This window comes from Salirhabdus sp. Marseille-P4669 (assembly GCF_900240405.1).
Classification (GTDB): Bacteria; Bacillota; Bacilli; order Bacillales; family Alkalibacillaceae; genus OEQK01.
Window position 1 is genome coordinate 1 of the sequence record NZ_OEQK01000003.1, and the last position, 57,671, is coordinate 57,671.

The window sequence follows — 57,671 nt, forward strand, 5'->3', positions numbered from 1 at the left end:
CATCCAAAAGTATTATCCGGTATTAGCTCCGGTTTCCCGAAGTTATCCCAGTCTTACAGGCAGGTTGCCCACGTGTTACTCACCCGTCCGCCGCTCGTTCCACAAGCGCACGCCCCGAAGGGCGATTGCTTGCTTCCCGCGCTCGACTTGCATGTATTAGGCACGCCGCCAGCGTTCGTCCTGAGCCAGGATCAAACTCTCCAATAGATTGTTTGATTAAAGCTCATAAATAGTAAATGGTAATGTAAATTACCGAATTGACGTACTGGTTGTTTTGTTCAGTTTTCAAGGTTCAAATATTTATCGCACTTCCAAAAGCGACTCGATTATTATATCAAATTCCAAAATCAGAGTCAACAGTTTACTAACAAAACAATTTAATCATTATTTGTTGCGACATGAATTATTATATCATAATTTCTGCTAACAGCAACTTCCAAATAATGTTAAGCTTGTGTTTTTCCGCGTTTTTTTCGCGGTAGGTAAATAATATACCATCTATCATGCTCTATTACAATAGAAATAGCATATGTAGATTATGGTAATTAACCATCATTCCTCTATATAAAAACGAAAGTTATTGTTGGACAAATTTATCTCTGCCAGCACCAAAACCAAACAAAAGCATTAATACAACCACAAATAATAATACATATATCGCGAAAGTCCAACTCCTAGTAAAATCATATATTAATCCAATAAAAGTAGGACCAATTGCCGCAAGTCCATACCCAAAGGATTGAGCCATCCCTGATAATTGACCAGCTTCCTCTGAATTACTTGCTCTAAGACTCAGTAAAGTTAATGATAAACTGATAACGGCACCTTGTGCCATCCCTATTAAAATGATACTTATCATAAGAAGGATAACATTTGTACTTACTAATAATATCAATAAACCAACAAAGTAATTTACACTAATTACAATTACAATGCTTATTTGAGTTTTTAATTTTGAAGCCAATATTGGTGTAAGAAAAGCAAATGGAACACCTACTAACTGCATAATAGATACCATCCAGCCACTTAATGAAGCACTAATACCATATGAAATTAATATCTCTGGAAACCATGCAACTGTACTATAGAAAAGTAATGATTGTAATCCCATAAATAACGTTACTTGCCATGCAATACCTGATCGCCATAGAGATGTTTTGGTTTTTATTTGAGTAAGATTCATTTCTGTTTGTTTATTAATTTGTGGAAACCAGATCATGATCGCAGCTATTGCCATCAGCACCCATGTTAACAACGAGTTACGCCATCCGAAATGTAACGTTTCAGCTAATGGTACACTTAATCCCGTTCCCATCGCTGCAAAAGTGTTCATGGATAATGTGTATAATCCTGTTATTAATCCAACTTTTTCTGGAAATCTACTCTTAACAATACTTGGCAATAATACATTCCCTACCGCAATTCCAATTCCAATCATTGATGTCCCTAAAAGCAATGTGAATAATAATCCAGTGGAACGTATGACAATACCAGAGGCTAAAACGATTAATCCTATTAAAACTAACTTCTCATTACCAATTTTCCTACCGAACCTAGGTGCAATTAAGGAAAAACATGCAAAGGATAATAAAGGTAGTGTCGTAATAAAGCCCGCCACACCGTTGGAAATCCCTAAATCAAAACGAATGGAGCTAATTAGGGGACCTACTGCTGTGATAGCTGGACGTAAATTAAATGCCACAAATACAATCCCAATAATGAGAAGCGCGTTATTTGATATGACGGTTTTTCGAACAGCTCGTTCCAGTTCCAATCTTTAATTCCCCTCTCTATCACCTTTCACAAGTTCTATATATGCTTTAGGGTCATCTATACCATGATCGATAATAAATTCAGCCGTTCTTTGGATGTCATCAAGTATAACACCCTCAATTTCAGGAGATAAATAACCGTTTTTTTCTTTTTTAGTATGGACAGTTTTACGACCTACATCAATATGTACTGTTAAATATCTTTTATTTTTATATCTAACTTCGCATTCTACTTGTTGCCTATTTAAATCTATCGTTAAAAAATTTTTCTGAACACCTAATGGTTTAAATACAGTATAACCTTGACTTGGTTTTTCTTTTTTAAAAATTCGTTTTATCCGTATTCCTACCCAATTGACTAGTCGTCTCATTATCACTTCTCCCATAATTATTTAATTAGTAGTGTATTCCTTTTGCAATACGTTTTTTTACACTTTCTCCATCTTACGAAAAACAAAAGCCCTTCATTCTCTCTACCTTCTCTAGTTGATATACAAACTAACTTTCATAATCGATCTAAGTAATTTAAGTACTAATGCACTCCATATAAGTATACTATTCATTTTTCAACTAACTTTCTCCTCCCTTTCCTTCACATAATACAAAGAAATATTAAGCTTATGTAAAGATTATAACTATATTCTTTACAGTTATAAACGTTGATGGTAGATTGATATCGAATTTCGATATCGACTTTAGAAATGGAGGGTTTCTATGGAAGAGGAAAAAATATTAAGGAAGCTTTTTCTCGGTTTTATTCATATACACATTTTACACCATGCGAAAGAACATCCGATTTATGGCTCATGGATGCTTGAAGAATTACGTGGTCATGGCTACAGCATAAGTTCTGGTACGTTATATCCAATATTACACAATATGGAAGAAGAAGCATTGCTCTATAAAGAAGAGAAAAATGTTGGCGGAAAAATTCGAAAGTACTATACAACTACAGAAAAAGGAAATGTTGTATTAATCGAAGCACGTAAAAAAGCATATGAACTATTCAAAGAAATAAAAGATTAAAGGAAGAAGGTGAAGGATAAATGCCTAACAAAAAAGATTACAGTATAAAATCATTAATGGAATTACTTTTCATTTCTACAAGATTAGGACTAACATCGTTTGGAGGACCTGTAGCACATCTCGGTTATTTTCATAGCGAATATATTAATCGAAGAAAATGGATGGACGAAAAAAGTTATGCGGATTTAGTAGCACTCTGTCAATTTCTACCTGGCCCTGCAAGCAGTCAAGTCGGTATCGGAATTGGTGTCATGCGAGCAGGTGCGATTGGGGGCTTTGTCTCTTTTATTGGATTCACTCTTCCTTCTGTTATTGTTCTTATCTTATTTGCTATGTTGTTACAAGGTTTAGATATAGGGAATGCAGGGTGGATCCACGGACTTAAAATTGTAGCGGTAGTAGTAGTGGCACACGCAATTTTAGGGATGGCACAAAAATTGACACCAGATTTAACAAGGAAAGCAATTGCACTATTTACACTCATTGTGGCATTGCTATGGCAAACAGCCTATAGCCAAATTACGATTATCCTTCTATCCGCTTTAGTAGGATTTATGATATTTCGAAATTATGAAGACACAGATGCTGCACAACTCAAATTCCCTATTTCTCGAAAATTCGCTGCAATTTGTTTAACATTATTTTTTGGTTTGCTGTTCATCTTACCGATAATACGAGAAATCACTTCTATCAATTGGATTGCAATGTTTGACAGCTTTTATCGATCTGGTTCCTTAGTTTTTGGCGGAGGTCATGTGGTTTTACCTCTATTAGAAAGAGAATTTGTACCAACAGGCATGCTAAGTGAAGAGGCATTTTTAGCTGGTTACGGTGCTGCTCAAGCTGTTCCGGGCCCATTATTTACTTTCGCCGCTTATTTAGGAACAGTTATGGGTGGATGGTCAGGAGGGTTATTAGCTACTGCTGCCATTTTCCTCCCTGCCTTCTTATTAATTTATGGTACCTTGCCATTTTGGAATCAGTTAAGACGAAATACAAAAGTAAAGGGGGCGTTAATGGGGGTAAACGCAGCTGTTGTAGGAATATTGATAGCTGCATTTTATCAACCTATTTGGGTTAGCTCTATTTTTGCGCCAGTAGATTTTGCTTTTGCTGCATTACTTTATAGTATGTTGGTCTTCTGGAAGCTACCACCTTGGACAATTGTTTTAACAGGAGCAATTGGGGGTTCATTACTCACATTTCTATAAATACTATTTGACTACCCTATTTATGGGTAGTCTTTTTCTTTGTCAATACTAATTTACCTTAAAACTACATATACATTTAGAAACCCTGTCCAAATGGAGTGATAACATGGTACGAGAACTTATTTGGGAAAAAGAGAATTTCTTCCAAAATGATAAGAACGCCATATATGAACTAATTAAGAGAAAAAGGAAATTAACAAAACATGAACAGAAACGAGATTATTCGCTCAGGATCTTTTCTATAGGTGGTGGATTTTCCATCATTGCAATTCTTTCTCTTCTTAGTTTTGATAAGCGTTTTTCAGATATGTGGGCATTTATTGATGTTACATTAGGAAATATCTATTTTATTGTTCTTGTCGTTCTTTTGTCCTATTTTTATTCAAGTTGGCTAACACATAAAAAGAAAGCAAAGGAAGAAAAAGAAAAATATCACGCATTACGAAAAGAGCTAGCAGAAAAGTCAAGCAATCAATGGTTAAAAATGTATGAGCAAACGACAATTCTACACATAGTGCAACAATTAAAGGATGAATATGATATTGAAATTAGTTATAAAGGGTAAAAAATGTTCTTGAATGTTACATAGGGAAGCCGTATAATTATCTCGTTTACTATATTATAAAGAAAGCTGGTTGATAACATCTATGAAACTAGTTACTTTCAATCCATATCGATCACTAGGCATTCCTGGTGTTACTTATATAAAACCCGAGCACACTTTTCGGGAAGTCGACAAAATACGCGACGCTGATTTTGTACTATTTCCCGAAACATGGCAAACCACATCGTTAGTTTACGGCTTGAAAAAGTCTATCTTTCCTAGTATTGAAACCATCCAACTCGGCTTTAGTAAAATAGAAATGACAAGAGCTTTATGGACTGTTGCCAAAGACTACGTACCTTATACGGAAATTTTGGCTAATACAGAATCTAATCAAACGAACGTTCTTGATACATTCCCCTTTCCCTTTGTAGGTAAAGTTGTACGAAGTTCCATGGGGAAAGGAGTATATCTGATTACAAATAAAGAAGAATTTTATGAATACACATCAAAAGTAGATGTATTATATGTCCAAGAATACCTACCAAATGATGATCGAGATTTGCGTATATGTGTAGTAGGAGATGAGATTTTAACTGCATATTGGCGCATTGGTCAAGAAGGCGCTTTTCTTCATAACGTTGCTCAAGGCGGCGATTTAAGCTTTGATTTTATTCCCGATACCGCCATTGAACTTGTTTCTCGTGTATCAAAGGAGTTAAACATAAACCACGCAGGATTTGATATCCTATTTTCAAACGGCAAGCCATATATTTTAGAATTTAATGTTCTATTTGGTAATCAAGGGCTGCAATCACAAGGAATCTCTGTTGGTGAGAGAATTTATGAATATTTATTAAGAAATAGCAATCCACCGTACCCTACTTCACCTATGACACCTTTAAAAGGAATTTCGTAAAATATGTTACCTGGTCCAAGATTGGACCAGGTTTTAAATTATAATTAATATTTTCGTTCCATCTTACACAAAACATTATTATTTACATAATTTTTCTACATTTTAAAACAAAAGCTCATAAATTTCATTTAACTGATAAACTCTCTCAAAATCTCCCGCCTGGTTTGCATGATGAATCTCTTTTTGCAAAATTTCACTTAGCATTCGCCCATCCTCTTCTTCAAGTGATCGGACAAATTCCCCTTCCGAGCGATACTGATTTTCCGATAATTGTTCATCTAACGCACGAGCAGCATCAATTTGGTCTGTATAATTAGATAACACTTCATGTAAGTATGCTAGTGATTGATCCATGCTGTAATCCTCCTTTGATTTCAAAACTTAGCTTGTTATTCGTAATGTTATCTTATACAAAAATCTTCAATTTAAAGATTACAGAATTTTTTAACCTCTGATTCTTTCCCTATAGGTTAAAGGTAAATAGATCTAATGCCTGAAAGAAATATTTCGATAAAAATGTCTCTAGATATTTTAGTTTATACGTATTGACTATTTATTCGAAACGTTTACGAATAAAAAAGAACTAGCTTTTCTACGCCAGTTCTTTTGATAAAATGTTTTATAGATATTCACTTAAAGCCTGTTGTAAAGTCCCTTTTATTACTGCTCGATCCACAAATAACGGTGCTATGGTTACCATTTTCTTAACTAATTCAGGTCGCAATCCAGTTATTACTGGGGTACAGCCCATCATTTTAATCCCATCTAATAATTTAACAATCTCTTGTGCGATTCCATCGTCCATTGTAACAATGCCGGATAAATCCATGATCAAAACTTGGATTTGTAATTCACTTATTTCAAGCATTACTTTTTCTGTAATGGTATCAGATCGATAAGAATCAATATTTCCAATTAAAGGTAACACACACATATCTGATGTAATTGGGATAATAGGAACGGACAGTTTTTCTACTACTTTCCGCTGCGACTCAATCAATTCATCTTTATAATGGGAATAACTGATAAAAAAACTATTAAGGAATTGATCTATCTGTTCATTGAGCTTACTTTCTAATGTATAAAAGTCATCGCGATTTGGGTCCTTTTTACTTAAAATATCAAATTGATATTGAAAATTCCATAACGTTCTTCGAATTGCATGAATCCACTCCAATTTAAACTCAAGTGTTAACGCATGCTTCGCCCATACAATCCCTTCTTGTTTCGCAAACTTAACAACATTATCTAATTGTTCATCTACTACATAAATCACTAACTTATGTGCATTTTCAATCAAATTTATATTACCAATTCTATGTATTTCATCTACTTTTGGTCTCACATTAACTGCTTCTGAAAGTAATTTTTCTTCAAAAATGTATTTGTTTTCAATAAGGAATTCTTTAATGGTCATGTTTTCATTAAAACTGTACACGATTATGGCACCTCTCCCTATGACTCATCTTTAAACTATCTTTGTAATTATATCAATGTTCTAACTTTTATTACAATTTATTTGTGGTGGAAATAGTTAATTGGCAAGTATGTTAATAATGTTGTCTTCTATTCTTTTTCCATCATCTTCGTCCATTAAATTATTTAATAAAATGGAGAAAACGAATGTTTTGCCTCCAACTGTTTCTACATAACCGGACAATGAACTAACTGTTGATATGGTTCCTGTCTTTGCACGCACATTCCCTTTAAGTGGAGGTGTATTCATGCGATACCTCAAAGTCCCACCTACCATTCTCTCTTCTATTCCGGATACCGGCAATGCTGATAAAAAGGAAGAATACCACTCTTGTTTTTGTGCTTGATACAATAGCTTTGTTATTTCATTTGCAGGAATTAGATTCACATGGGAAATTCCAGAACCATCCCGTAACACAAGTGATGATGTTTGGATCCCTAAGGCTGTGAGTTGTTCTTCCATTACAGCTAAACCTTTTTCCCAACTACCTTCATTTTTGACTAATCGCCCCATTTCTTTCACTAAAATTTCAGCATGTCCATTGTTACTTAACTTCATAAAAGGATGAAGCAGCTCGGACAGAGGCTCGGATTCATGCTCCGCTAGTAATATTGCATTATTTGGAGTTTTTCTACGATCTATTTTTCCTGTAAAAGAAATACCATGTTTTTGCATAACCTCTGCAAATAGTGTTGTAGCATAGTTAGTTGGCGCCCAGACTGCAATCCATTCTTTTTCCATTGCATCGAGAGGAATGGTGCCTTCAATGATAATGTTATTTGTCCCATGTTCTCGTGAATAGGTTAAATCCATGCTCCCATTACGTGCAACCGTTTTTGTTTTATTTATAATTTGAACATAATTGGTTTCTGGATATAGCGTAATCCTAGCTTTATCCTTTTCTTTTTCGGCTGCTATAATTTCCACAATAACGGTACCAGCATCGTAATCTTGATCTGGCGAGGCTGTTAAAGCAGAAACCTGGGCTCCATAGTACTCTTGTTCATCTGACCATGGCAAATCTTGTGAATAACGAACGTCATCATACCATGAGTCGTCACCATAAATATTTCCTTTTATTTTACTTATACCCTTATTTTTCAAATTACTAACCACTTTCTCAAAATCTTTTGGTACTAATGTAGGATCCCCTTTCCCCTTAATATACAAATTCCCCTTAAGTATGCTATTTTCAACCCTTCCATCTGTATAAAGTTCTGTTTTAAAACGGTGTTGTTCGCCTAAAACATTTAATGCTGCAGCTGCTGTTAGAAGTTTTAAGTTAGAAGCTGGACGAAGTCGAATATCTCCATTATGGTCATATAGTAATCCACCGGACTGTAGCTCCCTGACACTAATACCAGCAAGGGCTCCTCTTAAACCTGGTTCCGACTTAAGGTAAGCGTCTAATTCCGATACCATTTCCTTTTCATTTGCGATGCTTGGCTGTACATTTGTACTAAATAATAAAGCGATCGAGATAAGTATTAATCCAAATCGTGTGTAGGTTAAAAAATTAAGTTTTTCTTTCATACAACGCATAACTCCCTATTTTTTAAGAAAAAGAAAAGGACTACCTTTTTTGTTTAGGTAGTCCCTTCTTCTCCAATTTTACGCATTATTACTATTCCCAATTTCGATTATTACTAAACGAAATTTTATGCTATTTTAGATAGGTTTTGCCATCTCGTTGTTCGACTTTCCCTTCTTTCATTAATTTTCCCATTGCACGTTTAAACGCTGCCTTACTAATATGAAAAGTATCTTTGATATCGATCGGATCACTTTTATCACTAAAGGGCATGACCCCACCCTCCGATTCTAGGTGTTCTAAAATCCGATCTGCATCCTCAACCATCCCAACCTGCTTTAATGGTCTTAGGGATACATTAATGGTTCCATCACCTTTTACGTCAATGATTCTTCCTTTTACCCACTGACCAAGTCTCGGTTCTTCCTTTCGTTCAGACTGATGAATAAATCCTCGATATCCTTCTTCCGTAAAAATGGCAGAACCCTCCCTACTAGTTCGATATACATGTCCACTAATAGGATGATTTAAGACATTCTCCGGTGCATCCTCCCGTTCCTGATCAAATATATGTTCCGTCGCAGGTTTTGCTATTAGCCGTCCTCTCTTATCGGTATCGAGCTTCACATAAAGTTTATCTCCAATAGTTGGCCAAACATTTTGAAATAGCGGCAAATCATCAGAAGAAACTAACATTTCCTTCTGTATGCCGATATTTACGAATACGCCTAAGCTCGGTACCACTTCCACTACCTCTACCCAATCATATTGGTCAAATCGAATAGTAGGTATTTCCATTGTAGCTACAACTTGACCTTTTTTATCCTCATATAAAAATACGTCCACCTGTTGATTTTCCTCAAGATGCTCTGCAGCTTCATTTGCATGAAGAAGTATTTCATTCTCTCCATCGGTTAATACATAACCAGTTTCAATAATTCGTTGAACGGTTAAAATTTGAACTGTACCTAAAAGTGATCTCACTATACATCCTTCTCCCTACTAACACTAAAATTTAGAGTTGTTAATTTTTATTAAAACTGAAACAATAGAAATAAACATACATAAACGCAAAAATTAAAGGAGTCAAGTAATTATGAAAATTTATGTAGACGCTGATGCATGCCCTGTCAAAGAGATTATCATTGAAGAATCGAAAAGCTTTGACATACCAGTAGTGCTTGTAAAGAGCTTCTCCCATTATTCTAATAAAATAGAAGATGCCCAAGTTGAAACGGTATATGTAGATGCAGGTGCGGATTCAGCGGATTATCGAATATTACAGCTTGCTAATAAAGGCGATCTCGTCGTAACACAAGATTATGGCTTAGCCTCGCTAGCTTTAGGCAAGGGATGTATTGCCCTTCACCATAAAGGCTTCGCTTATACACCTAAAAATATGGACGACTTATTATTATCTAGACATTTGAGCGCAAAAGCACGCAAAAGTGGTGTGAAAACGAAAGGGCCGAAACCACTAACAAATGAAGATCGAAATAAGTTTCGACACTTGCTCGTACAAACGTTAGAGCATGTTACGAAGAAAGAAACTTAGCAATATAATCAACCAACAATCCACCAATGTATATCCCAACGATTCCAAGAACACCTGATAAAACCGGAGGCGCTGGAATTGGTAATTTAATTAGTTTAAAAATCACACCAACAAGAAGTCCTGCTAGCAAACTTAAGATAATTTCTTTCATTTTATTAACTCCCAATCTAAAATTATAATTTTTAGAGGTTTTTACACAAGGTATACATTATCAAATAATGTATTTCCATTCTAGTTTATTTTTTCCAAACAGATAAAAATAATCCATGTAATTCCTTTATCGAAAGGGAAAAGCCCCCTTTTTTTGAAGGGGGCTTTTATCCATTCATATTCAATTATTAAAAGTTTCCACCCATACTTTGTTGTGCCATTGAAACTAAACGTTTTGTAATTTCTCCACCAACAGACCCATTTGCACGGGAAGTAGTATCTGGTCCTAGTTGTACGCCAAACTCTTGAGCAATTTCAGTCTTCATTTGTTGAATTGCTTGTTCTGCACCTGGTACTAAAAGTTGATTACTGTTATTAGATTGCGCCATACTAATGACCTCCTATAAGTAGTTTGTTGGCCTTGCACTACTTAGAATGAGGAATTTACGCAAAAATATTCTTTTTTTAAAAAGGAAATTTTTGCACATTGGCAAAACCCGTGCCAGACAAGCGGTCGTCGGTATAATGCGTTTCGTAAAATGTTTACTTTTAAACTTTGGCAAACAACAACGACAAGTCAAATTGCACTAAGCAAGACTTTACTCTTTTTGAATTTGAAGTCCAAATGCTAACATCTCATTATTAGTTTTCAAGATAAATCCGTATGAAGCATGAAAATCAATTATGAGATGGTCCCCTATTTCTTTTTCCGCAATGGTACTTAGTTGAAATGGGATGTCATGTACGCTCATATTTGATTCGTTTAATGATCCATCCAGGACCATATTATATTCAACAGAGCAACTTCATCCCCCAGCGTAGTTCGCATTAATACGAATAATTTTATCCGAGAGATTATGCTTTTCTAGCTGTTGTAATGCTGTTGTTCTAATCTCTATTTCCATGATTTCACCAACTTTATGTTATTCTAATATCAACTATAGAATAATCCTAATCTTTACACAAAAGTAATGCATTATGAAAGAACATATTATATTTAAAGGGGCGTTTTATAATGTATGAAGGAATACATCATGTTTCTTTATTAGTATCCGATCTTGAACGTTCAAAACATTTTTACAGCGAAGTACTAGGATTTAAAGAAAATAAAAACCGACCTGCATTTGATTTTCCTGGTGCTTGGTATGAGGTAGGAAACACACAAATTCATTTAATTGTGTATGAAGATGGGAAGACATTACGTGGTTCACATAAGATTGACTCTCGAGATGGACATTTTGCTATCCGAGTACAGGACATGGAATCATTTATAGATCGTATGAAAAAACACCATGTTGAACTATTAAATAAACCAAATAACAAAACAAACTGGCATCAAGCTTTTATTTGTGATCCAGATGGTAATATAATTGAGTTTAATCAATAGTCAGGCTGGGACATAACGAAACAATTTGAATCAAAATGCGAGTAATGTACTATATTAGCGGGGGAAATACACGGAGACTCCTGCGGGATAAAAAGCCTAGGTGAGACCCCGGAGCGCGTCATGGGAGTCTCTGTAGCGCCCTAAGCTAAGGTCCGCGAAGTGTATTTCCGGAGTAGTATTTCTCCGCTATTCAAAGTTTAGGTTTTTCCTTTTTTGAAAAAACGTTTGTCCCATCCTCGTATGATTTATCAATAAAACGAATTTCTTTGTGCTTATTCGACTGTTGAAGATGGTGCAAGCGGTAAATCGTGTTCCATCAGCTTATGCTTATCATCTTCCTTCGCATACTTTGGTAATACGATGCTATAGTATACTCCTACTAAGATTGCACAACTACCTACAAGCCAATATAGTCCATCAATACTTATAATGGTCGGAAATGATACTGCAATAAATCCGAGGGTTAAGGAGTGGGATAACATCATTAATGGGGATATTAGCCCCTGCACCCTACCCATCATTCTCGGTTCCACAATACTTGGCAACCAGCCACCAAGCGCAACATTTATAACCGGAATAAATAATGCAATACCTACTACTAATAAATAAAACACCATCATATCATTAACGAATCCTCCAAGGGTTATAAAAACACCTGTACCAACTAAACCAATCACCATCAACTTATAAAGTTTCATTTTACTTGCAAGCATGGATGCAACAATACTTCCAATTAATACCCCTATTCCAAAAATAATACCCATGATTACGAGTGCCTCTTCATAATGATTTGGAGCTAATTTATATTTTAAAATAAATGCAGGTATAACTGTAAATGCGCCATTCATAATACCAAAAACAAAAAAGCCAAAAACTAAATATAATAAAAGCTTGAAGTGGATAATGTAAGAAAACCCTTGTTTAAAGTCATTCAAAATTGCTTTGATGCGCAAATCAGAAATGGAGCTCTTTCCATTTGGTTGTCGAACATCCTCAGGTATTTTGCAAAGCCATATTAGTAATCCCGATATGGCAAAAGAAATTGCGTCAAAGGCAATAGCACCATAAACTCCCACAGTCCAGTAAATAAATGCACCGATTGCTCCACCAAATAAATTAAATACACTATTAGTCATTTGATTTAATCCTGCAGCAGATGCATATTCATCCTTGCTCAATATTCCTTGAACGAGACTACTTTCTGCAGGAAGGAAAAATTTCGTTACAGCACTTCTAAGAAATAACACAGTAAATATAAGCGGCATCCAACCTACTACTACGACTCCTATCAAAACAAGGGATAATAAAGCACTTAGCCAATCCGAATTAGCTGCTATCTTTTGTCGATCCATCTTATCTGCAACTACTCCTACTAAGAAAAATACTGCTAGTGTTGGTAAAGAGTACATTAATTCGGTAATGGTTGCATAAGCTGGTTGTTCACTAAACCGATCTAGTAAATAAAACATGAAAGCAGTCATTCCAATTACACTACCCATTTGGGATGTCAAACTTGCCAAAAAAAGATTTCGATAATTGGGCTTCTTAAAAACTTGGAAAATCTTAAACACATCCATCTCCTCGTTTCATATCAATTTACATTTATTGTCTCAAGTAGTTTAAAAGTTTGGAATAGACTACTGGTGGTTTTCCTCTCCGTCTAAAGGCGGATATAGGATTAGGTCCAAAAATATTATCTAGTTAAAATTTCATTAATTTGAAACTTTAGTATGGAGGTAAACGTATAATAAAATAAGAAACATATGTGCAACCTATTTTGAAAGGAGAAGTTAATATGTTTAGAAAAATATTAAAGAAGTTAAGTCACCACTCCTATCACTCCAGTAGTGGGTATCATAAGCATAAAAAATACGGTTCTAAATATGGACACCATCATTATAAAAGACGTTATGGCTCTTCAAGTGGATTTTTCCGTTCTTACAGTTCCCGTCGTCGTTATAAATACTATAGTAGCTAATGTTTAAACTACTTTATGATCTATTTGAAAAAGAGTTAAAACCGTTACAAATAGTAAATAAGAAGTATGAAATTCAAAAACTTTTGGGAAAAGGGAGTTACGGACTCACCTACTTGGTAAAAAACCTAGAACATAATACGTATGCCGTACTGAAACAAAACCGGAAGCGTAAACGCAGTAAAGGAAAAGAGTCTTTTCGAAATGAAGCAAGTATGCTTCGAAAACTAAAACACCACTCGATTCCCAATCTTTATGACATTTTTGAATGGGAAGAATTCATTTTTCTCGTTTTGGAAAGAAAAGAAGGATGGACAGTAGAGCAATTAATTTTTGAAAAAGGCAAAAAGTACGATGAGTTGGATGCTTTTACATTATTGAGACAGGTACTAGAAGTGGTTGCGTTTATCCACAAGCAAGGAATAGTCCATTTGGATTTACGTACACCTAATATTTTATTTGACAATAATAAGGTTCATATAATTGATTTTGGTTTAGCAAAGTATATATCCAATCATTCCAATAAAGGTAAGAACATGTGGAAACGACCAGTTGTTGAGAATGACCTATATGAACTTGGTCATTTTACGTTGTTTTTACTCTACTCGTCCTTTAATCCTAATCCAGACGGCAAAAAGAAAGACTCATGGCTAAATGAATTATCATTGCAGCCTGAGTCCAAAACAATCGTAAAACGGTTATTACAACTAGAAAAGCCCTATCAATCCGCAAGCGAGGTTATTGCCGATATTGATCGGTTTTTAGATAAAAGTAATAAAGAATCTGCGGCAGAGCAAGAACTCTTTGAAGTAAGTGATGCTAGGGAGTAATACTTTCTATTCATACTTATTATAAGCTAGCTGGCAAAAAAAAGTGAGTGCTAAGCAAAAGCTCCGGAAATACAACTCCGCTACTTTCAGGTGTGTATTTTCGGAGCTTTCTTAGTGTTTTTTTATTTTGCTATTAAAGGTGCTTTCCAATTTCAGTTTTCTAGACGTACAATACAGTGCGCTTATTTCTATAACTTCCGCAATTTAATAGTTCAGTAAGCCATGTCAGCTTAGCCAAAAAACGAAGACTCCTAGGGAACACCACGAGCGTAATCAGCATATAATATAAGTTGTTCTTCTAGTATGTTAGAATTTCTATCAACGAAAGCAATCACTTGTCAAGAACGCACATATAAAAAAGGCACTTATCTATAATCGCGAATTTCACCCTTAATAAACACTTTCCTCTGCAGTTCAATGTTTAACTTACTAGCTAATTTTTTTAATTTTGCTTCTTCTGGATAGGAAACGATGGATATTACGGTACCAGATTCAGATCCTAGACGTCCCGTTCTTCCAGAGCGGTGAATATATTGTTTCGTATCTTTCGGTACATCTAAATGGATAACATGGGTTATGCCTTTTATATCTAACCCTCTAGCTGCTACATCAGTTGCTAGCAATAAATTATATTTTCCATTACGAAATCCATTTATCGCATCTACTCGTTCTTTCTTCTTCGTATTACTATGTAATAATCCTACAGGTAAATGTTTAAATTCAAGTTTTTGTGCAAACACATTTAAGTTTCCAATATCCTCCATAAATGCTATGCCTTTTACATTATCCATTCTGCCAATTTTCCGAAGTAACTCAATTTTATCTCGATTATCACATACGAAGTATATATGGTTGACCTCTGGTAAAGCCGCTTCTTCCTCTACGCGAATTACTGTCGGATTGTTCATCCAATCTTTCGCAGTCATTTCCAAATCCTTGTTTAAAGTAGCAGAAAACAATAAAACCTGACGCTCTGCTAATGAAGATTGAATGATCGTTTTCACAGTATCTTGATGCTCTGGTACTAATAGTTGGTCTGCTTCATCTAACACAATCGTTTTTACTTGGTGCATTTTTACTTTTTTCATTTTAATTAATTCGTTTAATCTACCAGGAGTAGCAACTACAACATGGGGTTTTTTTTTTAATTTTTCAATTTGTTTTTTTATATTGGCCCCGCCAATAAATGCGGCACTTTTAATAAGACTTCCTGATGACCATTGTTGAATTTCGGAATGTATTTGCATAACAAGCTCGTGGGAGGAGGCCAAAATAACGGCTTGTATTGCAATACTATTTTGGTCCAAGCTTTGCAATAGCGGGAGCAAATATGCTAATGTTTTTCCGGTACCCGTTGGTGATTCCGCTATAACATCCTGTCCATCAAGAACCAGCGGAATCGTTTTTTCCTGAACTGCTGTAAGCCTTTCAAAATTAGATTTTGTCCAGTTTTCTTGAAGAAAGGATTGAAAACTTGTTATTAATGTAGAATCTGTCATATCGTACTTCCTTTCAGATGATTGCTATTATCTTCTTTTATCGTATTTTTTATTATGATTTCTTCTGTGCAGCTGATTCTTTTTATTCGATTTGAGATCTTCTTTTTCAGAGCCCTTACCATTGTGTTTTATATGGATTTTTTTAGGAAGGCTTCGTTGTATACCATTTTCTATTAGCTGTAAATGTTGCATATCTTTTTTGGCAACAAGTGTTATAGCTATCCCTTCAAATCCGGCTCTACCTGTTCGTCCAATCCTATGAATATAACTCTCTACGTCATGAGGAATATCATAGTTAAACACGTGCGTAATTCCTTCTATATCTAAGCCTCTTGCTGCTACATCAGTGGCTACTAATAATTGAATTTTTGCATCACGAAACTTTTTTATTACTCTTTCTCTTTTCGCTTGTGACAGGTCGCCATGCAGTTCATCTGATAAATAGCCTCTAGATTGGAGGGCTGCGTTTAAGCTTTTGGCACGCCTCTTTGTTCGACAAAATAAAATGGCCAAAAATGGTCGATATTCATTTATTAATTGACATAACGAATCGAGTTTACCTCGATCGGTTGTTTCGATAACCAATTGATTTATTTTTTCTACGGTAATATTTTGATACTTTATTGTCACTTCCTCTGGATTATTCATATACTTCTTCGACAATGCGCGAATCGCAGGAGGCATGGTTGCTGAAAATAACATCATTTGCTTCTGCTTCGGCAGCGTAAATAATATAGTCTCTACTTCCGGAAGAAATCCCATATGCAGCATTTGGTCTGCTTCATCTAATACAAGCATTTCGGTTTTCGATAAATCGATTGTCCCCCGTCTTACATGATCTAACAACCTACCAGGAGTAGCAACGATAAGCTGGTTTACCTTGTTTAATCTTTTAAGTTGCTGCTCTACATCTTGTCCACCGTATATCGCCAATACATGTAAGTTCTCAATTGATTTTGTTACTTTATTAATTTCTTCTGTTAACTGTATAGCAAGTTCTCTAGTTGGAGCAACAATTAAAGCTTGAACATAGTCTTTTGATACATCTATCTTTTGCACGATTGGTAAAACAAATGCTAATGTTTTCCCTGTCCCTGTTTGTGCTTGCGCGATAATATCCTTCCCATTAAGAATAAACGGAATTGCTTCTTTTTGGATTAAGGTTGGTTTATAAATAGATAAGGATTGTAACGATTCGATAAGATGATTATGTATTCCTATTTTATTAAATTCATTCAATGCGATGGCCTCATTTTCGTTAAATTAGTTGTTACTTAGCTTTGGAATTTTTAAAAGTATCTATACAAACTTACAATGATACACTATTTAGAAGTTCGATTAAAAAGGAACGATCTTCAGGAAAGGTTAACAGAAGATTAAAAAGATCCTCAGTAGATTTCCAATCTATTTCATAAATCAAATGATCCGGGTCTTGAATTGTTTTTGTACCACCTGTCAACGAAACTAGGAAATAGTGTACCTGATACGGAATCGGATCATAGCAATTCATCCCCTTTTTTATTTTAACTTTTTTCTCTATCTCTACAACATATCCGGTTTCTTCCTCTACTTCCCTTATGCAACACTCTTCAAATGTTTCGTTTTTCTCGAGTCCACCAGATGGAACACTCCATGACTTCCTTTCTTCTGGTTTACCTTGTAGTACCATTAGTAATTCGTTTTGTTCATTAATACAAATACCTGCTGCACCATACCAAGTTCTCATTTCCCCTCCCCTTTCTACTAGTTCCTTATTTAAAGCATTAACCCCATTTTTTTGGGTGATACTAAAGATTGTTGTACAAAATTTGTATGTATGTTGGTGACGAATGTGAGTAAATTAAATTTCAGGAATAAACCAATTCAACAATATAACAATTTTTTAAGACTTCGAAAAAAAGCAACTACAGAATTAGAACAATTGATAAGTATTTTTAAGGAACAAATGCCCAATTTTTATTTAATTGTGGTATACAATGAATTATCGAAGCATTTAAATGCTAAAGAACATAGTATTCATGAAACTGGTATTCATCGAATTTTTATTTGTATCTTCGGATGGTTCACATTTGTTATTGGAAGTTTGTTCATTGTTCTTTACTTGAATATATCCATATATTATTATCTACTCCTTCTTTTCGCAATCACTTTAAGTGCATGGATTTACTTCGTGAACCTGTTAAGAGAAGAAAAATATGAAAAATATAAAATTCATATTATGAATCGAACGTTAAAAGAAAAAATAAGAGAACTCGAGATGAAGTAGTGATACAAAAAAACATCGCTTGGAAAAAATTACTAACCAAACGATGTTTTCTCTCTTACAAGTTTACCGCCTCTTTATCCATGTTTAGAAATTCTAGTATTTTGTCATAATTGTTCTTCGCCTCATTAAACCCTTGCTCATACAATTTCAGTAACTTTTGTTGATTTCGTTCCACACGACCAACATCTAATTTTTCAGGTGGGCGAATTAGTAGTACGTTTCCCTTCGCTTCTTGGTCTTCTAAATAAGAAACTGTTTCATTATATAACTCATGTCTGTTTAAAATTGCTTCCACAAGACCTTTATATTCGCCAAATTTCCTCTTAATCAACCACGTAAAGGAAGCTTTGTCTTTAACATAGCCTTTGTTTCTTGTAAGGATCACAATATTTTTTAAATAGCCATCCTCTTCAGCTTTCCGAATCGGAATTGGGTCTGCAATCCCGCCATCTAATAGCTGTCTCCCTTCAAATTCCACAATTGGAGCCATATATGGAATGGAACTTGAAGCACGCATTATCGTTAACATATGCTCTTCGTATGCTGATTTTTCAAAATACACAGGTTTTCCGGTTTTACAATCGGTTGTACCTACTACAAACGTTTCTTCCGCGCGATTAAAGGTTTCAAAGTCAAATGGAGCAAGCTTATTTGGTAAGATATCAAAGAGAAAGTCCATCCCAAATAACTCTCTTTTTGTCAAAAAGCGTTTTATGGAAATATAATCCGGATGAGAAATATAATCGATATTAACTATTTTATTACGATCCATTTGCCTTGCAACATATGACGAGCCGTTACAGGCACCAGCAGATACTCCAATTACGTATGGTAAGTAAATATCTTTCTCCATAAAAAAACGTAATACCCCTCCTGTAAAAACGCCTCTCATTCCTCCGCCTTCTAATACTAAACCTACATTCTTCTTCATTAAATATCCGCTCCTAATTTAATCGCATGTTTTTATCACCTAACCATTCTTCACTTCATTCCAATAATAAACTAACGTTTCCATTCCTTTATCAAAACTTTCTAATGGAAAGCTTTCATTAGGGGAATGAAGTCGGTCCTCAGGCGTTCCAAATCCCAATAACACTACTGGTATTTTATAGATAGACTCAATTAATTCAACAACGGGAATAGAACCACCCATTCTTGCAAAAACCGTTTCTTTACCAAATGCTTTAGAGTAACTTTCCGCTGCTTTTTGAATTAACGGATGATTTGGGTCTACTTTATAAGCACGTGCAGATAATGGTTCCCTTTCAATTTGGATTGTGACACCTTTTGGAACATGTTTTTCTAAATGATTTACTAGTAAATCTTGAATTTTGTTTGGATCTTGTCCAGGTACTAATCGACATGTTAATTTAGCCGTTGCAGTGGAAGGAATTATTGTCTTTGTACCTTCTCCTTGATAACCGCTGTAAAGTCCGTTAATTTCAAGTGTTGGTCTTGCAGTAGTATGCTCCTTAGCTGTAAAGCCTTTTTCAGGAGTGACTTCAACAATTCCTGTTGATTTTACAAAATCCTCTCCAGGAACTTCATCAATTAGCTGACGTTCTTGGTCAGTAAGCTCTTCTACATCATCATAAAATCCTTCAACTTGCACAACCTCATCTGCATCCTTTAATGATGATAGTAAATGCGCCATAGCCATTGCTGGGTTCTTTACTGCACCACCATACATACCTGAGTGCAAATCATAATCAGGACCTTTTAAAGAAAATTCGAGACCAGTGAAGCCTTTAAGTCCGTAAACAATCGTAGGCTGACCTGCTTCCACCATACCAGAATCGGAGATAACAGAAAAATCGGCTGAAAATTTTTCTGTTTGTTCCTCTAGTATTTTATAAAGACTTTCACTACCTATCTCTTCTTCCCCTTCCAAACACACTTTTACATTAATAGGTAGTTCACCAACCGTCTCCATATAGGCTTCAAAAACGGCTAAATGCATAAAAACTTGTCCTTTGTCATCACTAGAACCCCTAGCATATAAACGTCCATCACGAACTTCCGGTTTAAACGGTTCACTATTCCACTGTTCTAAAGGATCTGCTGGTTGCACATCATAATGACCATACAATAGAACAGTAGGTGCATCGTCCCCTGCCTTTAGCCAATCTCCATAAACTAAAGGATGTCCATTCGTTTCCATAATTTCAATATTTTCAAAGTGTAATTCCTGTAAATAATCCGCTACAAAGACAGCTGCTTTCCGAACATCTTCTTTATGTATAGAATCAGTACTAACACTAGGGATTGATAAAAAATCATTCAATTTCTCAAGTAACTTTTCTCGATTTGATTTTAAATATGCCAACACTTGTTCCGTCATCATTCTTATCTCCTTCAATATGTAATTATTTTCTATCCTAAATTGTATCATAAAAACAGAAATTACCTAAAGAACAAAAGCACAAGCAGCTTGGTCAGGCGCTTGTGCTAGAAATTGTATTTTCATAGAATGAACCTTTTTACAATTCCATAAATAGATTGTTTAATTTATCTGGATTCACGATATAATAGATTTCCTGAATTTTATTATTTGAAATATGAAAGCTTACAGTACTATGAATGTCGTCTCCAAATTGATTAATAATTCCTAACTGACCGTTGATTTTCTGTATTTGTAATTGGTGGATTTCCGGTCGTCGTTTATATATTCCAGTTAAAAATGCCACAACATTTTTATGGGAAACAATAGGTTTAGTAGCAGCAATAACCTTACCACCTCCATCAGAATATAATATGACATCCTCTGATATTAATTGAAGCATATTTTCAATATTTCCTGATTGGAAAGCAGTAATAAATTGTAGAATCACATCTTTGTTATCCTGAACAGTAAATGGAATATCGTTCTCTTGTTTTGCAATCTTTTGTTTTCCGCGACTTAGTAGTTTCCTACAATTCTCCTCTGACGTATTTAATATGTTAGCAATCCATTTGTACTCCAAATTCATACCTTCACGTAATAGGAATACCGCTCTTTCTTTCGGTTTTAAAGACTTCATTAGTCTTAGGTAGGCTAAAGAAAGATTTTCATCTTCTACTATTTTGTAATAGGGATGACTTTCATCTGTTACATCTATTGGTTCAGGTAAATTTGGACCGATATAAACTTCGTTATTATAGCGAGCAGATTTCAAAGCATCGAGGCATTTATTTGTAACCATTTTACATAAATATGCCTTAACATTATGAATCTCCTGTTCCTCCATCATAGATAACTTTAAAAAGGCATCTTGAACAATATCCTCCGCCTCTGAAGCTTTGCCCAACATTTGATACGCCAAAGCAAATAGCAACGGCTTTACTTCTATATAAAACGCTTCTTTAACTTCCATTTCCTCACTCTTTCCCGTAATTTATTAACAACTCTGCAGCTCTTTTCCCGCTTGATATTGCGCTGTCGGCCAACATCCCATCTTGATTCGTCCACTCCCCTGCAATGACTAAGCCTGGAATATCCGTTTCTAGCTTTTTCATAAGGTGTTCCATTTTTGTCGTTGGCATAGCATATGAAACAAATAAAGATGGTAAAAATCGGGACGTGATTACTTCTCTTTGCCAATTAGGCTGTAAATAACTAAGAAAATCCTCTAGCTCTTTCTTTACTTTTTTAGAATCGCTCTCCTCCCCATCGCTTAAATATTTAAAAACATGTAAAACAACTGCATTTTCTTTTTCAGAAAGGGATGCACAAAAAGAGTGATTGGAGAAATAGAGGGGAGCATCTAGACTTAAGGCAAATTGAATGTTAGGATTTGGTAATTTTTTTAAGGCAATATCTAAGGAAGCTCCCTTAATTGGTTTTATTTGATTTACGATTTCACTTAGTATATTACTGTTAAAATCAAATAGGTTCATCGTTTCATTTGGACTTGCCGTCGTAATAACATAATTTGTATCAAATGTTGTATGATCGGATAGGGTGACAGTAAAATTCGGGCCCCGCTTCTGAATTTTATCTACGTAAACACCATTTTGAATCGTTACTCCTGATTGTACAGCGCTCGTTTTCAATTGATTGATGATGGTTTGCCACCCTCTATCAACATAAATAGTTCCCCCTAATGATTGATGTACTTGATGGAGAACATGTTTGGCACTTATTAATGTTGGTGTGTTACTATAAGTCGCTAATCTTGTAATACCATAAAAAATTTGACGAACGATTTCATACCTAATATTTGTATTCACCCAGGATTCTAAATTTTCCTCTTTAAACGGAAGGGATCGCACTTTTGTAATACGTAAAAAGAGTTTGATAAAATCGAATTTTTCCTTCCAATTTAACATTTTTGAAAATGGTAGGTTTACAAATGAAAATGGCATCGTATATAATTTCTCGTTTTTTATTAACTTTCCTTTAATTGGAGGACTTCCCCCATTTATATCTACTTTAAGCTCCCGTAAAGTCTTTAATCCTATCCCCTTTTTATACAACGCATGTGGACCTAAATTAAAATAACAGTCATCTTTTACGTTGGTTCTTCCTCTTCCTCCTAACTCATGACTTTTTTCAATAACGAGAACGTTTTTAAAATGCTTGCTTACATAATTGGCAGCTACTAGGCCACTTAATCCTCCCCCGATAATAATACAGTCCCATTTTAGATTCATCATTATCCACCTTTCCTCTTTATATCCAAGACGAGAAAGGGGTCTTTTTTGTGACAAAACAGGAGAACAATATTTTGTTCTTCTCCTGTTAGTTAAAATTAATCCATACATCTAAGAAGAACCAAATAATCATAATTAATTGAATGATTATTTTTGCAATGGAGCTTCCTAGGAAACCGATTAATGAGCCAAAAGCAGCCTTTAAAGAAGCTACTGGTGACTTTTGTTGGATCATTTCGGTAATGAAAACGACGATAAACGGAATGATTAGAATGCCAAATGGGGGAAGAACAAAGGAACCAACGATTACCGCTACTGCTGCCATTCTTTCTCCCCACTTACTGCCACCAAATTTTTTAACATAATGACTATTCACAAAAATATCTGCAATAAATAGCATTACCGTGAAAATAATCATTGGAATCCAAAAAAATAAAGAAAGGGTCTCTTCATTAATAGCAAAATGATAAATGAGGAATCCTCCCCATAAAACAAGTACAGACGGGATAATTGGAAAAAGAATCCCGACAAAGCTAAAAATAAAGAGACCAAGAATCAATATCCATAATAAAATATCTACCATTGTTTTTACCTCCAAGCTCTCGATTAAGCGATCTTCTTTTATTACGTTTCTGAGATTGCATAAGATTCAATCGCGAAATTATTTAAATATTCAAAGTAAGTGGCTATAAAATTGTTATTTTATGTACATACTAGTAAAAATATACAATAAGGAGTGAAAAAAATGAAAAAAGCTTTAACCTTTATAGTCCTTCCTTTGTTATTGTTTGCTGTAGCTTGTAGTGATGAATCAAATAATAATGAAAAAACAAATAAAGCAGATATGATAGAAGTTTTGATTGATACACCAACAGAAATTAACGCAAATGAATTAGTAACAATAGCTGCTACTGTTTCACAAGGAAAGGATAAAATAACAGATGCAGATGAGGTAATGTTTGAGATTCGTAAGTCTGGTGAAGACGATGCGGAAATGATTGAAGGTACACATAATGGGGATGGTATCTATTCAATTGAAAAAAAATTCGAGGAAGAGGGGCATTTTATTGTTGTAGCCCATGTAACTGCCCGAAATATGCATAATATGCCTCGTGAAACCATTATCGTTGGGGATGCTTCCCAATCCGTTTCTGGTGAAACAACCTCCCAACATGATCACAGCAAGGCTTATACTACTTTTGACTTTCAAAACGCTAATAATATTTATCAAGTAAATGATGAAATTACATTAGCTACTACTGTAAAATATGGAAATAAACAACTTACTGGAGCAAATGTTATTTTTGAAGTTTGGCAGAATGACGACTCGGATCACGAGTTTATTCAAGCAGAAGAATTAGATACTGGTAATTATGCAGCTAACAAAACTTTTGATAAAGCTGGTGCATATAACGTTACCATTCATGTTGAAAAAGACCATATTCACGAGCATCAGCAAAGTGAATTTGTCGTTAAATAAAAACAATAAAACGAAGACATAACGAAACAGTTTAATCAAAAGGCGAATAATGAACTAAATTAGCGGAGGAAATACACGGGACTCCTGCGGGATGAAAAGCCTAGGTGAGACCCCCGCAGCGCGTCAGCACAAGGGGGCTATAGCTTCTCCCTAAAGTCCGCGAAGTATATTTCAGGAGCGGTATTTCTCCGCTAATCAAAGTTCGCGTTTCCTTTTTAGAAAAAACTTTTGTCCCATCCTCTATATTTTTGTATTTTTCTTTTTAGCGCGTTGTTCTAATTGCGACACCGGTTGCTGATCCGCAACATCTTCTGTGTGACCTTGAGGATTTACAGCGAGAGCTCGTTGTCCACCAGCTCTATGCTTTCTTTGTTTACCCAATCTAACCACCTCCACTAATAGTTTGTCACGTTCTAGATTGAATTATCCTTTAAGACTTTTAAATGTATACTTTGTACAGTATTTACCAAACTAATAATGGAGGTGTAATAAATGTCCTTTCAGCCAGAACTAGATGCTTTATTAAACAAAATTCTCAATCAGCTACAAAATGAAAATAGCAAGTTATCCGCACATCAACAAAGATGTATTAAAGAAGTTCTTCAAGAATCCTTTGATGCTGGATATGAAGAGGGTTTAATGGACGGAGAAGAAATAGCAGAGAAACCTATATCTGGTTAGCTCCACCATTATCCCTTCTTAAGGCTTTTTTTATAATCTGTCCGGAGTAATGAATAGACGACTGTATCATGAAATGAATATCCGTCAAAATCGGTTTGACGTAATATCCCCTCTTTTGTAAAGTGAAATTTCTCTAAAAGTCTTCGTGATCCGATGTTTTTGGCAAATATATCGCCAACAATCCGATTTAGATTTAGTGTATCAAATCCAAATTTCAATATCTCGTTCAATAATTCTGTCATAACCCCTTTCTTTTGATATTCTTTTCGTATAACAACACCCATCTCTGTTTTACGATGCCATAAATTTAACTTATGAAAGCGAAAAATACCAACAACTTCATTGGTCTGTTTATTTATAATCGTCCAAGGCAATTCTTTATGTTGAATGTAGTTTTCTATGTAAGCATCTAATAGTTCCTTTACTTCCTCAAATGATGTTACTGGATGGGGTGTAATAAATTTCATCGTTTCTTTGTCACATAATATTGGATAAAGAAAAGGATAATCTTCATTAACCAAAGAGCGCATAACATAATGGGCACTACGAATTTCAGGTAACTTTTGAAAAACATTTTCCAAAACAGAAATTTTCATATCCCTCTCTCCTCTATTGCTTTATGGTCAAGATAATAAGAAAACAAGCAGGAAAAATTATCCTACTTGTTTTAATAACTTTAATAACGTACGAGCCTCTAATTCCTCGAATTTCTGTTGAACGTGGTCTACGTTCAAACTCCATACAGCATCTTCAAGCGAACAAGATACTGGTACCTCGCAATGTATTTTTGCGAGATTACGAGATAAATGCAGCATTTCTAAATTCTCTTCTATCTTTTTCTTAACACCATTTGCCAGCTCATTTAAATTATCTAACAAACCGTCAATTGTTCCATATTTTGTCAACAGCTTTAATGCTGTCTTCTCGCCAATCCCTTTAACACCTGGATAATTGTCAGATGGATCACCCATTAAACCTTTTAAATCAATAATTTGTTCGGGAAGAAGACCTCTTTCAGACAAGAAATTTTCTTGGCTATATACGGCATAATTACCTTGTCCTTTTTTTAGGATTGCTACAGAGACATTTTCTTCTACTAGTTGTAAAATGTCTTGATCACCTGTTAAAATTAGTACTTTCTGTGTTTGACCATATTCTTTTGCTAACGTACCAATGCAATCATCTGCTTCATAGCCTGCTATTCCAACATTTGGTACACCAAAAGATTCCATTACTTCTTTTACTAAATCAAACTGAGGTATTAATTCTATAGGAGGTTCCCCACGATTCGCTTTATATTGATCATATAATTCGTTACGAAACGTTTTACTACCCATATCCCAGCAACATATTACATGTTTAGGCTCAAATGTTTGAACTGCATCAAGAAAATATTTTAAAAATCCATATATGCCATTCGTCGGCACACCTTTATCTGTATACATAAAATTACCAGTGTAAGAAGTAGCATAAAAACCTCTAAATAATAATGCCATCCCATCCACTAGCATAATAGTCGGTTTCGTAGACATCATTCATCGCTCCTTAAGCGCATTTTTAAACAATCATCTACTATCATAACAGATTTTCTATCATTTGTTGAAGCAAATCATTACCAATAATCAATGTAAATGGTCTGGATTATCCTGTTCGCTCGCATTCGTAATTTCAGAGAAGATCGTTTTATTCGTTGATGGTTGTTGGGGGGACATGTTCATGAGACGTTTAAATTCGCCTACTGTTAAAGGCTTCGCATCATCTATTAGTTCATAGCCAATCTGTCCATTAGGCTCCAATGTAGCATGCTTTACATCTTCCACATTAGCAATTCCTTGCTGTCTTAATCTCATTTCCAGTTGGTCTACGGTAAAACGAAGCTTCTTTAAATTCTGTTCTTGTATTTGCCCATTTTGAATTATAATTTTTGCTTTACCTGTTATAAATTTTTCCACTAAATTAAATTTTAATTGCAAATACTCCATGGAAACAAGTGCTATTATAAACACAGCTGCTGCAACGATCGTTCTTAAAACACTAGTTTCAATAATTGGTTGTATAATAATAGAGCCTATTGAAATCATTACAACCGTTTGCGCCAATGTCATTTGAGAAATTGACTTTCGCCCAGCAATTCTTAAAAGAATAACACCTGCTAAAACCATAACAATAGACTGCCAAATTACAGTACCCAATGATAACACCTCAATTTATGTAGAATCTCCTTCTTAGAATGGCTTATCATAGGTTTTCTCATTCTATTTAAACAAAAGAAAAGGAAAGCAATAAAAAATAGTCCATTGCTTTCCTTTAACAAATTTACATACTAGACATTGGTGGTGTGTCATGAATGAATAGTGGTGCTGGGATAAGAGATGGTTTTGGTCCATAAGCTTGTGGTTTTTGGATGTAACGGAACTGTCCTCTTCCATCTGGTGCAATCCCTTGAGCCCAAGGTCCACTAGCACTTGCATCCCCACGTGAAAAGTTATAAAAATCATAGGAAACTGCTTGTTTTTCTAGTTCCCTTGGGAAGGTAGTTGGTACGACAATATCCCCTTCCATATTTTCAAGCTCATAGATTGCTGCTTTCCACTGATTTTGATGCGCTGTGTCCCGAGCAATTAAAAAGCTTAACGTATCTTTTACTCCAGGATCATCAGACATTTCATATAGGCGTACAACCTGTAAGCGTCCTTGTGATTCTGCATTTAAGTTAGCTCTAAAATCAGCCAATAAATTTCCAGAAGAGATGATGTAATCGGCAGTCCATCGATTTCCTACACTATCTGCTGGCATCGCGCCTAAGCCAGATACAATCGCATGCTGTGGATTCATACCTCCCATAATTGCTTCCAGGATCGGATTTTCTGCAGCCTGTTCTTGATCCGCTACTGGCGCATTATCCAATAGTCGCGCAATTAAAGTAGATAGCATTTCCACATGTGCAATTTCTTCTGTACCAATATCTAATAGCATATCGCGATATTTTTTATTCGCACGACAATTAAACCCTTGGAATAGATACTGCATCATGACGGAAATTTCTCCGAATTGACCACCTAGTACCTCTTGTAGTTTTTTTGCATATACCGGGTCTGGATGCGATGGTTTCGCGTTGTATTGAAGTTCTTTAATATGATAAAACATATAAAAATCCTCCTTCTCCTACATTCATGAACAGCTTCTATGTATCCTACGCTACAGCCTATGTTATTGTTACATAACCATAACATGAAATGAAAAATGCGAGCTTAAAAATTAAGCTCGCATAAGGTAGAATTTAGAATAGGTTATCCAATAATTGATAAGAATTAGTTTATTTTATATCTAATACATATATGAATTAGGAAACAATTACGTCAGTTCCTAATATCTCGGGTAATTGTAGTAAGTCAAAAATTTCCAATACATCTTTATTCACATCAGATATAGTTATGACAATCCCTTTCTCTTGTAACGTTTTTACTAAATTAATAAGTAGTCCCATCCCTGTTGAATCAACAAAAGGAACTTCCTTTAAACTAACATTTACTTTAGAGAAATTGATTAATTTTGGTAATAATTCCTCATTTACGATTTCTGTACCCTCAATGTCTAAGTCCCCATTTAGATTAACTTTCACATTATTTTTATCGTCGGTTATTGATAATGTAAGCATACATGCAACTCCTATTTTGTATTAATAAATGATATAACCTTCATTATTTAATTTAGCTGTAATCCAATCCCTATCCTCTTTTAAGACATGTCTTGCATTGCCGATTTTTAATACAGTACCTTCATGTGCTTTGCGGATTTGAATTTGCTGATCATGTGGAGTCGCGATAACTGTCTTTGTACCATTAGCTGATCCTGCCTCTTCTATTGATACTCCGAGTCTCCCATAGACCTCCCCACCGCGAACAATTCCACCTACAAATAGCTTTCCACCTGCGTGTACTTTCGTATTGATACAGCCTTTTCCAATGATATTAATATCACCACTACTATATAATCTACTATTCACAGAATCCGAAATGGTAATATAAGAATTGGGCTCTACTGGAAGCTTACTAAATGTCGAAAGCTTTTCCATTTTCTCCGCTAAACTAGTTAATTTGTGTACCGTTGTCACTTGATTGGTAAGTGTTAAAAAGACCGTCCTTAACGACACTGCAATATGGGTCCAATCCTCATCTTCCAAATAATCCTGTCCATTTTCCACAACTTCCATATACTTTTTGGCGTGATTGGGGAAATCTTGAAATTTTTTCTCTAGCAATATTCTAATTAATGGTTGCAGACCGGTTACGGAAAAATCAGTTGTTTTAAAGGCAGCGGAATTAGAAAGTTGTTTAATTAAAATAATCATTTTCTCAAGCTGTTGATGCATTATTCCAATTAAGTGTCCCAATTCCATAATTAACATATTATTCTTTCCAGCATCTAGACTACAGTTTGTAACATTGCCTTTTACGATTATGGACTTCATCGTAGTTAAGTTAGAATAGCTTGCGGATTTATGAACATAAATGTCTCCATCCGCTTCCACGGTCATATAATCCTCAACTTCACCTGTAATTTCAACATCTCCATTAAAACGAATATTCCCAGAAGAAAGGCTCACATTATCTTGATGTAATAATTTTGGAATAATAGATGCTTTGATTAACATCCCTCTTTTTTCAATAAAAGGTCGACCAGACTCTGTTGCAACAAGCTTGTCCTCTATTAATTCTGTTCCTACCCCTGTCTTTAACTTTATGGGATGCGTTTGTTTTGCCGGTAATGGATCATTCGTAACGGTTACCCCAGGAATACCCGGAATAGGAGGATGAACGATGGCGATTACCATCCCTTTTTCCACAGTTGGTATTAATTTACTTTCTCTAAAATCAATCGTTCCATCTTCGTTTTCAACAAGTCCATTTTTAGGCTGGACATCAACCAATACTTCTAACCATCCATCCTCGCCTTGGTGGGCATTTCTTCCTTCTGCTATAACAAAGTCTCCAGCTGTACTAGCATTAATAGCCTTCATAATTTCCGTGTGATTCAGATTAAAAATAATGCGACGATTTTCGAGTTCCTTTAAGACTAATTGATATTCCAACGTATTGATGACGTTTTGTTTTTCTTCTACTAATAGTTCAATATGTTCATTTGGCTCTACTTCTCTCAAATTTCGAATTGTTTGAAGACCAGGCTCTACATGAAGAATAGCTTTTAATCCATTCTCTATTATCGATATGTTCCACTTCGTTTCGGAAATAGATTCCCGTTCAAATTTGACATGTAAGCTGTCTTTTTCCGAAATGATTGCAGATTTATCTTTAACAAGCTGTTGATTTTTATATAACTGAATATTTGGTCCAATCGAAACAGTCGAGAAATGATCAGGAGCATCCTTTACATAAATTTGATTATCCTTTATCCAGGCTTTTCCTATTACATTCTCATTGTTTCTATTACCCTCATCCGATATTGGTAGTAGGTTATCCTCACGTAAGGAGAGGGATTCTGGTAAACCTTCGATTAGACCTTCCCAAACATTAGTTTGATTTGGATAAGCTTCCACTAATTTATGTTCATTTAAAGAAGTACTGTTGGTAGCATAATGGTTTGTTAATGTTAGCTTCACGATTGCTGGTTTTTTTCCAATACCAATAAATCCATTTGTTTCGTGTTGTATGATTTCAATGTCTACTTCCGCTTCCGAAACATGCATTAATTGTAAGCCAATACGAATTGCTTCTTCTAGGTTTTTCCCTTTCGAAATTAGGTTTTGCATTTTATACCTCCTTTCGGTTATAACATCGGACTATTATAGCTAGTTATATTTGTACTCCCTTTATTGACCTTAAGTAATACCATCGTGATATCGTCTTTTTGTGGAGCATTATTTGTAAATTTAGAAATAGAGTCATTAATCGCATTCTCAATTTCATTTATATCCAAAGTATTATTCCGAAGTAGGACTTCATTCAGACGATCAATACGATACATTTCCCCTCCAGCATTTTGGGCTTCAATAATGCCATCTGTGTAAAAGAATACAAGGTCTTCATCGTTTAATGTTACGGTACTTTCCATATATTCTGTATTAGGTAACCCACCAAGCATAACACCCTTAACCTTAGGTAATTCCAATAAATTCTGAGAACCTCTTGCTATAATTGGCAAATAATGACCTGCACTCGCATAGGTTAAAGTTTTCTTTTCAGGGTCCCAATCTGCACATAAAAGCGTAACAAAGGAACCTAATACCCGTAAGTCCTGATAAATTGCTTTATTCATAGCGGTTAGCGTGTCACCAGGTCCATGCGTACTTTCCGCTGCACTACGAAATGCTCCTCTTGTTAATATCATTAACATTGCTGCAGGAATACCCTTCCCCATTACATCCCCAATAATAATTCGAAGCTTCCCATTGGAAAGAGGATAAAAATCATAGTAATCTCCACCAATCAATCGGGCTGGGATTGAAATTCCTGAGACTTCACTTTTTTCTAGTTCTGGTTTTTTTCCATTAAGTAACTTCATTTGAATGTTGCGAGCGAGTTTTATTTCACGCTCTAATGTTTTATCCATTGTTCCGTCTGGCATGAAGTCATAAAGGAAATCCCTTCGAAACATATCAGTTCCCTCCCTTTTTCAATGACTCCATGATTTTAAAGACACCAATCGTATCAAATAACATTTGAACTTCCTCATTTATCCCAACAAGCTCAACTTCAAAATCATTCGTATTTGCCTCATGAACTAAATTTATTATTGCCCCAATTCCTGTTGAGTCAATAAACTGCAAACCGCTAAAGTCAACAATTACGTTGTTAATCCATTTTTCAAGAGATCGTATTTCCTCAATAAACGGATCCATTGAGGAATAATCCAATACTCCATCCAAAGCTAACGTACAACGATCTCCATCTATTTTCTTCACCACATTAATTAATGGTTCCATTCCTTCACCACCTAATTCCCTTACTTTTCATTAGCATCTAGATTAAATGTTTCCATGCTTTCTAATAGGTCCTTTGCGATATCCGTTAAAGCCGCAGATTGTCCGTGTAGGGATTTCAATACATCCGCAAGCGTGATTGTCATTTCTGTTGATACAGAGGAACGAACCTTCACAAGTTCTCGCATATCGACCACTTTCGCTAGTATGGCTTTTGAATCATCTGTGTTTATCGTTTGTAAATAGTTTTCTAGTTTTTCGATTAAATATAAGAGTTCATCAAGACTTTCGCGAGTTTCAGATGTATATTCCATTGACATGACATATACTTTATCGACTGAATTATCCGCTTCAGATTCCAGCATGTAGGCATATCTTTCGGTTTGAACCGCTTTTTCACGGGTTTGGCTCAATACGTCGTTTAATGTCTGGGCCATTTTGTTTGCACTCACAGAAAGCTGTCCTAGTTCACCAAAGTTTTTAACATGACTCCTAGCCGTAAAATCTCCCTTTTCTAGCGATTTGATTTGTGTTTTTATTTTTGTAATATTTTCATAGATGCGATTAAAGAATCTTGTTGTCATAAAGAATAATACTAATAAGGATATAAAACCGAACGAAATCAAAATAAAGGAATACGTTGTAAATGGCGCGCTCATCTTCTCATAATCCATTGCTACATAAATCACATTTCCATCATTTATAGGAATAAACATTTTGTAGATTTTATTCCCATTATGTTCATCTAACCTTGAAACGGATTTAGACTCCTCTAGCATCTTGATGATTACTTCATCTTCCACTTTGTACGTATAGTTTCCATATACAATTTTTTCTAAAGGCGGATACATTGCCTCAGCTAAGCTAGGATCTTTGAAAACGAGTGGATTCAATACAGCTATTTCTTTCGCTAATTCGTTTGTTTGAAGTACTTGTTGAATCCATGTCTCTGGACCAACGGATTGTGTAAACTGATAGACTTCATTTGCTTCGATAAATACTGAGATAATATAATCTGTCCCTTTTTCGTGATAGTAACTATATTTAAAGAATTCTGGTTCTTCTCTAGAGCCCGATTGCGCAGTATACAAAATAAATGTATCATCGCTTTGATAACTATAGATGGTTGGTGCATCTACTTTTTTTTCATGTAAAAAGTTTTGAAATTGTAAATACAGTTCTTCCCCTAGACTTGCCATAGAAAAACCAAGTTCAGCTGGCTCTGTTGTTTTTACAACAGCTATATCATTCTCAACTTCAGCAAATATATCAATTCCTGCAACGTTCATCTCTTCTTTTAATTCTTGTAGCTGTTCCTCGGTAATATCCGCTTGATTCTTAGGTAAATGGTCCCCAATTCTTTCTGAAATGGATTCTAATTTATAATCAATTTGTTGTTCAATTGCTCTAGAAGCGAGATTTGTTTCCTCAATCCCTTGTTTGATACTATGTCCAATATTCGTCGCTTCCCGTTTAACATTATCCTCTACTTGTTTATCAATAATGAAGTATTGTATTATTCCGCTGACAATTGTTATCGTAACTAATATTAATAATAATGTTAGATTAAATTGACGCTTTAACGTTCTCTCTCTTTTCACTTTTTCTAATCCCCTTAATTTAAATACATTTTCTTCAACGTGACTTTATCAACTTTTCCGTTTACCATTGGAACTTCTTCTATGAAGATTATTTGATCTGGTACTTTGTATCCCGCTATTTTTTTTGTGCAATAGTGGGAGAGTTCCTTCGTATCTGTTTGTTGGTTTGCTATAATGAAAGCTACAATTTGTTCCCCATAAACCGCGTGTGGCGCTCCAAGTACAACAGCTCTCTCAACAGAAGAATGCTGCTCCAATACATTTTCCACTTCACCTGGAATAACCTGTTGGCCACCCTTTTTAATCATGTCTTTCTTTCTTCCAAGAATGACAAATTTACGGCCTGGCATCTCTTTAACAATATCGCCTGTATGAATAAAACCATTTTCATCAAATATTTCTTTATTTAATTGCGGATTTTTATAATATCCAACAAATGATGTTTTTGATTTGGTGAGTAATTCTCCGTCTTTTATGACATAGTCAGCATTATCAACTAACGTAAACTCCATACTATTTCGTAAGTCACAGGATGCCAATGCACCTGCTTCAGAAGTTCCATATAAACTTAAGAATACACAGTCATTCATATCCTCGAATTGGCTGATATAATCTTTTTGGACATTTTCTCCACCTAGACCGACTAACTCGATGTTTTTTGCAATCGTAGCGTTAAGTCCTTTCGCTACTTGATATATTGCTTTGAAAATGGAAGGGGTACTAATAACCTTATTACAGTTATTTTCTTCCATCAAATTCACCATTTTGGGGAAGTCAAATGTTTCTGGATAAAGCATATTCGTACCACTGTGTAAGGAATAAAATAAATACATGGTCCCCAAGAAGCTTGTCGGTGGTATATTTATTAGCACATTGTCTGCAATTTGGAAGTCACCATAATTCGGTAGCATTTGATAAACGTGATCCAAAAGGTCTGCACTTAACACCAACCCCTTTGGAGTGCCGGTGCTACCAGAAGACGTACAGATAAACGTGATTTCGTGCTCTTCTAATGGCTTATTTTCACCAACGAATTCAGATTTGGACCAATCCGAATTATTCGTTTGCCGATATAGGATTGTTTCCATTTTTAGCTCTTTTGCCCAGTTCTCGATTGTTTCCCCAAAAGGAAATCCATTATGTTCATCTACAGAAAAAACAATATGAGGATTCATAAATTGTAATACAGATGTTAAATCTTCCTTTCTAAGTTGCCAGCTAATTGGCACCACTGTGCCCCCTAATTTATTAATTGCTAATGTAAGGGCAACATAAGTGGATAATTTAGGTACAAGTACTCCCACTCTTTTCTTCTTCAATTCCTTATCTTCCAGTAACGAAACAAAATAATGAACTTCATCCATAATATTTTTCGCGTTATACTTTCCTGAAAACGTCGATATTAACACTTTGTCTTCGGAATGTTGGAATAAGTTATCTAAAATAGGCTTCATATACGTTCCTCCTGAGAAATAATGTTATAAATGCTCCCAACTGTTTTTAGGCTGTCTGCTTTTATAAACCTTTCAAATTCAACGTTGGTAGCTTCAGAGATTTGAATTAATAGGTTTACCATATTTAAGGAATCAACACCTAGATCATCTACAAACTGCGCATCCTTAGTTATGGTATTGGCAGGTATATTTGTAAAGTCTGATAACATTTCAACGAATTGTTTAAAATTCATGTTTCACATCTCCTTTTTCAAACCATTCCATCGCTAAATCACGTACTTCGTGTAGCTTGAAATTGCAACAGTGCCCTTCCTCTGGATACTCAACTAGCATTTTGGGACTTAGCAAACGTTCATAAAAATAATGCATGTCCTTTGTGCTTACCATGACATCCTTTTTACCATGAAATAAGAAAATGGATGAATAAGATGACTGCGTATTTAGGTTGGGCAATATGGATTGCGCTTCCTTATCCATTACCAGCGCTAACCGATCCGTAAAGTAGTTTGGAGTAGCAGGTACCTCCATTATTGGTGGACTCACTGCAACTACCCGTTCCACCTTAGGATGTTCACTACCATAAATGGACCAGGCCGCCCCTGAACTTGTCCCAAATAAATAAATGGGTTGATTTATAAAATGACTTGCTGCAAAATCGATAACCTTATGCACAAAGGTCTCCCATCGTTTTTGAGTCGCTTTTAAACCATTAAGTAGGTACGTTTCGCCTTGTCCTGGTCCATCGAAACTAACCGTAGTATAATGGGATTGAATAAAATGGTTTTCATACGTATAAAGCTCTTCCTTAGCTGAATCAATAGGATTGATGATAACAATGCATCCCTTGGAATGATCTGGTATACGTATTCTTCCTACACATTTCACACCATCTATTTCAATGTAGTCGTATTTATATGAAATGGCGGAAAGCTGATCTGCCTTACCTACATACTCCTTAACCCGCTGATACCACTTCTTTTTCTCTTCTGACCTGTCAGGAAAAACCCAATACATTAAGTTGTAATATAACGCTGTTAATCGGTACCATTTTTCAGCTTCGAATCTATTTTGGAATTGCTCGTATTCTGTTGCTAAATCATGATACTTTTTTGCAAATCGGGAGAAGCCGTTTATCCAGTCCTCTACCGTTACTAACGAACTTTGTAACTCCTTACAATCTGATTCTCTAATTCCATGGGCGATCCATCTGTCCCAAAATCCATCAAAAAGTCGTGCAGTCATTAATGTTTTTTGGATTGTACTACTTGTACTTCCTTTAGATATGTTCATGCTTCTCTTCCTTTTTCCCATCTAATATTAAAATTAAGGTTGAACCTGATGGTGACGTTTCTAACACGACCTGATCAGCAATCTTCATCATCAATGTAAATCCTTGTCCTAACGATACCTTGGTGGAAAATCCAGCCATTAACGTTGTTTTAGGCAGTATCTTTAGTGGAAAGCCAGCTCCATCGTCCTGAACAACCACATAAAATGCTGCATCTTTCTTATAAATCGACATTTTTCCTGAATTCGCATGCTTTAATACATTTGTGACCGCTTCTGATATAACCAGGGTATAACTCATCATTTTCGAGGCTTTTATTTCGTGATCCAAAAATGAATTTTTTGCTTCTGTACGAGCTTTTGGAATATCACTTCTTTCCACGATTTCCACTTCACATAAAAGCTCGCCCTTTAGATAATTTTCCAAATCATTTTTTGAAATCAAGAGAAATTTCCCATGGGTTGCAGCATAGATGACATCCCGATATACTTCCCAAATATCTTCATTGACATCAATCTTTTTTTCATTAAATTTTACATCTGATTGAATATTGTTAAATACTCGATTCATTAGCTCCTTGGAAAGAAACGTAGGCTGAATCGATTTCATTTCCTCTTCAATAATTGCATTCTTATCAATCCACTCTACAGCTAAATGTCCAAGTTGCATAAGCTCTCTAATCATCTCATCTTCTATTTGTTCAAAGTTTTCTGTTGTTAAAGCCATAAAAAATAACGCCTCGCGCTTTTCGTCTTCTAAATGAAGAGCTGCTGCACATTGGGCTACTATCCAGCCAATTAACGACCTTTTTTGAACTTGTTTATAGGAGTTTAAATGGGAAAGGGAATAACGTCGCTCACCCTTTTTCTCTTCCGTCGTTTCTGCTTTTTCACGAAGAAGCTTTTGAAAAAGACCTTTCATTTTTTATGCCACATCCCATCATCTTATAGAATCCCATTAGGTGGCATAATGGTAATTTCATCTACGACAGCATGTTTTGGTTGGCAAAGTAAGAAAAGAATATGCTCTGTGATCGAACGTAAGGAGATCATATTGGATTTGTCCAGTTCCATGTCTACATTGTCCCAAAATGAACTATTTATTGCGCCTGGTATTACAGATGTAATACGAATACCTTCACGACGTAATTCAGATTGCAGTACTTTCGTAAACCCGTATACACCATATTTAGATGCTGAATAACCACCGTTTCCTGGAAGTGCCATCGTTCCTGCTATCGAGACTAAATTTAAAATTTGACCATCTTGTTGACTTTTCATTGTTCTACCAAAATGTTTGCAAGTTAAATAGGTACCACGTAAATTAATAGAAATCATATCATCGAAATCCTTTGTTTCGGAATCCAAAATAGATGAGAAAGAACCTACTCCTGCAGCATTTATTAATACATCCACTTTTCCAAATCGAGCTAAAGCAACCTCTTTAAAGCGCATTACAGATTCTTCATCACTCACATCTAGCGAAACATGTAAAATCGTATCCTCCTGAAATTCACTTTGTTCGGCTATCGTCCTTGCCCCTAAAACTAAACGAACTCCTTTGTCTTTAAGGGTATGAGCAATGGCTTGTCCGATTCCTCTACTAGCACCTGTAATAACGATCACTTTATCTTTTAGTTGTGTGACATCGATCATAATTACATCTCACCTTATCCATAGTATTCAAAATAATTTTTTTCTGTTTCCCAAAGCCCAACCTTATACAAATTCGGTATTTTCGGTGCTAACATTTCAAAAATAACCTTCGCCACTACTTCTGATGTAGGATTTAATTCCTTAAACTCTTCAACATCTAGATTTAAGTGTTTATGGTCCATTTTCTTTATTACCACCGACTCCACGATTTGATCTAATGAACCTAAATCTACTACCATACCAGTGCTTGGATCTGGATCACCCTTTATCGTTATATCAAGGTAATAGTTATGACCATGGCCATAAGGGTTATTGCATTTTCCAAATAAGTCTACATTCTCTTGCTGAGTTAACTCGTTGCTGTGTAGCCTATGCGCAGCACTAAAATGATATTTACGTGTCAAACTAACCATTTGTTCATCTTCCTTTTCAGCATATAAATAATGATTTTCATGTAAACGCAAACGATGTAGTTCGCAATTATCTAATTGTGGTTTTATGCCTTCCCACAGGAACTGAACTAGATTTTCCGTTGTAGGAATGTTGTTTATAAAATATTGATTCTCTTTGTTTAAAAACTTACCATCAAGCTCTTCTTCAATAAAAGAACTAACGATTTTTTTAATATCCACTGTATTTACAACAATCCCTGATCGATTATTTAATTCACCCTTCACCATTACTTCTAATTTATAATCGTGACCATGGCCATTTGGGTTACTGCACAATCCAAAAACCGCTGCATTTCTTTCATCAGACCAATCTGTCTTTCGATAGCTATGCATTGCAGAAAAATCAACTCTACGTGACAAATAAAGCATGTTCCTATCTCCTTCTCTCATTACTTAGCTACATTTGATTCAAATTCTCTAACTAAGGATTCTTCCTTCTTAAAAATGCCTTTTTTTACCGTCGTAACAGTTGATGAACCTGGTTTTTTGACACCACGGGCACACATACACAAATGCTGTCCTTCTATTTGAACAATGACACCTTTTGGATCTAGAATTTCATAAATTGCAGCAGCGATTTGATTTGTCATTCTTTCTTGAACTTGTGGACGTTTTGATGTTAATTCAACTAATCTAGCAAATTTACTTAATCCCACGATGCGTTCACTAGGAATATAGCCAATATGTGCTTTTCCGAAGAAAGGAATAAGATGGTGTTCACAAAAAGTGTAATAATCAATATCCCGAACAACGATCATACCTTCATATCCCTCCGATTCGAAGGTTGTAGTTAAAGCTGTCTTCGGTTCAATTCCCACTCCCGAAAAAACTTCCTTATACATTTTTGCAACACGTTGTGGTGTATCAAGTAATCCTTCGCGGTTTATATCTTCGCCTATTTCTTCTAAAATCGTTTCAACTGCGTTCGATAATTTTTCTGTATTTAATAATTTGACTGTCAACGTAATTCCTCCAAATGTTTGTATGTTAAGTTTTTGTATTTCTGCTGCTAAAATAGTAAATAAGTCACCCTTCACACGCCCCAACATAATACCTATAAATAGCATAAAACCTACCTAAGTATCCGCCAACTAACCGTTATTCCTATTCTTGTTGAAACGAAAAATAAGAAGGTCTTCCTATTAAACTGATTTTACATGTGTTCAAAAAATAAAGAGCCTAGTTAACAAGTTAGACTCTTAATCAATCTCCCTTACTTATTGATTTATAGAGCTAGATAGCTTTATATATTTGCTAATTAGTTTATCAAGCTCTCTACTATATGTTAGCGTTTTTCTATGATCTAGACCTTTTTCATCTATAGCTTCATGTAATTTCTTACGTTCTTGATTGATCAATTCTAATAGTCTTTCCTTTTCCACAATCCTCACCCCCGAATATGTTATTCATCATCTTCTTCTAACCCTTATTTTGGGCAAAAGCACCATCAATTCCTATCACCTGACCTTCCTATTTTCGGTAGGATTCAAGTAAGCTTCCTATAGGAATAGAAAAGGTACATTAGCCTGATTGCTCCCGGTTGAATCATTGAGGATGCTTCTTATAACAACAAATCTAGCAATAGGAATAGTAATAGGATTGTTCCGAAACAAACAAAAAAACGCTTAGTTACATGAACTAAACGTTTTGACCATTGCCTTATAATTTTATAATCATAATTTATAATTTCGGAAGTTTAATCGTAAAAGTTGTCCCGTTACCTTCTTTACTTTCTATAAACCATTCCCCTTGATGTTCCTTTATAATCCTTCTCGTTACCATTAATCCCACTCCAGTTCCTTTATCCTTAGTTGTAAAAGAACTTTCTCCAATTTGCTTCAGTTTTTCTTTTGGTATACCTACACCGGAATCCTTTATTTGAACGATATGAAAATCATTTTCCTCTTTTACTGAAATATGTATTATCTGTCCTTTATGTGAAGCCTCTATCGCATTTTTTATAAGATTTATAAATACCTGTTTTAATTGTGTTTCATCCCCGAGTGTGTATATAGATGTCTTGTTTGGGTAAAATTTTAGCTTTGTTTTTTGCTTCGTCGCTTGTATAGTCATTAATATATATACATCGTGTAAAATTGCATTTAATTCTTGCTTCCCTTTTTCCTCTTTTGGCTTGGCATAGGATAATACATTGGATGCAATTTTTTCGATTCGATCCAGTTCTGAATTCAATATGGATAAATAGTCTTGTATATCAATGGTACCAGCTTTCATAAGTTGTAGGAAACCTTTTATTGACGTTAAAGGATTCTTTATCTCATGAACAATTCCAACACCAAGCTCCCCAATTGTGGCTAATTTTTCTGCTTGAAACAGCATTTTTTCTAGCTTTATCTGCTTATCTATTTTTTTACTTCCAGCCACAATTTGTTTTTTGCCTGTAACATAATGAATCTTTTGGACTGTTTCCATCCATATATATTCATTCTTCTTACATCGAACTCGAAAACGAACCGATTGTTGCTCCTCTGTATATTTTACTTTTGTAAAAGCATATTGGACTCGATTTTGATCCTCTGGATGAATATATTCACAAGGAAAGGAACCAATTAATGTTTCCTGATCATATCCAGTTACCTTTTTAACGGAGGGGGACAAATGTAACACCTTACCATCCATTGCATGTTGACTTATGATTTCAGTCATATTTTCATTCATAATTTCATATTGTTCCAGCTTTTCTTTTACAAGTATGCTATTATTCGTATTGATTGTAAGTTCTTGAAAATGAACCTCAGCATATGTATCATTACCTATTGTAGAGGAATTAATCTGTACTGTTAAACCCAAAACAGAACCATCTTTTTTTAAGAAGCAATATTCCATACGCTCTATTGGCTTTATTCCGTTGAGAACACTAGTTAGTTTGTCAAACCAGTCATCTATAACATTCGGGGGTATAATACAGTCCCAAGATAACATATCATTTAGCTTATATCCTAAGGTTTGATAACAGTAAGGATTTGCATATACAATCCCGTCCTTATTACATAAAATAAAACCACTTAATGCATTGTCTACTAATCGGACGTGATCCTTAATGGCATCTTGTTTCAGCATATTTCCCCCCCTTTCCCCAAGTATGTCTATATCTTTCTCCCTTTTCCTATACCCTAGAACTGGAATACTAAACCTATATTTATATAACTTAGTTCCTACTTGAGGAAGATCTACCCCTTTTATGTCTTCCTATTTCTTGCATAAAGGAAAAAACGCGAAGTGTAGGCGGTATGGATGGCAATTATGGAAGACGACATCATGCAGATTCTAGTAATTTATTCTTATAAAAAAATTGAGGTCAGGATACATGTATCCCCTGACCTCTATCTTCACTTATAGATCATCTAGCTCCATTTCCATATACCTTTTTGTTTGTGGTCCATATATACCATCATTAGCTAGTGCTCTAAACATAGACTGGAACCGTCTTACAGCATCTTCTGTATTCGCACCATATATGCCATCAATTTGTTTTGGATCAAAATTCAATCTTTTTAATGCTCGTTGCACCTGACTAACTTCATTCCCACGATCCCCCCTACGCAACACTCCATCTGGTAATGGGAAATCTTCAATTGGCTTACTCGTACTTAACACTTCTTTTAACTTAGATAGGGTTTGTTGACCAACTAATCCATCTACTTGTAACTGATATTTCTTTTGGAATTTCATGACAGCTCTTTCTGTTTCTGCCCCAAAGTGTCCATCAGCACCAAATACTGGTAATGCAAATCCAGCTTTAATCAAATCTTGCTGTATTTCTCGTACAAACTGTCCACTATCTCCCCTTCCAACTGGCAAATGGACAGATGCACCTTTCACAACAGGATCTGGTATATTTTCTTCACCCTGGAAATATTTTCTATAGGCTTGGCTCACATCTTGGATGAAATCATTCCAAGAGATACCGTGTCTGTTTAACGCATTTTGTGGATCTGTTCTACGACCAGGATCTAGTGTACTATGCGCTACAATGTGCTTATTTGGGTCTAAATTGTACTTCTCACATAAATAGGCATGGTACCAAACATATCTCGAATAGGCTTCTTCAAAGTTAATGCTTCCCCCGTGGCACAGCTCGACGCCAATAGCTGCATCATTCGCATCATCCCCAAACATTTGATTATCTTTCGTTACGTTATACCGTACATGCCATGCTTTTTCATCAAGTGGAACAATTTCTAAAATATACTTGTCATCAATAAACGTGTGGGCAGATGAGCTAGGATTGGAATTTTGAAAATAACTACGGTTTCCGTAAGCAGTAGATCCAGGATTTCCTGTATCATGGCTTACGATAAAACGAACTTTATTTAGACTTTCTCCTGACCTTGAGTTCCCAATACTAATATAATCTCTTGTAATTTCGAACTCCATTAGGTTCACCTCAATCAAATTGTCTACTCTCATAACTTACTATATTAATAAAGCTTGATTGATGTGCAGGATTTAAGGAGTTTTTTATGAATTTGCTAAATGCGCCTTTCTAATGAAGAAAGGTCCTCCTCTAAATTCATCACCTTTTGCTCAACGATTGTCTTTGCGTCTTTTATTCCTTGGTTGTATATGTATGGACTTAATTCTTTTAGAACAAAATCCAATACGATTTGTGTAGCTAGTTCCCCAATTTCTTCCCCTCGCTCTTCCTGAAAGAAGGTATTTATTTTGCTTTTCATTTCTTCTTTATACCTATTATTTAGATTCATATTCATTCCCCTTCTATTTTCTTAGCTCGTATTTTACTACTATATCCTACCCTCTTGTATCGACAATGTCTATTATGCAAAGATTAAAGAGGTGGAGGCGCTATGTATTATGAAATGAAAAAAATGTTTTGTAATTACTCTTTTCCTTTAGCCTAAAAAATGGTAAAAAGCAGTGTCTAACTATCTAGACACTGCTTCATTTCTTATTTTAGTGCTTCTGCTAAATCTTCTATTAAGTCCTCAGCATCTTCCAAACCAATGGAAATACGAATCAATCCATCCGTTATACCTAATTCTTCTCTTCTTTCTTTCGGAATGGATGCGTGGGTCATTTTAGCTGGAACAGAAATTAAGCTTTCTACAGCCCCTAAACTTTCTGCAAGCGTAAAATATTTCACATTCGCTAATAATTGCGCTGCTTTTGCTTCACTTCCAACATCAAAGGACAACATTCCTCCGAACCCAGTAGCTTGTTTCGTATGGACATCATGTCCTGGATGATTGGTAAGACCTGGATAATAAATGTTTTGTACAAGTGGATGTGCTTGTAAGAACTCGATTACTTTTTTTGAGTTCTCCTCAATTTCTTCCATTCGTACACCTAAGGTTTTTATCCCACGTATAAGCAAGTATGAATCTTGTGGTCCTAGAATGCCACCTACAGAGTTTTGGATAAAATGAAGTTCTTCTCCTAACTCATTCGAATTTACCACTACAAGGCCTGCCACTACATCACTATGGCCACCAATATATTTCGTTGCACTGTGAAGAACAATATCCGCCCCATGTTTCATTGGATTTTGCCAATAAGGTGTACTGAAGGTATTATCCACGATGAATAATAACTCATTGTCTTTGGCAAATTGTGATGTTGCTTCTAAATCTGTTACCTTTAGCAATGGATTAGTAGGTGTTTCTACATAAATCGCCTTTGTATTCGGTTGGATTGCCTTTTTAATCTCATCAATGGAACTGGTATCTACGAATGTCGTTTCAATGTTAAAACGATTTAATACTTTAGAAACCAAGCGGTAGGAGCCACCATAAACATCATCTGTCATAATGACATGATCATTTGCAGAAAACAGCATAAAAACAGAAGTAATAGCTGCCATACCCGATCCGAAAGCGAAACCTCTTACACCGCCTTCTAAATCTTTAATCAATTCCTCTAATGCATGGCGAGTTGGGTTTCCAGTTCTGGAATATTCATAGCCTTTATGTTTGCCAACTGCTTCCTGCTTGTAGGTGCTAACTTGATAGATTGGAACATTAACTGCACCAGTTGACTCGTCCCCTTCGATTCCACCATGAATAAGCATTGTTTTTTTTCGCATTTTAATGCCCCTCCTTATTTAATATTGGTAAATACGCGAACTTAAATAGCGTTCACTGCTGTCCGGAAAGATGGTTACAATAGTTGTCCCAGGCCTTGCCTTTTTCGCCTCTCTTATGCAGGCTGCAAAAGCTGCACCAGAAGAGCTTCCGACAAGAAGTCCAGCCTTATGTGCAAGTTGCTTTACGAACGCAAATGCTTCTGAATCCGGTATGGTATGGATCTCATCAAAATATGCAGTATCCATATAAGACGGTAAGAACTCCATCCCAATTCCTTCTGTATCGTGCGGTCCAGGCTTTCCCCCATTCAGTATAGAACCCTCTGGCTCTACAATCACGGTTTTAATAGATTCGTCTTGTTCTTTTAAATATTGAGCAGTACCCATAAACGTTCCACCGGTTCCTGCTCCAGCTACAAATATATCGACTTTTCCATCTAATTGGTTATATATTTCTGGACCAAGTGTTTCATAATAAGCTTTTGGGTTAGAAGGATTTGCAAATTGCTCGGGTGAATAGGAGTTGGGAATTTCTTGTAATAATTGGTTTACTTTTTGAATCGCACCTTGCATGCCAGCATTTGTTGGGGTATTTACGACGTTTGCCCCTAACGCTTTCATCAATTCCTGCTTTTCCAAACTAAATTTTTCAGGTGTGACAAAAATGACGTTAATGCCTAACCCAACGGCAGCCAACGCAATTCCAATCCCTGTATTTCCTGCAGTCGGTTCAATAATCGTACCACCCGGCTTTAATTTACCACTTTTCATCGCTTCCTTGATTAAATGAACACCCAGGCGGTCCTTTATACTTCCACCTGGGTTAAAAAACTCAAGCTTTGCAAAGATGCGAACATGTTCAGGTAAATTAAATTGGTGGATTTCAATAAGTGGAGTCTTTCCTATTAATTGTTGAACATTACGAACATACTCCATCTTAAAGCCTCCTATTTCTTAAGCGAATATTTCAGACCATTCATCCCGTTTTGCTAACATATTTCTAGCAATTTCTTTTGCTCCTTCTAGACTATGACTAGCAGCCCAACCGCATTGAACTTCGTTACATGCTGGTACTTCAGTTGCGTCCAAAACATCCTGAAGCGTTTTTTCCAACAAGTTCATAACATGATCACGGTCTCCATCATTTAAGAGCGCTAAATAAAAGCCAGTTTGACATCCCATCGGACTGATGTCGACAACACGATCATGATGGTTACGACTGAATTCCGCCATCATATGTTCTAATGAATGCAACCCAGGCATTTCCATATGCTCTTTGTTTGGTTGACAAAAGCGAATATCGTATTTGTAGATAACATCCCCTTTTGTTCCTTCTGTTTTACCTGCTAGACGTACATATGGCGCTTTTACTTTTGTATGGTCTAAATTAAAACTTTCTACATTCATTTTTTGCATTTTTACCGTCCCCTTATTTAGAATTTTTTCGTCCCATTTAGAATCCACACAAAATCATTCATCTGTGTAAAATCAACAGAAAACCCATTATCCTCAAGGCTTTTTGTTAAAAATGGGATGGTTGTGTAATATTCCGTTTTTAAATCTAATGCTAAATTTAAAAAGTTTCGTTCCTCTGCCCATTTTATCATATTCCCTTTTGCTTGTTCATTTTCAAAAACGGTATCTGCAAAAACAATTTTTCCATTCACTGGTAAAAGGGTACGATATTTTTGGATTGCTTCTACTTTTTCATCATCCGTTAAATGGTGAAATGCATAGGAACTAACAATTCCATCAATAGTGTCCCACTTTTCTAACGGAAAGTTCAAGAAATCTCCATCTACAATCGATACATTAACTTTTTTTGCTGCTAGCTCCCTCATTTTTTGTGAAGGCTCAATCCCAAGCACTTTATATCCTGCTTCTTTTAATTTTAATGTTAAATTACCTGTACCAACGCCAAACTCAAGTATATTACCACTTACCCGGTTACAAACTTCTTGTAAAATATTTTCATAGTTTAAAAATACTTCCTTATATTCTTCGTCATGACCTACTACCGTTTGATCATACGTATCAGACCATTCGTCAAATAAATCAATAAACTCTCTACCCAATTTCCTCACTCCTACCATTAAAGGATATAATTCCTATTGGTATAGTATGAATTAAAAATCATTGTGTTCATTATAGCACACCTTGTAACCAAACCCAATTTAAATTGCACACAATTTTTAAAGTGTTACTATTCAAAATACTATTTCAAAAAAAAATAAAAGAGCACTCTTTCCCATTAAAGAGCACTCTCTTAATTACATTCTGGACATAATCCATATACTTCAAATTTATGATTATTAATTTGATACCCCGGTAAAGATGCATTAACATCCTCCATCGGACAAACCTCAATTGGACTCGTTGTTCCACATTTTGTACAAATAAAATGGTGATGATGGCCGCTTATATCACAGTGTAGCCGAAATTGCTGCTCCCCATTTAATAACGTAGACTCTAGTATATTTAAGTCTACTAAAGTATATAAATTCCGATAAACCGTGTTATAGCTTGCACTAGGAAAATCCTCTTGAAATTCCTTTAATACGTCCTTAACAGGCATGTACTGGTCTTTATCAAGAAAAATATCGATAAGCCGTTCTCTTTGCTTTGTTTGTTTATATCCATTTTCTTTTAAAATATGAATCGCTTTTTTAGAGTTCAATATAACCATCCCTCTGTGTAAAAAACTATTTCCTTCTTAATTATAGTAAACTTTCACGTTATTGTACACGATTTGACAAGAAAATGTTATCTGTTACCAAATGTTACCACTGACAAAAAAACATGGAATACTGATATTTTTTTCATCAAAGGTCAATCTATAAGTAACTTCTTCGAATGTGAAGTGTATCACTTCTAAACATTATACTTAGGTTAGTTGAAATTTTTAGAAAAGGAGTACGAACATGGAACATAAGGATAAGAATCAAACGAATATTGAAAACGAGGACACCCTAACCAATCGTCAAGGGCATCCAGTTACAAACAATCAAAATATTCGTACCGTTGGAAATCGGGGACCAGCAACTTTGGAAAATTATGATTTCATTGAAAAGATTAGTCATTTTGACCGAGAAAAAGTTCCTGAACGAATCGTACATGCAAGAGGTGCCGGTGCTCACGGTTATTTTGAAACCTATGGCACAGTTGGAGATGAGCCGGTTTCAAAGTATACAAGAGCAAAAGTTTTTCAAGAGAAAGGAAAAAAAACACCAGTATTTGTTCGTTTCTCAACCGTCGTACATGGACTACATTCACCTGAAACAGTTCGAGATCCAAGAGGGTTTGCCGTTAAATTCTATACGGAGGATGGGAACTGGGATTTAGTAGGAAACAACCTAAAAATATTTTTTATTCGAGATGCAATGAAGTTTCCAGATATGATCCATGCATTCCGCCCTGATCCTGTTACGAATTACCAAGATCCAAGAAGATTTTTTGACTTTTGTGCAAATTCTCCTGAATCCTTTCACATGGTTACATTTGTTTACTCTCCATGGGGTATTCCAGCAAACTATCGGATGATGCAAGGTTCCGGTGTAAACACATACCGGTGGATTAATAATGAAGGTAAAGCGCATTTAGTGAAATATCATTGGGAGCCTAAACAAGGGATTAAAAACTTAACCATGAAGGAAGCTGCAGAAATTCAGGGTCAAAATTTTAGCCATGCTACCCAGGATTTATATGAAGCCATTGAACGTGGAGAATATCCGGAGTGGGAGCTATATGTCCAGTTAATGGAAGATGGTCCACATCCTGAATTGGATTTTGATCCATTGGACGATACAAAGCTTTGGCCAAATGACCAGTTCCCATGGAAAAAAGTTGGGAAAATGGTGCTCAATCGAAATCCGGAAAACTACTTTAACGAAGTTGAGCAAGCAGCCTTTGGTACAGGTGTTTTAGTCGACGGTCTTGATTTCAGTGATGATAAAATGCTACAAGGACGTACCTTCTCCTATTCCGATACGCAGCGTTATCGTGTAGGTGCCAACTATTTACAATTACCAATTAACAGAGCAAAAAAACGTGTTGCTACCAATCAAGAAGGTGGACAGCTACGATACGACAACGATAAAGCCCCAGGTCAAAACTTACATGTAAATTATGAGCCTTCCTCTATGGGTGGATTAAAAGAAGCTGAACAAATTGGCCAAGAGCATACGCCTCAAGTAGAAGGTAAACTAGTTCGTGAGTCCATTGATCGAAATGATAATACAAAGCAAGCTGGAGAGACATATCGTAATTTCGAAGATTGGGAAAAGGATGAGCTAATTACAAACCTTGTAAATGATTTATCCATTTGTGAAAAGGAAATTCAAGACAAGATGATTGCACTAGCTGAGTCTGCTGACGAGGAATATGGCCGGAGATTACGAGAAGGTTTAGAGGAAGCAAATAAAATGATGAAGGATAAAAAGGATAAAATGGGTAAAATGGAGCGCTTCACTAGTGGAGCACATCCTTTAGGTACAAAAGGTGGCGATGCACCTGAAGAAGCAGTTGAAAAAGGTCATGATGCTGATCCTTATTAATTACTGGATACCGGGATGAAACCGAAAGTATGTATACTTACTTATAGAATCCTTATCCTGGTTTTTAAATAATATTTTTATTACAAGCCGAAAAGGAAAGCGTATTCCATTTTCGGCTTGTATTATCCTACTTTTTGGTTCGGAAATTATTTATAAGATTATCCCTCAGAGGAAGCCCCAAAAAACGGAAAGGGAATAAAATAATCTCCCCTCTTAGCCATTTTTTATAGTCTATAAATACGTTTTATTCATTACTCCAGATTTCTCCCCCCACCTAGTAGGTTATAACCACAATAATCCAAATCTCTATACGGAACCTTATTCATTTACGTATTACCTCTTAACACATAAAATAGTACATAGGTTTCATATTTTATCTAAAGGAGAATTATTGATGTTAACGGAACTTCCAACAGAAATACAAACATATATATCATCGATTCAAAAGAACAATTCTGGCTATGAGCACTTAACTACAACCCCTGGCTTTATTGAATCGGAAAGCTTAGTACGGAATACAGTGATTGCTTTTTATATGGGCAAAAACATTTTACTAAAAGGGCCAACTGGTAGCGGGAAAACTAGATTAGCTGAAACATTGTCTGCTATCTATAAACAACCGATGCATAGTATCAATTGTTCAATTGATTTAGATGCTGAAAGTTTATTGGGTTTTAAAACAATTAAACAAATAGATGGGCAGTCGCAAATTGAATTTGTCGAAGGTCCTGTCATAAAAGCGATGAAAAATGGCCATACATTGTATATTGATGAAATTAACATGGCACGTCCAGAAACACTCCCTATTTTAAATGGTGTGTTAGATTACCGTAAAACAATCACAAATCCATTTACAAGTGAGGTTGTAAAAGCTCATCCTAACTTCCGTGTTGTTGCAGCGATAAATGAAGGCTATGTCGGAACAACCCCTCTAAATGAAGCGTTAAAAAACCGTTTTGTCATTTTTCATGTAGCTTATTTAACTGGGGAACAGCTGAAGCAAGTCATTAAAGAGCAAACCAATCTTGAGAATGCAGAAGTGATCGAATATATGGTGAAATTAGCCGACGAAATCATTAAAGAAACGAAAAGAGGTAAAATCTCAGAAGAAGCAGCTTCAACTAGAGCATTGCTGGATGCTTGTGATTTAGCTGTCTACTTGTCACCGTTAACAGCTATTCGTCATGCAATAGCGGAAAAGCTTGAAGATGAACGCGAGAAGAACTTTGTTATAAATCTAGCAGAAACTTACTTTAAGGAATGATTTCCAAATGAGTTTTATTGAAAAAGAAATGGATTATTTCATGTTTATGCAATTAAAAGACTTAGCGACTACATTTATGCGTAAAGATGTTACTATTCAATACAATCAGGTCTCATTCTTAGATATTTATACACCAAAAGTTACCATAAGCAGCTTCTGGGAAGATCGTACAAGCAAAAGTCATCATGGAGAAAAAAGCGATTTGTATTTACGAGCTTTAGGCAATTACCAATATAGTGATCGAAATGCTTTACTTACCTTTTTAAGTAAGAATAAAAAGCTTACTCTTCCCTCTTTTTCAAAACAGGTTGTTGCCTTTTTAGAAGATATACGTTTAGAAGAACTGATTCTGAAGCTACGCCCTGGTACACAAAAAGCATTTGATTATCGGCGATCAGCATATGCTCTATTTTTCCGCGACCAATTGAAAGTAAATCTGTCAAGAGGGTTTAAGCTAGACGCATTATTTTGTTTTATCTGTTTAACTTTATTGGATCCTTCATTTTATCTAAAGAAACAAGATTTAGAATTACCTGAGGATGCCATTTTAAAAATCAAGGAAAACGTATTTCGTATTTTTGAAGTAGCAGATACGGTTGATGTCTTAGCTATTACCTATGATGTCTACTATTTAATACAGCACTATTTTACAAGAGATATGATTAATATGTATTTTACGTTGCCAAAAATTAATGACATTCCGGCTACAACACAAGAGGAGGATGAATCGTTTGATGAATTAATGCCTTCTTGGACTAGGAAACGAAAGAAGGAAACGAAGGAAACCTTCTTACAATTTGATGATGTCGATGGTGAGCATCAGGATACCCGATTTACCGAAACGCCTAGGGAAAGTGAAGCGACTGACCAAGTGATGGCAATGGTTCAAGGAAGCTCACAACAAACAGATTTAAATGATCATTCAGAAGCAACTACGGAACAAATCTCACAAGACGAAGATGGATATAGTAAAGGAAAAGAAAATCGATATGCGATTGCAATTGACAAAGAAATAGAACCTCTAAAGGAAACAGATATTTTAGCTTATGATCGTGTTTTACAAGAGATCAGCTTTGAAAAGAAACGACTCGTTAAATTACTTTCAGAATTACTAGATAAAAAAAGGGAAATTCATTTTCGAACCCTTCATTACGGGAAATTAGGAAGAAAATTAACCCGCTTTTTTACAGATGATAATCCGAAGTTATTTAGCAAAAAGGAAGAGGACGAAACTTTTGATAGTAGTTTCACCTTGCTTGTAGATTGTTCTTCTTCTATGATGAACAAAATGGAAAAAGCAAAGGAATCAATTGCCCTTTTTCATGAAACGTTACGACAGCTGAACATTTTGCATTCGGTTATCGGGTTTTGGGAAGACGGTATGGAAAGTGACCCAACGTATCAACCGAACTATTTTCATGAGGTGATCTCTTTTACCAACAGCTTACAAAGCAATAGTGGAGCTAGAATTATGCAACTTCAGCCGGAAGAAGATAATCGTGATGGCTTTGCAATACGACATGCAGCAAACAAATTAGCTAAGCAATCCGAAAGACATAAGTTTTTAATCGTCTTAACGGACGGTAAGCCTGCTGCATTTGATTACTTCCAAAATGGAGTAATGGATACAAAACAAGCCATTCAAGAAGCAAGAAAATTAGGTATTCAAACAATAGGAATACAAATGGATCATCAAAATGAACAACAAGAAAAAATCATGGAAAGCATGTACAATACCAATTATCTCATTGTCGAAAACCTAGAAAACATGGCCGGACAATTCTCAGCATTGTTGCGGAAGGTCTTGGGTGCCTGGCACCACCCGAATTTTGTTAAATAATGTCAAATTTTGTTTGGATGCCTTGAAAGTCATCAATTAAAAGCTGAATTTCTCGTTGACTTAAACGCACAGGCATTTGATCGTTTAATGTAAGAACACATTCTTCATTCTGACTTAATTGGTGATGTAAATAATCTAAGAGAACATGTAAATGACTGAAGCTTATGGTAGATTCCGTCTCCAGATTCTTCACCTGCTTTAATGTAAATTCGGAGTCTGACGCATCATATTCTGCTTCTATCATTTTACCTAAAAATGTATTCATGGAAACTACAACTCCTAACTTTTAGAAAAGATGCTGCCCAGCACGGGGCAGCATCTCTTTTATTTATTTCTTATGCTTTGCACGAGCATCTGCTCTACGGGACCGTTCTTGCGCAACGATGTCATCATGGTCGGCAAGCTCCTCTGAAAACTCAATATCACGGCCATCTGAAGCAATTTCATATTTCGGAGTTTGTGGTAAGCTAGCTTTGTTTTTATCTCTTGTTCTTTGGCTTTGTGCTCTACCCATCGATAACTCCTCCTAATGAAAAATATTTGAACAAAAACGTTCTCCTATATATTTTCCATTATGAAAAGAACTATTAGCACCATTATCTGCTATCCCTTTATATAGAAAGACGCTTGGTCAACCATTTCCACATCCGGATGTTTTTTCAATTCTTCTACTAATTGAAATAAAGCTCCATCTTTCTCCTTCGCCTCAATCATACAATCAATTTGAGGCGTACTTCCTTTCACTGTATTGGCGAATCGCAAAAACATGTTAGGGTCAATATAATCAGCATGAGCCCGAAATTGGGATTCACTTTTCGGACTAGATATGTGCATTTTTATTGGATGTTCCGAGTGGCTCCATGTACCCAATATTCTATCCCATTGCTTCTCCCAATTCTCTTCCTCATAATTAGCCATATGATGATGAAGGTCAAACACATGAGGTACATTTAATTTTTCGCAAACGTATAAAATATCGTTCATCGTATAAATTTTGTCATCGTTTTCTAAAATAATCATATTTTGAAGCCTATTCGGTACGAAAGCCCAATTGGTAATAAATCGTTCTAACGATTGGCCTTTGTCTTCGTATTTGCCACCTAGATGAAGAACACAACGGTGTGCTGTTGTCATGTCCATGCCTTTAAGTAAATTATGGTGATATTGTAACGTTTTTAACGAGAATTTTAGCTTTTCTTTCTCTGGAGTATTAAGTACGACAAAATGATCAGGATGAAAACCGAGTCGCATCTTATTCTGCTTGGCATAGTCTCCTAGTGCTCGTAATTCTTGTTGAACAGCCTCACGATAGTTCCATCCTTTTAAAGCATCATGGGTAGCTAAAGGAATAAGTTTTGAGCTTAATCGAAAAAAAGTTATATCGTAAGCTTTATTATGTTTTAATAGCCTTAAACAATTCGTTAAATTGGCCTTAGCAATTCTTTCTAATTTATGTATAGCAGCTTCTTCATCCCCAATTTCATTAAATCGTTTAAAAGTCATAGTCTGGGATGGTGAACTGTTCTGTAAATGGACACTCATTGCAACATAACCAAGTCGAAAAAGGGTCATCCTAAAGATCTCTCCCTATACATAAAAAATAAGAACATACGTATAGTATGTCCTTAGAAAGTTTCGTAATATACGACAGAGTCTCTAGGCAACATTTTTTTGGGTTTTAGGTTTTGGTCCGGATATCCGAAACCAATAATAGATAAGATTCTTCGATCATCAGGTACTTGTAATGTCTTTTTTACATAACTTTCTCGTTTTTCTGATTCCTGTTTGTCGGTTGCATGATAAATAGCACCAAACGCAGCCCCTAATCCATTTTCAACTGCAGCCAACCAAAGATATCCGCTTGCAATGGAGCCGTCTTGAACCCAATATTTACTAATATCTGGTCTACCTGTAACAACTATTGCTGCCTTAGCTTTTTTTAACCAAGGCACAAATGGTGTTGCACTTGATAATAAATCGAGGTTTTCACGTTTTGTAACCAAAATAAATTCACGAGATAATAAGTTGTTTCCAGCAGGCGCTTTATAAGCAGCATCTAATACATTTTCTAAAATATCCTTAGGAATCTCCTTATCAAGGAAGTTTGTTATTTCACGCCGTTTTTCTATTGCTTCTTTTACGTTCATGTCATCCCTCCTTTTCCTCATTATACCTAGTCGATTAATTGGATTAAAGGGAAAGGATGACAAATCCTCAAAATGAGCTTTAATTAAGACGATTTTTTTTTCTTTTTCTCTTTCTCCATCAGCTTTATTACGTGTGGTTTTGGATCCCAACAGTCAAATTTATATTCTGGTCGAGTATCGTACCCAAGCCTTGTGCATCGATAAATCATTCCCCGCTCCTGCTCGTTTTTCTTTGCAAGAAAATTTACACATGTCGCACAGCAATGAAAGTCTCTCATGTATCTCTCCCCTATTTTTAATTTTGAAATTTCCCTTATTTGAAAGTATTCATTTTTATTATAGAGCTAATTAACAAGGTATGCATATGTATTGTCCATAACACGCATACAACTTTCCTTACATTTATTTATTATGTCAGTCTTTTAAAAACTCTTCAAATTCTAAGAATAGAAATACATCAAAGGCTATACCGCCTATTCCTATTAAGGAGGAGTTCTAAATTGATCGATATTAGATCGAAGAGGACTCCTCCAAAATAATTATCATTGTTTGCCCCGATTAAACTTTCCATTTGATTCCTAACTAGCAACCATCTTTAGAACCAATTTGTTATAAATTGAACGAAAGCAGGTCCAATAAGCACTATGAATAGTGTCGGGAATATAAATAAAACCATAGGAATTAACATTTTTACAGGAGCCTTCATTGCCTGTTCTTTAACTTTTTGTCGCTGTTGCTCACGAATTCGTTGGGTTTGTGCTTGTAGTACTTTCGAAATTCCTATCCCCATTTGATCCGCTTGAATTAATGCACTTAAAACGCTTTTTAAAAATTCCGAGGAAACTCTGTTCTTCATTTCTGTAAATGCTTGTTTTCGTGATTTTCCTAATTTCATATCTTCTAAAGCGTATCGAAATTCTTCTGATAAGGGGCCATCCATTTCATTAGCAATTCGTTTTAATGCTCCATCTAGTCCAAGTCCAGCTTCAATTGAAATGGTAACCAAATCAAAAAAATCAGGCATTGTTTTTTCAATTTGTTGAATACGTTGTCTCTTTTTAGCTTTTAAATAATAGTTCGAATAACCGAAGAGGAAAGCAAATGAAAAACTTCCTAGTAGTAATACTTTTCCAAAATCGGAACTACTTTGTAAAATTAATAACGATAAAAGTAATATGAATCCGATACTAATTACGATTTGTAGTAACAAAAAGTCAATACCTATTAATCCTAGGGGGTTACCAGCTTCACGCAATTTTTTTTCAAGGTCTTTTACCTTTTGTTTCGGTAGTTTTTTCTTTAACATTTCCTGAAGACGACTCGAAACCGGTGCTATTATCCTATTTTTAAAGGTATTCTCTTCACTCTCGGCAAATTGAAGCTCATTTTGATTCCAATTCAGCAATGGTAAAATTCTACGATCCATAATAAATTTATGACGATTTATTGTCATTACAATCGTGCTATTTAACACTGCAAAAAAGGAAAAAGCTGTAATCCATAATAATAGCTCAACCATCTTTACACCTCAATTCGAACAATCTTTTGAATGATGACCCAACCAATTAGACCTGAAAGACAGCCTAGAATCAACAGTACAATTCCTAACGGATGCGTAATCATCGGTTGAAAATAGTCTGGACTAATTACATTAAGCAGTAAGCCAATAACGATTGGTAATAACGTAATAACCCATGCTGACATTTTTCCTTGAGAAGTCAATGTTCTTAATTCATCTTTAATTCGAATTCTCTCATTAATGGTTTCTTCAATTGTTTCAAATAGTTTAGCTAAATTACCTCCTGTAGCTTTTTGAATGATTACAGCAGTAACCACGATCTTTAAATCTTTATTTGGTAATCGATGGAGCAAGTTTTGAAATGCCTCTTCTGTGGAAATTCCAAGATTCATTTCTCGAATTGTTTTAGCAAATTCGGTACCTAAAGGACCATCTACTTCCTTTGATACAATTTGCATGGCTTGTAAAAAACTAAATCCTGACTTCATTGCAGTACTTAATGTTCCTAGTGCTTGAGGCAGTTGAGTAGAACAAGCCTGAATTCTCTTTTTACCCTTTGATTGCACATAAAGAACTGGTAAAATCCATCCTAATCCAGGTAATATAAGGACGAACAGGCCAGACATTTTCAATACTAAAGTAATGAAGAAAAGGATTACAGCAGCTACTATTCTGATTGATAAAAATTCCTCTGGTTTTAAAGGAATACCAGATTGTTCTAATGTAACTTCCCACTTTCTAGAAAAACGCTTGCCTTTAAAATACTTGGAAAATGTTCGAAGGATTCTAGGTGCTAAAGATTTATCCTTATTTCTATTTTCACCAACAATAGACATCGTGTCATTTGCAACAGGCTCTTGGTTGATAAACGTTTCAATTCGTTTTTCGATTCGTTTATTTTTGTTCATTATAATAGTACCAATTGCTCCAACACTTAACGTACTAGCTATAAATACGAAAAGAAAAAACATATAATTACCACTCCTCACGAAACCACTCTGTTGGAATTTCTATATTGTAGCTCTTTATTTTATCGATACAAGATGGGCGAATTCCGGTTGATACAAAGTGGCCAACTATTTTACCATCAGGGGTAGTACCGGTTTGTTTATAAACGAATATATCCTGAAGGGTTATCGTATCCCCTTCCATTCCGACTACTTCTGAAATGTGCGTGATTTTACGGGTTCCATCTTTAAGGCGGGTTTGCTGAATAATTAGGTCAATCGCACCTGATATTTGCTCTCTAATTGCTCGAACTGGTAAATCCATCCCCGCCATTAATACCATTGTTTCAAGACGAGAAAGCATATCTCTTGGAGAGTTTGCATGTCCTGTAGCTAATGACCCGTCATGTCCTGTATTCATTGCCTGAAGCATATCCAACGCTTCAGCACTCCGAACTTCCCCAATCACGATTCGGTCAGGTCTCATACGTAGCGAATTTCGAACAAGGTCTCGTATGGAAATGGAGCCTCTTCCTTCAATATTTGGAGGTCTGGTTTCTAATGAAATAACATGGTCTTGAGACAATTGCAGCTCAGCAGCATCTTCTATCGTAACAATTCGCTCATCGTGTGGAATAAAGGTAGATAATACATTTAATAAAGTTGTTTTACCTGATCCAGTCCCACCACTTATAAAGATATTTAAACGTGCTTGAACACATGCTTGAAGAAACTGTGCCATGTTTTCACTCAGCGTACCAAATTGGACAAGGTCTTCTATTTTTAATCGATCTTGTGGAAACTTACGAATCGTAATCGTTGGGCCATTTAAGGCAAGAGGAGGAATGATTGCATTCACGCGAGAGCCATCAGGTAATCTGGCGTCTACCATAGGACTACTTTCATCAATTCTTCTTCCTAATGGTGAAACAATCTTCTCGATTACTTGCAGTACGTGATCCTCATCACGAAAATACGACGATGTTTTTACAAGCTTCCCCTTGCTTTCAAC

Annotated in this window: 65 protein-coding genes, 1 rRNA gene and 1 pseudogene (1 of these 67 running past the window's edge); 14 read left to right on the plus strand and 53 right to left on the minus strand. The window is 35.5% G+C overall.

The genetic code is table 11. From position 1 onward, the window contains the following. From C1A05_RS06420 to C1A05_RS06430, 3 genes are all read right to left on the minus strand, one after another. Positions 1-207: ribosomal RNA gene (locus C1A05_RS06420) — 16S ribosomal RNA — on the minus strand; the annotation flags it as partial. Positions 208-577: 370 nt separating this feature from the next. Then, positions 578-1,774: a CynX/NimT family MFS transporter gene (locus tag C1A05_RS06425; protein ID WP_234998377.1), complete on the minus strand. Its 1,197-nt coding sequence runs from the start codon at positions 1,772-1,774 to the stop codon at positions 578-580. A 3-nt stretch (positions 1,775-1,777) separates the two neighbouring features. Next, positions 1,778-2,143 (minus strand): hypothetical protein, encoded by a 366-nt coding sequence (locus C1A05_RS06430; protein ID WP_102027385.1) that lies wholly within the window; start codon positions 2,141-2,143, stop codon positions 1,778-1,780. A 343-nt stretch (positions 2,144-2,486) separates the two neighbouring features. Between C1A05_RS06430 and C1A05_RS06435 the strand changes: the two genes are divergently transcribed. From C1A05_RS06435 to C1A05_RS06450, 4 genes are all read left to right on the plus strand, one after another. Further along, positions 2,487-2,798 carry a PadR family transcriptional regulator gene (locus tag C1A05_RS06435; protein ID WP_102027386.1) on the plus strand — a complete coding sequence of 104 codons (312 nt, stop codon included), beginning with the start codon at positions 2,487-2,489 and terminating at the stop codon, positions 2,796-2,798. Positions 2,799-2,818: 20 nt separating this feature from the next. Continuing rightward, positions 2,819-4,009, plus strand: a complete 1,191-nt coding sequence (locus tag C1A05_RS06440; RefSeq protein ID WP_102027387.1) for a chromate transporter — start codon at positions 2,819-2,821, stop codon at positions 4,007-4,009. A 106-nt stretch (positions 4,010-4,115) separates the two neighbouring features. Continuing rightward, the gene (locus tag C1A05_RS06445; protein WP_102027388.1) at positions 4,116-4,574 is read left to right on the plus strand and encodes a DUF2663 family protein; all 459 of its coding nucleotides are present in this window, start codon (positions 4,116-4,118) and stop codon (positions 4,572-4,574) included. A gap of 82 nt (positions 4,575-4,656) precedes the next feature. Then, complete coding sequence (locus C1A05_RS06450; protein ID WP_102027389.1) at positions 4,657-5,472, plus strand: ATP-grasp domain-containing protein; 816 nt, start codon at positions 4,657-4,659, stop codon at positions 5,470-5,472. A gap of 102 nt (positions 5,473-5,574) precedes the next feature. Here the strand turns inward: C1A05_RS06450 and C1A05_RS06455 are convergent, their stop codons facing one another. From C1A05_RS06455 to C1A05_RS06470, 4 genes are all read right to left on the minus strand, one after another. Next, complete coding sequence (locus C1A05_RS06455; protein WP_102027390.1) at positions 5,575-5,826, minus strand: sporulation protein; 252 nt, start codon at positions 5,824-5,826, stop codon at positions 5,575-5,577. 265 nt (positions 5,827-6,091) lie between these two features. Beyond that, complete coding sequence (locus C1A05_RS06460) at positions 6,092-6,910, minus strand: STAS domain-containing protein (protein WP_306373247.1); 819 nt, start codon at positions 6,908-6,910, stop codon at positions 6,092-6,094. A gap of 96 nt (positions 6,911-7,006) precedes the next feature. Beyond that, complete coding sequence (gene dacB, locus C1A05_RS06465) at positions 7,007-8,482, minus strand: D-alanyl-D-alanine carboxypeptidase/D-alanyl-D-alanine endopeptidase (RefSeq protein WP_234998380.1); 1,476 nt, start codon at positions 8,480-8,482, stop codon at positions 7,007-7,009. Positions 8,483-8,612: 130 nt separating this feature from the next. Next, on the minus strand, positions 8,613-9,464 hold the full coding sequence (locus tag C1A05_RS06470; RefSeq protein ID WP_102027392.1) for a CvfB family protein: 852 nt from the start codon (positions 9,462-9,464) through the stop codon (positions 8,613-8,615). A gap of 112 nt (positions 9,465-9,576) precedes the next feature. Between C1A05_RS06470 and C1A05_RS06475 the strand changes: the two genes are divergently transcribed. Beyond that, positions 9,577-10,035 (plus strand): YaiI/YqxD family protein, encoded by a 459-nt coding sequence (locus C1A05_RS06475; RefSeq protein ID WP_102027393.1) that lies wholly within the window; start codon positions 9,577-9,579, stop codon positions 10,033-10,035. Here C1A05_RS06475 and C1A05_RS06480 read toward each other — a convergent pair. Then, a complete protein-coding gene (locus C1A05_RS06480; protein WP_102027394.1) occupies positions 10,016-10,186 on the minus strand; it encodes a XapX domain-containing protein in 171 nt (56 codons plus the stop codon). The two genes, C1A05_RS06475 and C1A05_RS06480, sit on opposite strands and share 20 nt — an antisense overlap. Before the next feature lie 187 nt (positions 10,187-10,373). Beyond that, positions 10,374-10,574, minus strand: a complete 201-nt coding sequence (locus C1A05_RS06485) for an alpha/beta-type small acid-soluble spore protein (protein WP_102027395.1) — start codon at positions 10,572-10,574, stop codon at positions 10,374-10,376. Between the two features lie 626 nt (positions 10,575-11,200). Between C1A05_RS06485 and C1A05_RS06495 the strand changes: the two genes are divergently transcribed. Continuing rightward, positions 11,201-11,572, plus strand: a complete 372-nt coding sequence (locus tag C1A05_RS06495; RefSeq protein WP_102027397.1) for a VOC family protein — start codon at positions 11,201-11,203, stop codon at positions 11,570-11,572. Positions 11,573-11,844: 272 nt separating this feature from the next. Here C1A05_RS06495 and C1A05_RS06500 read toward each other — a convergent pair whose 3' ends face one another. Beyond that, positions 11,845-13,149 (minus strand): MFS transporter, encoded by a 1,305-nt coding sequence (locus C1A05_RS06500; RefSeq protein WP_102027398.1) that lies wholly within the window; start codon positions 13,147-13,149, stop codon positions 11,845-11,847. A 218-nt stretch (positions 13,150-13,367) separates the two neighbouring features. Between C1A05_RS06500 and C1A05_RS06505 the strand changes: the two genes are divergently transcribed. Beyond that, entirely contained in the window at positions 13,368-13,550 is a 183-nt protein-coding gene (locus C1A05_RS06505) for a hypothetical protein (protein WP_102027399.1), read from the plus strand. Beyond that, the gene (locus C1A05_RS06510) at positions 13,550-14,377 is read left to right on the plus strand and encodes a protein kinase family protein (protein WP_102027400.1); all 828 of its coding nucleotides are present in this window, start codon (positions 13,550-13,552) and stop codon (positions 14,375-14,377) included. Before C1A05_RS06505 ends, C1A05_RS06510 begins: the two co-directional genes overlap by 1 nt. Positions 14,378-14,742: 365 nt before the next feature. On the opposite strand, the gene C1A05_RS06515 is transcribed toward C1A05_RS06510, so the two are convergent. From C1A05_RS06515 to C1A05_RS06525, 3 genes are all read right to left on the minus strand, one after another. After that, positions 14,743-15,876 (minus strand): DEAD/DEAH box helicase, encoded by a 1,134-nt coding sequence (locus tag C1A05_RS06515; RefSeq protein WP_102027401.1) that lies wholly within the window; start codon positions 15,874-15,876, stop codon positions 14,743-14,745. A 27-nt stretch (positions 15,877-15,903) separates the two neighbouring features. Further along, positions 15,904-17,115 carry a DEAD/DEAH box helicase gene (locus tag C1A05_RS06520; RefSeq protein WP_102027402.1) on the minus strand — a complete coding sequence of 404 codons (1,212 nt, stop codon included), beginning with the start codon at positions 17,113-17,115 and terminating at the stop codon, positions 15,904-15,906. 70 nt (positions 17,116-17,185) lie between these two features. After that, positions 17,186-17,602, minus strand: coding sequence for an NUDIX hydrolase (locus C1A05_RS06525; RefSeq protein WP_102027403.1), 417 nt, complete (start codon positions 17,600-17,602; stop codon positions 17,186-17,188). A gap of 105 nt (positions 17,603-17,707) precedes the next feature. Between C1A05_RS06525 and C1A05_RS06530 the strand changes: the two genes are divergently transcribed. Next, positions 17,708-18,142, plus strand: a complete 435-nt coding sequence (locus C1A05_RS06530) for a hypothetical protein (protein ID WP_102027404.1) — start codon at positions 17,708-17,710, stop codon at positions 18,140-18,142. Between the two features lie 55 nt (positions 18,143-18,197). Here C1A05_RS06530 and C1A05_RS06535 read toward each other — a convergent pair whose 3' ends face one another. The 5 genes from C1A05_RS06535 to C1A05_RS06555 all read right to left on the minus strand — a co-directional run bounded on the left by C1A05_RS06535 (position 18,198) and on the right by C1A05_RS06555 (position 23,357). Continuing rightward, positions 18,198-19,073 carry a patatin-like phospholipase family protein gene (locus C1A05_RS06535; protein ID WP_102027405.1) on the minus strand — a complete coding sequence of 292 codons (876 nt, stop codon included), beginning with the start codon at positions 19,071-19,073 and terminating at the stop codon, positions 18,198-18,200. A gap of 39 nt (positions 19,074-19,112) precedes the next feature. Next, on the minus strand, positions 19,113-20,483 hold the full coding sequence (locus C1A05_RS06540) for a dipeptidase (RefSeq protein WP_102027406.1): 1,371 nt from the start codon (positions 20,481-20,483) through the stop codon (positions 19,113-19,115). Between the two features lie 139 nt (positions 20,484-20,622). Further along, positions 20,623-21,495 (minus strand): RNA polymerase sigma factor SigJ, encoded by an 873-nt coding sequence (sigJ, locus tag C1A05_RS06545; RefSeq protein WP_102027407.1) that lies wholly within the window; start codon positions 21,493-21,495, stop codon positions 20,623-20,625. A 4-nt stretch (positions 21,496-21,499) separates the two neighbouring features. Next, positions 21,500-22,774, minus strand: a complete 1,275-nt coding sequence (locus C1A05_RS06550; RefSeq protein ID WP_159462012.1) for an FAD-dependent oxidoreductase — start codon at positions 22,772-22,774, stop codon at positions 21,500-21,502. Positions 22,775-22,862: 88 nt separating this feature from the next. After that, complete coding sequence (locus tag C1A05_RS06555; RefSeq protein ID WP_102027409.1) at positions 22,863-23,357, minus strand: DUF456 domain-containing protein; 495 nt, start codon at positions 23,355-23,357, stop codon at positions 22,863-22,865. A 162-nt stretch (positions 23,358-23,519) separates the two neighbouring features. Between C1A05_RS06555 and C1A05_RS06560 the strand changes: the two genes are divergently transcribed. Further along, positions 23,520-24,254, plus strand: coding sequence for a FixH family protein (locus tag C1A05_RS06560; RefSeq protein WP_102027410.1), 735 nt, complete (start codon positions 23,520-23,522; stop codon positions 24,252-24,254). Between the two features lie 240 nt (positions 24,255-24,494). Here C1A05_RS06560 and C1A05_RS06565 read toward each other — a convergent pair whose 3' ends face one another. Continuing rightward, positions 24,495-24,635: a small, acid-soluble spore protein L gene (locus C1A05_RS06565; protein WP_102027411.1), complete on the minus strand. Its 141-nt coding sequence runs from the start codon at positions 24,633-24,635 to the stop codon at positions 24,495-24,497. Positions 24,636-24,746: 111 nt separating this feature from the next. Between C1A05_RS06565 and C1A05_RS06570 the strand changes: the two genes are divergently transcribed. Continuing rightward, entirely contained in the window at positions 24,747-24,935 is a 189-nt protein-coding gene (locus tag C1A05_RS06570; protein ID WP_102027412.1) for a hypothetical protein, read from the plus strand. An 8-nt stretch (positions 24,936-24,943) separates the two neighbouring features. On the opposite strand, the gene C1A05_RS06575 is transcribed toward C1A05_RS06570, so the two are convergent. The 26 genes and pseudogenes from C1A05_RS06575 to C1A05_RS06695 all read right to left on the minus strand — a co-directional run bounded on the left by C1A05_RS06575 (position 24,944) and on the right by C1A05_RS06695 (position 47,075). Beyond that, on the minus strand, positions 24,944-25,531 hold the full coding sequence (locus C1A05_RS06575; protein ID WP_102027413.1) for a GNAT family N-acetyltransferase: 588 nt from the start codon (positions 25,529-25,531) through the stop codon (positions 24,944-24,946). A gap of 57 nt (positions 25,532-25,588) precedes the next feature. Next, complete coding sequence (locus C1A05_RS06580) at positions 25,589-26,470, minus strand: 5'-3' exonuclease (protein ID WP_102027414.1); 882 nt, start codon at positions 26,468-26,470, stop codon at positions 25,589-25,591. Between the two features lie 87 nt (positions 26,471-26,557). Beyond that, positions 26,558-27,097, minus strand: a complete 540-nt coding sequence (locus tag C1A05_RS06585) for a DUF421 domain-containing protein (RefSeq protein ID WP_102027856.1) — start codon at positions 27,095-27,097, stop codon at positions 26,558-26,560. Between the two features lie 154 nt (positions 27,098-27,251). Next, on the minus strand, positions 27,252-28,082 hold the full coding sequence (locus tag C1A05_RS06590) for a manganese catalase family protein (RefSeq protein ID WP_102027415.1): 831 nt from the start codon (positions 28,080-28,082) through the stop codon (positions 27,252-27,254). Between the two features lie 196 nt (positions 28,083-28,278). Then, a complete protein-coding gene (locus C1A05_RS06595; RefSeq protein ID WP_102027416.1) occupies positions 28,279-28,593 on the minus strand; it encodes an STAS domain-containing protein in 315 nt (104 codons plus the stop codon). Positions 28,594-28,614: 21 nt separating this feature from the next. After that, positions 28,615-30,705, minus strand: a complete 2,091-nt coding sequence (locus C1A05_RS06600; protein WP_102027417.1) for a flagellar assembly protein A — start codon at positions 30,703-30,705, stop codon at positions 28,615-28,617. Positions 30,706-30,722: 17 nt separating this feature from the next. Next, the gene (locus C1A05_RS06605; protein WP_102027418.1) at positions 30,723-31,550 is read right to left on the minus strand and encodes a PP2C family protein-serine/threonine phosphatase; all 828 of its coding nucleotides are present in this window, start codon (positions 31,548-31,550) and stop codon (positions 30,723-30,725) included. Position 31,551: 1 nt separating this feature from the next. Further along, on the minus strand, positions 31,552-31,878 hold the full coding sequence (locus C1A05_RS06610) for an STAS domain-containing protein (protein ID WP_102027419.1): 327 nt from the start codon (positions 31,876-31,878) through the stop codon (positions 31,552-31,554). A gap of 20 nt (positions 31,879-31,898) precedes the next feature. Beyond that, complete coding sequence (locus tag C1A05_RS06615) at positions 31,899-33,476, minus strand: methyl-accepting chemotaxis protein (RefSeq protein WP_102027420.1); 1,578 nt, start codon at positions 33,474-33,476, stop codon at positions 31,899-31,901. Between the two features lie 14 nt (positions 33,477-33,490). Continuing rightward, positions 33,491-34,930, minus strand: coding sequence for a class I adenylate-forming enzyme family protein (locus C1A05_RS06620; protein WP_102027421.1), 1,440 nt, complete (start codon positions 34,928-34,930; stop codon positions 33,491-33,493). Then, a complete protein-coding gene (locus C1A05_RS06625) occupies positions 34,927-35,163 on the minus strand; it encodes an acyl carrier protein (RefSeq protein WP_102027422.1) in 237 nt (78 codons plus the stop codon). Before C1A05_RS06625 ends, C1A05_RS06620 begins: the two co-directional genes overlap by 4 nt. After that, entirely contained in the window at positions 35,153-36,220 is a 1,068-nt protein-coding gene (locus tag C1A05_RS06630) for an alpha/beta hydrolase (protein WP_102027423.1), read from the minus strand. The genes C1A05_RS06625 and C1A05_RS06630 overlap by 11 nt, the downstream gene beginning before the upstream one ends. Continuing rightward, the gene (locus C1A05_RS06635) at positions 36,207-37,139 is read right to left on the minus strand and encodes an ATP-binding protein (RefSeq protein ID WP_102027424.1); all 933 of its coding nucleotides are present in this window, start codon (positions 37,137-37,139) and stop codon (positions 36,207-36,209) included. The genes C1A05_RS06630 and C1A05_RS06635 overlap by 14 nt, the downstream gene beginning before the upstream one ends. A gap of 23 nt (positions 37,140-37,162) precedes the next feature. Further along, positions 37,163-37,873 carry an SDR family oxidoreductase gene (locus tag C1A05_RS06640; RefSeq protein ID WP_102027425.1) on the minus strand — a complete coding sequence of 237 codons (711 nt, stop codon included), beginning with the start codon at positions 37,871-37,873 and terminating at the stop codon, positions 37,163-37,165. Between the two features lie 14 nt (positions 37,874-37,887). After that, entirely contained in the window at positions 37,888-38,694 is an 807-nt protein-coding gene (locus tag C1A05_RS06645) for a 6-carboxytetrahydropterin synthase (protein WP_102027426.1), read from the minus strand. Positions 38,695-38,714: 20 nt separating this feature from the next. Continuing rightward, positions 38,715-39,287 (minus strand): GTP cyclohydrolase I FolE, encoded by a 573-nt coding sequence (gene folE / locus C1A05_RS06650; RefSeq protein WP_234998384.1) that lies wholly within the window; start codon positions 39,285-39,287, stop codon positions 38,715-38,717. 255 nt (positions 39,288-39,542) lie between these two features. Continuing rightward, positions 39,543-39,707 (minus strand): aspartyl-phosphate phosphatase Spo0E family protein, encoded by a 165-nt coding sequence (locus C1A05_RS06655; protein ID WP_159462013.1) that lies wholly within the window; start codon positions 39,705-39,707, stop codon positions 39,543-39,545. Between the two features lie 298 nt (positions 39,708-40,005). Further along, complete coding sequence (locus C1A05_RS06660; protein WP_102027428.1) at positions 40,006-41,406, minus strand: PAS domain-containing sensor histidine kinase; 1,401 nt, start codon at positions 41,404-41,406, stop codon at positions 40,006-40,008. 273 nt (positions 41,407-41,679) lie between these two features. After that, a complete protein-coding gene (locus C1A05_RS18250; RefSeq protein WP_234998446.1) occupies positions 41,680-42,225 on the minus strand; it encodes a peptidoglycan-binding domain-containing protein in 546 nt (181 codons plus the stop codon). Then, a pseudogene (locus C1A05_RS18255) lies at positions 42,211-42,723 on the minus strand (peptidoglycan recognition protein family protein); the annotation flags it as partial. The pseudogene C1A05_RS18255 and the gene C1A05_RS18250, both read right to left, overlap by 15 nt. 95 nt (positions 42,724-42,818) lie before the next feature. After that, entirely contained in the window at positions 42,819-43,052 is a 234-nt protein-coding gene (locus C1A05_RS06670; protein WP_234998386.1) for a DUF2164 domain-containing protein, read from the minus strand. A 203-nt stretch (positions 43,053-43,255) separates the two neighbouring features. Continuing rightward, positions 43,256-44,389: a bifunctional cystathionine gamma-lyase/homocysteine desulfhydrase gene (locus C1A05_RS06675; protein ID WP_102027431.1), complete on the minus strand. Its 1,134-nt coding sequence runs from the start codon at positions 44,387-44,389 to the stop codon at positions 43,256-43,258. An 18-nt stretch (positions 44,390-44,407) separates the two neighbouring features. After that, positions 44,408-45,325, minus strand: coding sequence for a PLP-dependent cysteine synthase family protein (locus tag C1A05_RS06680; protein WP_102027432.1), 918 nt, complete (start codon positions 45,323-45,325; stop codon positions 44,408-44,410). Between the two features lie 18 nt (positions 45,326-45,343). Next, complete coding sequence (locus C1A05_RS06685; RefSeq protein WP_102027433.1) at positions 45,344-45,805, minus strand: S-ribosylhomocysteine lyase; 462 nt, start codon at positions 45,803-45,805, stop codon at positions 45,344-45,346. A gap of 17 nt (positions 45,806-45,822) precedes the next feature. Then, positions 45,823-46,464, minus strand: coding sequence for a class I SAM-dependent DNA methyltransferase (locus C1A05_RS06690; protein ID WP_102027434.1), 642 nt, complete (start codon positions 46,462-46,464; stop codon positions 45,823-45,825). Between the two features lie 191 nt (positions 46,465-46,655). Further along, a complete protein-coding gene (locus tag C1A05_RS06695) occupies positions 46,656-47,075 on the minus strand; it encodes a Fur family transcriptional regulator (protein WP_200816478.1) in 420 nt (139 codons plus the stop codon). 235 nt (positions 47,076-47,310) lie between these two features. Here C1A05_RS06695 and C1A05_RS06700 point away from each other — a divergent pair, with 235 nt between their 5' ends. The 3 genes from C1A05_RS06700 (at position 47,311) to C1A05_RS06710 (ending at position 52,046) form a co-directional block, all read left to right on the plus strand. Then, complete coding sequence (locus C1A05_RS06700) at positions 47,311-48,942, plus strand: catalase (RefSeq protein WP_102027436.1); 1,632 nt, start codon at positions 47,311-47,313, stop codon at positions 48,940-48,942. 394 nt (positions 48,943-49,336) lie between these two features. Next, positions 49,337-50,206, plus strand: a complete 870-nt coding sequence (locus C1A05_RS06705; RefSeq protein ID WP_102027437.1) for an AAA family ATPase — start codon at positions 49,337-49,339, stop codon at positions 50,204-50,206. A gap of 7 nt (positions 50,207-50,213) precedes the next feature. After that, positions 50,214-52,046 (plus strand): vWA domain-containing protein, encoded by a 1,833-nt coding sequence (locus tag C1A05_RS06710; RefSeq protein WP_102027438.1) that lies wholly within the window; start codon positions 50,214-50,216, stop codon positions 52,044-52,046. Here C1A05_RS06710 and C1A05_RS06715 read toward each other — a convergent pair. The 8 genes from C1A05_RS06715 to C1A05_RS06750 all read right to left on the minus strand — a co-directional run. Beyond that, complete coding sequence (locus C1A05_RS06715) at positions 52,039-52,311, minus strand: hypothetical protein (RefSeq protein WP_102027439.1); 273 nt, start codon at positions 52,309-52,311, stop codon at positions 52,039-52,041. The genes C1A05_RS06710 and C1A05_RS06715 overlap by 8 nt on opposite strands. A 63-nt stretch (positions 52,312-52,374) precedes the next feature. Further along, a complete protein-coding gene (locus tag C1A05_RS06720) occupies positions 52,375-52,560 on the minus strand; it encodes a YfhD family protein (protein ID WP_102027440.1) in 186 nt (61 codons plus the stop codon). Positions 52,561-52,649: 89 nt separating this feature from the next. Further along, on the minus strand, positions 52,650-53,618 hold the full coding sequence (gene uvsE, locus C1A05_RS06725) for a UV DNA damage repair endonuclease UvsE (protein ID WP_102027441.1): 969 nt from the start codon (positions 53,616-53,618) through the stop codon (positions 52,650-52,652). A 53-nt stretch (positions 53,619-53,671) separates the two neighbouring features. Next, positions 53,672-54,193 carry a nitroreductase family protein gene (locus C1A05_RS06730; RefSeq protein WP_102027442.1) on the minus strand — a complete coding sequence of 174 codons (522 nt, stop codon included), beginning with the start codon at positions 54,191-54,193 and terminating at the stop codon, positions 53,672-53,674. 83 nt (positions 54,194-54,276) lie between these two features. Next, a complete protein-coding gene (locus tag C1A05_RS06735; RefSeq protein ID WP_102027443.1) occupies positions 54,277-54,471 on the minus strand; it encodes a hypothetical protein in 195 nt (64 codons plus the stop codon). A gap of 317 nt (positions 54,472-54,788) precedes the next feature. Further along, entirely contained in the window at positions 54,789-55,712 is a 924-nt protein-coding gene (locus tag C1A05_RS06740; RefSeq protein ID WP_102027444.1) for a type II secretion system F family protein, read from the minus strand. A gap of 2 nt (positions 55,713-55,714) precedes the next feature. Beyond that, complete coding sequence (locus tag C1A05_RS06745; protein ID WP_102027445.1) at positions 55,715-56,683, minus strand: type II secretion system F family protein; 969 nt, start codon at positions 56,681-56,683, stop codon at positions 55,715-55,717. A gap of 4 nt (positions 56,684-56,687) precedes the next feature. Further along, on the minus strand, positions 56,688-57,671 hold the 3' portion of the coding sequence (locus tag C1A05_RS06750) for a CpaF family protein (protein WP_102027446.1). The gene runs 369 nt beyond the window's last position; the window shows 984 of its 1,353 coding nt (coding positions 370-1,353); its start codon lies beyond the right edge, outside the window; it ends in the stop codon at positions 56,688-56,690.

Coding starts and splice junctions, on each gene's coding strand:
- C1A05_RS06430 (WP_102027385.1), bottom strand. CDS start 2,143: ATGAGACGACTAGTCAATTGGGTAGGAATACGGATAAAACGAATTTTT.
- C1A05_RS06435 (WP_102027386.1), top strand. CDS start 2,487: ATGGAAGAGGAAAAAATATTAAGGAAGCTTTTTCTCGGTTTTATTCAT.
- C1A05_RS06440 (WP_102027387.1), top strand. CDS start 2,819: ATGCCTAACAAAAAAGATTACAGTATAAAATCATTAATGGAATTACTT.
- C1A05_RS06445 (WP_102027388.1), top strand. CDS start 4,116: ATGGTACGAGAACTTATTTGGGAAAAAGAGAATTTCTTCCAAAATGAT.
- C1A05_RS06450 (WP_102027389.1), top strand. CDS start 4,657: ATGAAACTAGTTACTTTCAATCCATATCGATCACTAGGCATTCCTGGT.
- C1A05_RS06455 (WP_102027390.1), bottom strand. CDS start 5,826: ATGGATCAATCACTAGCATACTTACATGAAGTGTTATCTAATTATACA.
- dacB (WP_234998380.1), bottom strand. CDS start 8,482: ATGAAAGAAAAACTTAATTTTTTAACCTACACACGATTTGGATTAATA.
- C1A05_RS06475 (WP_102027393.1), top strand. CDS start 9,577: ATGAAAATTTATGTAGACGCTGATGCATGCCCTGTCAAAGAGATTATC.
- C1A05_RS06480 (WP_102027394.1), bottom strand. CDS start 10,186: ATGAAAGAAATTATCTTAAGTTTGCTAGCAGGACTTCTTGTTGGTGTG.
- C1A05_RS06485 (WP_102027395.1), bottom strand. CDS start 10,574: ATGGCGCAATCTAATAACAGTAATCAACTTTTAGTACCAGGTGCAGAA.
- C1A05_RS06495 (WP_102027397.1), top strand. CDS start 11,201: ATGTATGAAGGAATACATCATGTTTCTTTATTAGTATCCGATCTTGAA.
- C1A05_RS06500 (WP_102027398.1), bottom strand. CDS start 13,149: ATGGATGTGTTTAAGATTTTCCAAGTTTTTAAGAAGCCCAATTATCGA.
- C1A05_RS06505 (WP_102027399.1), top strand. CDS start 13,368: ATGTTTAGAAAAATATTAAAGAAGTTAAGTCACCACTCCTATCACTCC.
- C1A05_RS06510 (WP_102027400.1), top strand. CDS start 13,550: ATGTTTAAACTACTTTATGATCTATTTGAAAAAGAGTTAAAACCGTTA.
- C1A05_RS06515 (WP_102027401.1), bottom strand. CDS start 15,876: ATGACAGATTCTACATTAATAACAAGTTTTCAATCCTTTCTTCAAGAA.
- C1A05_RS06525 (WP_102027403.1), bottom strand. CDS start 17,602: ATGAGAACTTGGTATGGTGCAGCAGGTATTTGTATTAATGAACAAAAC.
- C1A05_RS06535 (WP_102027405.1), bottom strand. CDS start 19,073: ATGAAGAAGAATGTAGGTTTAGTATTAGAAGGCGGAGGAATGAGAGGC.
- C1A05_RS06540 (WP_102027406.1), bottom strand. CDS start 20,483: ATGACGGAACAAGTGTTGGCATATTTAAAATCAAATCGAGAAAAGTTA.
- sigJ (WP_102027407.1), bottom strand. CDS start 21,495: ATGGAAGTTAAAGAAGCGTTTTATATAGAAGTAAAGCCGTTGCTATTT.
- C1A05_RS06550 (WP_159462012.1), bottom strand. CDS start 22,774: ATGAATCTAAAATGGGACTGTATTATTATCGGGGGAGGATTAAGTGGC.
- C1A05_RS06555 (WP_102027409.1), bottom strand. CDS start 23,357: ATGGTAGATATTTTATTATGGATATTGATTCTTGGTCTCTTTATTTTT.
- C1A05_RS06560 (WP_102027410.1), top strand. CDS start 23,520: ATGAAAAAAGCTTTAACCTTTATAGTCCTTCCTTTGTTATTGTTTGCT.
- C1A05_RS06570 (WP_102027412.1), top strand. CDS start 24,747: ATGTCCTTTCAGCCAGAACTAGATGCTTTATTAAACAAAATTCTCAAT.
- C1A05_RS06575 (WP_102027413.1), bottom strand. CDS start 25,531: ATGAAAATTTCTGTTTTGGAAAATGTTTTTCAAAAGTTACCTGAAATT.
- C1A05_RS06580 (WP_102027414.1), bottom strand. CDS start 26,470: ATGATGTCTACGAAACCGACTATTATGCTAGTGGATGGGATGGCATTA.
- C1A05_RS06585 (WP_102027856.1), bottom strand. CDS start 27,097: ATGGTTTTAGCAGGTGTTATTCTTTTAAGAATTGCTGGGCGAAAGTCA.
- C1A05_RS06590 (WP_102027415.1), bottom strand. CDS start 28,082: ATGTTTTATCATATTAAAGAACTTCAATACAACGCGAAACCATCGCAT.
- C1A05_RS06595 (WP_102027416.1), bottom strand. CDS start 28,593: ATGCTTACATTATCAATAACCGACGATAAAAATAATGTGAAAGTTAAT.
- C1A05_RS06600 (WP_102027417.1), bottom strand. CDS start 30,705: ATGCAAAACCTAATTTCGAAAGGGAAAAACCTAGAAGAAGCAATTCGT.
- C1A05_RS06605 (WP_102027418.1), bottom strand. CDS start 31,550: ATGTTTCGAAGGGATTTCCTTTATGACTTCATGCCAGACGGAACAATG.
- C1A05_RS06610 (WP_102027419.1), bottom strand. CDS start 31,878: ATGGAACCATTAATTAATGTGGTGAAGAAAATAGATGGAGATCGTTGT.
- C1A05_RS06620 (WP_102027421.1), bottom strand. CDS start 34,930: ATGAAGCCTATTTTAGATAACTTATTCCAACATTCCGAAGACAAAGTG.
- C1A05_RS06625 (WP_102027422.1), bottom strand. CDS start 35,163: ATGAATTTTAAACAATTCGTTGAAATGTTATCAGACTTTACAAATATA.
- C1A05_RS06630 (WP_102027423.1), bottom strand. CDS start 36,220: ATGAACATATCTAAAGGAAGTACAAGTAGTACAATCCAAAAAACATTA.
- C1A05_RS06635 (WP_102027424.1), bottom strand. CDS start 37,139: ATGAAAGGTCTTTTTCAAAAGCTTCTTCGTGAAAAAGCAGAAACGACG.
- C1A05_RS06640 (WP_102027425.1), bottom strand. CDS start 37,873: ATGATCGATGTCACACAACTAAAAGATAAAGTGATCGTTATTACAGGT.
- C1A05_RS06645 (WP_102027426.1), bottom strand. CDS start 38,694: ATGCTTTATTTGTCACGTAGAGTTGATTTTTCTGCAATGCATAGCTAT.
- C1A05_RS06660 (WP_102027428.1), bottom strand. CDS start 41,406: ATGCTGAAACAAGATGCCATTAAGGATCACGTCCGATTAGTAGACAAT.
- C1A05_RS06670 (WP_234998386.1), bottom strand. CDS start 43,052: ATGAATCTAAATAATAGGTATAAAGAAGAAATGAAAAGCAAAATAAAT.
- C1A05_RS06675 (WP_102027431.1), bottom strand. CDS start 44,389: ATGCGAAAAAAAACAATGCTTATTCATGGTGGAATCGAAGGGGACGAG.
- C1A05_RS06680 (WP_102027432.1), bottom strand. CDS start 45,325: ATGGAGTATGTTCGTAATGTTCAACAATTAATAGGAAAGACTCCACTT.
- C1A05_RS06685 (WP_102027433.1), bottom strand. CDS start 45,805: ATGCAAAAAATGAATGTAGAAAGTTTTAATTTAGACCATACAAAAGTA.
- C1A05_RS06695 (WP_200816478.1), bottom strand. CDS start 47,075: ATGGTTATATTGAACTCTAAAAAAGCGATTCATATTTTAAAAGAAAAT.
- C1A05_RS06700 (WP_102027436.1), top strand. CDS start 47,311: ATGGAACATAAGGATAAGAATCAAACGAATATTGAAAACGAGGACACC.
- C1A05_RS06705 (WP_102027437.1), top strand. CDS start 49,337: ATGTTAACGGAACTTCCAACAGAAATACAAACATATATATCATCGATT.
- C1A05_RS06710 (WP_102027438.1), top strand. CDS start 50,214: ATGAGTTTTATTGAAAAAGAAATGGATTATTTCATGTTTATGCAATTA.
- C1A05_RS06715 (WP_102027439.1), bottom strand. CDS start 52,311: ATGAATACATTTTTAGGTAAAATGATAGAAGCAGAATATGATGCGTCA.
- C1A05_RS06720 (WP_102027440.1), bottom strand. CDS start 52,560: ATGGGTAGAGCACAAAGCCAAAGAACAAGAGATAAAAACAAAGCTAGC.
- uvsE (WP_102027441.1), bottom strand. CDS start 53,618: ATGACCCTTTTTCGACTTGGTTATGTTGCAATGAGTGTCCATTTACAG.
- C1A05_RS06730 (WP_102027442.1), bottom strand. CDS start 54,193: ATGAACGTAAAAGAAGCAATAGAAAAACGGCGTGAAATAACAAACTTC.
- C1A05_RS06735 (WP_102027443.1), bottom strand. CDS start 54,471: ATGAGAGACTTTCATTGCTGTGCGACATGTGTAAATTTTCTTGCAAAG.
- C1A05_RS06740 (WP_102027444.1), bottom strand. CDS start 55,712: ATGGTTGAGCTATTATTATGGATTACAGCTTTTTCCTTTTTTGCAGTG.
- C1A05_RS06745 (WP_102027445.1), bottom strand. CDS start 56,683: ATGTTTTTTCTTTTCGTATTTATAGCTAGTACGTTAAGTGTTGGAGCA.